Raw genomic sequence first — 55976 nt, forward strand, 5'->3', positions numbered from 1 at the left:
CCAGCGCGGCCGTCAGGCGCTCGAAGAACAGGGTGCGGTTGGGTAGCCGGGTCACCGGGTCGTGCATCTGCAAGTGCCGCAGCCGGGCCTGCAGTTCGCGGCGGGCACCGATGTCGGCGACCGACACGAGGACGCCGGGCTCGCCGCCGGTCAGCGGGGCGACGGTGACCTGCACCCACACCGAGTGCCCCTCGGGATGCTTCAGCCTGCGGGTGCAGCGCAGCCTGGCCTGCCGGCCGCGCAGGACCTCGCGGTAGGCGTGCCAGGTGCGGGCGTCCGCGGCCAGGTCCACCAGATCGGCGGCGACCCGTCCGGTCAGCCCGTCCGGGTCGGCGCCGAGCAGGCCGCCGAACGCGGGGTTGGCGCTGACGACGAGACCTTCGCGGTCGACGACGGCCATGGCGAGCGGCGCCGCCGCGAAGACACGGCGATAGGTGTTGTGGTTACTGTCTGTGACGGCTGACCGGTCGAGGTCTGCCGCGGGCGTCGGCCCTTCGGACGTTCCGCTCACCGCTCGCTCCCGCAGTGCACTCGATCTCTGTCCGTGCCGGAAAGTGTGCCGATCATAGAGGCTGGCCCGGAGGCCTTCCAGCCACTCTCCAGTGTCCCGGACAGACCACAGGTTCTGACAGATCGTTTCTGCCCGCACCTGGACGGGTTCTTCAGGCCCCCGACCAGTTGTGACGTTCCGTGAGTGTTTCGGGGTGTCGGGCGCCGATGCACGCCGGCGCCCAAACGGGCGTACTCACCCTTCTGGTTCAGGCGAACAGGACGTAGGGCAACAAACTCCCACAATCTGGATTCGGTGTCCCGTGAACCGCGTCCGGAGGTCCTTTCGTGCCCAAGCTGCGCAGCACCGCCGCCGTGTTCACCACGATGTCGGCGCTCGCCGCGACCTCGATCCTCACCGGCCCGTCGGTCGCCGAGCCGTTCTCGACGGCCCCCTGCGCCCTGCACCGCAGCGAGGCCCACCACTCGGAGGGCGTGGACACCTGGAACCCCGACTACACCCGCCCGACCGGCACGCTCGACGCCGCCATGATCTTCCTGTCCTTCCCGGACGCCACCCCCCACACCACTCCCGCCGAGCTGACCGCCGACCACTTCCCGGCCACCAGCCGGTTCTTCGAACAGGCCTCGTACGGACGGTTCACACTGCACCCGCACCCGCTCGACCACTGGCTGCGCATGCCGCAGCCGTCGACCTCGTACGCCATGAAGCGCGACTGGAGCGCCGAAGACCGCGCCGCCTATCTGCGCGACGCGTTCGCCGTGGCCGACCAGCAGGTCGACTTCTCCCGCTACGACGTCGTCTACTTCGTCGCCGACCCGGACGCGCCCGGCGTCGACTCGGACGCGACGAAGGTCGTCAACCTCGACACCCCCATGCACGTGGACGGCACAGACGTGCGCCGGGTCGTCACGGTGTTCGAGAAGCATCCGCCCGACCGGCTGGTCCTCGCCCACGAGACCGGTCACGTCTTCGACCTCCCCGACCTCTACCACCGCCCGGTCGACGGCAAGGGCGACTGGGACACCTACGTCGGCGACTGGGACCTGATGGGCAGCCAGTTCGGGCTGTCCCCGGACCTGTTCGCCTGGCACAAGTGGAAGCTGGGCTGGCTGGATCCGCGCCAGGTGGTGTGCGTGCGGGGTGCCGGGCCGACCCGGCTGACCCTGGAGCCGCTGGCCGCGGGCCCCGGCATCCCGGTGCAGGGCACGACCGGTGCCCCGGCCTTCGGCCTCGGTCATGGCGCGAAACTGGCGGTGGTGCGGACCGGCGCGGACAGTGTCCTGGCCTTCGAGGCGCGCGGTCCGGCGGGCAACGACCGGGCGGGCTGCCGGCAGGGTGTCCTGGTCTACCGGGTGCGCGGTGGTGCGGAGTCCGGCGGCGGTCCGATCGAGGTGGTGGACGCCCACCCGCGCACCGAGGCGTGCTGGGAGAACTCGGTCTACCCGCCCCTGGCCGACGCCCCGGTCTCTCTCGGGGAGAGCTTCACGGTGCCCGAGGAGGGTGTGAAGGTGGAGGTGGAGGGGCGGACGGCGTCCGGGGCGTGGACGGTGAAGATCACGCCGGGACTGGGAGGGTGAATCCCGCCGTCTGCGGGGCTCGGCCGGATTCCGTCTTCCGGGGGACTCGGCTGATGTCGCCTTCTGCGGCGCTCGTGTATACGAAAACAGCGGACCGGAATCTTTCGAAACCGACCCGCCGTCGTACGGGGGTGTGGGTGGCGGAGCCCCCACAACGCGCGGCGAAGCCGCGCAGAAACAGAGATGGCGAGGAGGTTCGCGCTTTCTGCGAACACGCCTCGCCATCGTCATCGTGCGCCGCCAGGGACTCGAACCCCGGACCCGCTGATTAAGAGTCAGCTGCTCTAACCAACTGAGCTAGCGGCGCCTGCTGACGTCGTAGACCTTAGCATCCTGGTCGGCGGGAGGAAAAATCGATATCCGCACCGCGTCCCGGGCCGCCCGTACGGCCGCCCAGAGCATGACCTCGGGGCCCGGCAGCCACGGGTGACGGGTGTCCGGCGCGACCAGCCAGCGCGAGCCGCCGGGGGTGGGGGAGGCGTCGCCGGACAGGGCGGGGACGGTCACCGCGTCTCCCGTGCCGTGGCAGAGCAGCGGCGGTACCGCCTCCGTGCGGTGGGACCCCCACTCCTCCCAGCTCAGCAGCGAGGGCAGCCGCTGAGCCGTGCCGGGGGCGGTGAACAGCAGCATGCGGCCCCGGAACACCGCGACCGGGCCGGATCCCGGCCCCTCGTCCCATAAGCGGTCCAGCATCCGGCGCCCGAAGATCGCCGGGGCGCTCACCACGTCGAAGACGGCGCCGCAGGGGAGGACCAGCGGGGCGTTCGGGCGTTCCTGCCACAGGGCGAGCATGCTGCGCGGATACGTTCCTGCCGAGGCCAGCCACGCGGCTCCGTCGGCGGTGGCACAGGTGACATGCGGTGTGCAGCTCATGCCGATTACATTTACCGGCCGTGAGCACGCGGTTCTCCTGGGTTGCGGAAAACCGGGACAGGGGCGGGCAGGGAGGAGTATCTTGCCCGGCTGGCATATGCCAGCCGTGTGGGCTAGACCGGGTCGACGGGGCTGCGGCCCTCCGTGTCGGCGCCGCGCAGCAGGTCCCGCCCGAACTCCACCATCTTCTTCGCGTAGTCCTCGGTCCACTCCACCCGCGCGGCGATGTCCGCCGGGGTCAGCCGGTCGAACCGGCCCGGATCGGCGAGCTGGGCCGCAGCGACGGCCTGGAACTCCACGGCCCGGTCGGCCGCCGCCTGGAAGGCCAGGGCCAGCTCCGTCGCCCGCGCCAGCAGCGCGCCCGGATCCTCCATCGACTCGAGGTCGAAGAAATGCTCGGGATCGGAGGCCGCCTCCGCGGGCTCGAAGATCAGGGGCGCGGGGCGTAGCCGCGGTTCATGCCGACGCGGCGTGGGCTCCGCCATGTCTCGTCTCCTCCTCGTACGGTTCGGTGGGCCCTGCTCTCAGGTGGGCCACCCTCCATTGTCTCGCGCGAGCGCAAGGGGACCTCGGAGTCGCCGGAAGTCCGCGCACACACCAAGGTCTCAAGGCCGCCGGCTCACTCGATGTTCCGCCAGGTGCGCCAGAACCGCGTGATTCGCCTCCCAGCCGTCCGGGCTGTATCCATTGGCCGCCTCCGGCGGCGTGCCGGACCTCCGTCCGGCAGGTGGGCGGTGCTGGTTCCTGGCTCGCCGGCCCGGCGACGTGTATCCGGTCATGGCTGCCAGGTGACCCGGTGTTCCGCCAGGTGCGCCAGAACCGCGTGATTCGCCTCCCAGCCGTCCGGGCTGTATCCATTGGCCGCCTCCGGCGGCGTGCCGGACCTCCGTCCGGCAGGTGGGCGGTGCTGGTTCCTGGCTCGCCGGCCCGGCGACGTGTATCCGGTCATGGCTGCCAGGTGACCCGGTGTTCCGCCAGGTGCGCCAGAACCGCGTGATTCGCCTCCCAGCCGTCCGGGAACTTCACCAGCGTTCCCAGCTGGACCGGTTCCGTGGACGGGTAGTCGTCCAGGAGGTCGCCGACTCCTGCGCGGCAGACCACGATGCAGGCGTGGCGGTGGCGGGAGGCCAGGACGCACAGGCGGCCGGTCTCCAGGTGGAAGGCGGTGGCGTCGGGGCGGCCGGAGAGGGGGTGGAGGACGACCGTGACGTCGTACTCGCGGCCCTGGAGACGGTTGGCCGTGTCGACGGTGACGTCCGTGACGCCCAGCTCCGCGAGCGCCGAGCGGACCGCCGCCGCCTGGTCGCGGTGGGCCGTGCCGACGGCGATGCGGTCGGGGGTGAGGGGGGTGGGGGCCGGGGAGCGCTCCGAGACGGCCGCGCCCGCACGGTCCAGCAGGCGTCGTACGACCGTCGCCACCGCCCGGACCGCCTGCGGGTCGGTGCGCGGGGTGTGCCGGGCCGGCAGCTCCAGCAGGCCCCAGCCGGATTCCGCCGCCTCGTCGATCACCCGGTCGGGGCCCGAGCCGTCGGAGGGGACGGCGAAGGCGAGACGGCGGTCGTCGGGGCCGGTGCCGCTGCGGAACCGGGTGTAGGGGTAGAAGGCGTCCGAGACCAGCGGGGCCGCCGAGGCAGGGAGGCGCCAGGAGACCGGGAGCCGGTGCTGGGGCAGGCCCGGGTTGTGCGCCAGAAGAGTGGTGACCGCCGAGGCCGAGGGGTCGTACGACAGGCCCGCCCACTGCTCGCTGCCCACGATCGCGAACGGGTCCAGCTGGCCCGGGTCGCCCACGAACAGCGCCCGCTCGAACAGGCCCGCCACGGCCAGCAGGGAGTCCGAGCGCATCTGGTACGCCTCGTCGACGATCGCGTGCCGCCACGGCTCGTCCACCTTGACGTGCGCCCACTTCGCGGCCGTGGACAGGACGACCGGGAGGCCGGTCAGCTCGCCCGCCTTCGCCGACGTGCGGACCTGCGGCAGGTCGTCCAGTGCCTTGTCGTAGGGGTCCGTGTCGCTGCTGTGCAGCCGGCCGACGGGCAGCTCGGGGTTCTTCTCGGCGAGCCGCAGCACCAGGTCGTCCACCTGGGCGTTCGTCTGCGCGACCACCATCAACGGGCGCCCGGCCTCGGCGAGTTCCAGGGCCGCGCGGACCACCAGGGTGGACTTCCCGGCGCCGGGCGGGGAGTCGACGACCACACCGCGCGCAGTGCCCTGCAGGGTGTCGCGGAGGATCGCGGCGGTGGCCTGTGCGGCGGCCGTAGCGGGGTGAGGCGGGGCTCCGTGCATGCGACCCGTCACTGGTTGTGCCATTCGAGTGACGGATGGTAGCGTCGCCGTGTGCTGCGCGAGAACCAAGCCAGCACAGCAACCTCCAATTTCTGGGGAAACCGGGCTGGTTCCAACCCGGCTGGTGCTGATCGCGGAAGACTCGATCTCTCGCTGAGGGATCGAGCGGCGTGAGCCAGGAATCCTGTTCGTTCGCGAGGGGGAGGGTTCAAAGGACGTCCTCCTCGGTCACGGGGTCGGCGATTTCGGGCACGGCGGCCTCGCCCGGCGGGCCGCCGTGCGTCCACGGGGTCTCCTCCGGGTCGGGCAGTTTCGCGCCGCCGCGCTGTTCGTGCTCGAAGAGGGTGAAGCAGACCGCGTCGCCCTTCTCCGGCACCGAACCGGGCTCGGGCTCCTTGCCCCGGCCCATCTTGTCCACGATCCGCAGGACGAGCACGCCCTCGTCCGCGGAGCCCTCGTACCCGACGAACTCCGCGGCCTGCGGCTTGCCGCCGAGCGAGCGGTAGACCTTCGCGCGCTCCGCCAGATGAGGCCGGTCGTCCGTGCGGACCGTCACCAGCGGGCGCGGGCTCGGCCGCCTGCCCTCGCTGTACGCCATGACGACGTCGGTCACCTCGCCCGCGAGGGCCTCCCCGGCCAGCCGCCGCCCGGCCATCACCAGCGGGTCGTCCAGCGCCTCCTGCGCCTCCAGCCGGGCCTGCTCACGCTCGCGCGTGGCCAGCTTGTTCGCCGCCGTCACCGCGTCGTCGCGGCGCGGTTGCGGGGGCTCGCCCGCCACGACCCGGTCCCGGTGGCCGGTGAACGACCAGCGGTCCCGGGTCCACCGCTCCTCGGCATGCGCCCCCTCCGGCAGCGCCCGCAGCAGGTCCAGGCCCCGCCACACCGCGTCCCAGGTGGGCCGGGTGCGGCTCTCGACCAGGGCGCGGATCTCCCGCTCGGCCGCGGTGAGCGCGGCCAGCCGGTCGTCGGCCTCCAGGGCGTCCTCGGCGGCGGCCAGCGCACCGCGCGCGCGGTCGTAGCGCTCGATGGCCGGGGCCAGGAGCTTGTTGTCGAACGCCGGGTCGGTGGCCGGGCCGGCCGGCGGGCACAGCAGCTGGCCGTCGGCGTCGCGGGCGAGTTCGGCCCGGTGGGCTGCCTCGGCGCCGGAGCCGTCCCCGGGCGGGTCGATCCAGGCGAGCAGCGCGCCCAGGTGCTGGTCCTCCAGGCTGGACTGGCCGGTCGCCCAGTGCCGGGACAGCACGTCGGTCAGGGCGAGGAGGAGCGAGGAGCCGGGTACGCGGGCCCGCTCGCCGTAGTGGGTGAGCCAGCGGCCCAGCAGGGGGATGCGGGGTGGCGCCGGGTGGGGCGTCTCCGGGTCCTGCTCGGCGGTCCGGCGAAAGCGCATGGAGCGGCCGAGCAGCCGTACGAAGTCCAGGCCCGCGCGGCTCGGCACGATCAGCTGGGGCGCGTCCGTGCACAGCTCGACCTCGACCTTGACCCGCTTGCCGGTCTCCGGGTCGGTCTCGCCCCGCTCGGCCGCCTCGACGTCCTCCGCGTAGGAGTCGAGGTACGGCAGGACGACGTCGGCCAGCTCGGCGAGGAACGCGAACCGCAGGTCACGGTCGCGGGGCTGGGGCACGACCAGGAGCCGGGGCGCGTCCCGGTCGGTGCCGACCAGCGCGCCGAGCGGGGCGCCGGCCTCACCGGCGGTGGTGAGCGGCACGAACACCAGGGGGCGCTCGGACAGGTGCCGGTGGCGGACGGTCGCGGCCGGCTGGGCGCGTCCGGTGCTGACGGCCTCGAGCCGGGCCAGGGTGGCGATCAGGGACACGGGGCCACCGCCCGGCCGGCCGTGGCGAGTGCCTCCGCGCGCAGGGTCGCCGCCCGGCGCAGGGCGGCCACCGCCGGGTCGTCGGGGTCGCCGCTGTCGCCGCGGGCCGCCGCGAGGACGTCCTCGACCGTCGTCAGACCGCCCAGTTCGGCCCGCAGGGGGCGGCCGAGACGGGTCACGGCATCCGCCGCGCGGGAGCGTTCCCGGCAGTGGAAGGCCAGTTCGCAGGCCGACAGGCACTCGGGCGCGTACGTCGCCGGGACCGCCCCGACGGCCGCCGTCAGCTCCTCGGCCGGGCGGTCCGGTGCGAAGCACATGCCCTCGGGCAGGGCGTCGGCGATCTCCTCGACCCGGGTGAGCCGGGCCAGCTGGCGGGCGGTGACCGCGCGCTGCTTGCGCACGTCCACGGCGGAGGCGGTGGCCAGGTTGGAGAAGTCCTTCGGGCACACCAGCAGTACCCGGTGCCGTACCCGAGGGGCCGGGGCGCTTTCCCCGGCGGGCTCCTCAGCCCGCTCCGGCTCCGCGCCGAGACGGGCCGCGACCTCCTCCAGGGCCAGCACGTACACCGCCGCCTGCCGGGCGGCCGCGCCCACCTTCGCCGGGTCGGCCGAACCGTCCAGCATGGGGAAGGACTTGATCTCCACGACGGTCCAGCTGCCGTCCGGGTGCACGACCACCGCGTCCGGCTCCAGGAACGCCAGCGAGCCCGCCACGTCCAGCGCCAGCATCGGGTGGTCGAGCAGGGTCCAGCCGCCCGCCGCCACGGCCTCGCGCAGCGCCAGCGCCGTGCGGGCCGTACGCCCCTCGGGGCCGTGCGCGGACAGGTCCGGGACGGCCGCCTCGGCGGGCGGCTCCGCGCCCGGATCCAGCCGGGCGTGGACCAGCCGCAGCAGCTCGGCGCCGCCGTCCGCCTTCACCCGTGCCTCGAACGCGTTGCCCCGGGTCAGCGCGAACTGCGACTGCCCGAAGCCGGAGGGCGCGCCCAGCGCGCTCGCCAGCGCCGCCTTGTCCACTCCGGCGCCGTCCAGGATCGCCCGCCTGCGGCACCCGGGGTTCGCGGCGAGCGCCGCGAGGGCGCGCGCGTCCAGGGCCTTGGCCGGTACGTCGGGGCCGCGCAGCTCAGCGAGCCGCTGCCGGAGCCTCTTCCCCTGCGTCGCGGGGGGAGGCGTCCGGTTCGGCTGCGGATGCGCGCTGCGACTCGCGCTGCCGTGGAATTCGCTCACCCGCGGAAGTCTGGCATCCGTCACTGACAATCGGGGAACCCGTGCCCGACGGGACCGCCGGGGTACGGGGGTTGAAGCGGGCCCGCAGCAGATCCGCACCGCGCATCACACGCGGCGCGAGCAGCAGACCCACGCCCATCACGGCCACGCCCGCGACCGCGTCCAGGGAGTAGTGGTTGGCGGTGCCCATGACGACGATCGCGGTCACCAGCGGGTAGACGACGCCGAGGACCTTGGTGAGACGGGTGCCGCCGTGCCGCCACAGCATGACCCCGCACCACAGGGCCCAGCCCACGTGCAGGCTCGGCATCGCCGCGTACTGGTTGGTCATGCCGCCCATGCCGCGCGGCGCGCTGGCCTCGCCGCCCCACCAGCCGTACGAGCTGTACTGGGCCATCGTGTCGACGAAGCCGTGGCCGTCGGCGAGCAGCCGGGGCGGGCAGGTGGGCAGCAGGGTGAAGCCGATCAGGCCTATGAACGTCGACGTCATCAGCCATGTGCGGGCCGCCCGGTAGCGCTCGGCGTGGGCCCGGAACAGCCAGACGAGGATGACGGGCGTGACCAGGTAGTGCAGCGAGGCGTACCAGAAGTCGGCCGGTACGCCGAGCCACGCCTCGCGTGTGAACAGCCGGTTGAGCGGGTGCTCGGCGTTGAGGTGCAGGGCTTTCTCGATGCGCAGGATCGCCAGGCCGTGGTCGACGGCGGAGGAGACGTCACCGCGCGCGAGGAGCCGGCCGGCCGAGTAGCAGCCGTAGACCAGCAGGATCAGGGGTACCTCGGTCCACCACCGCAGCCGGGTTCGGGGGGCCGCCTCGGTGCCCGGTGTCTCGGTCTGCGGCATCCGATGCCCTCCCCCTTCTGCTGCGCGGCGCCCGGCGGGCGACCGTGTCACTTTACGCGGTCCATATCCCGGCCATGCGGGCGCTTCAGACCTCAAAGACGCCGAGATCTCCCGGCGGGTTGCCCCTGTCCCGGGTGAGCGATGATGGAGGGACCCCTCCCCACTTCCGGAAAGGTCTCCCATGGCACCGCGCATCCTGCTGGCCCGGCACGGACAGACGGAATGGTCGCTGTCCGGCAAGCACACCGGCAGGACCGACGTACCGCTCCTGGAGGAGGGCCGGCGCGGGGCCAAGCTGCTCGGCGAACGGCTGCACCGCGCTCCGCTGGACGGGCTGCCGGGTGTCGAGGTGCGGACCAGTCCGCTGGCACGCGCGCGTGAGACGTGCGAGCTGGCCGGGTTCGGGGAGCGGGCCGAGTCCTGGGACACGCTCATGGAGTGGGACTACGGCGCGTACGAGGGCATGACGCCGGCCGAGATCCAGGCCGTGCGGCCGGGGTGGCTGATCTGGCGGGACGGTGTCCCCGAGGGGGAGAGCATCGCCGAGGTCACCGCGCGCGCGGACGAGGTCGTGGCCTGGGCCCGGTCGGCCGACCGTGACGTGCTGGTCTTCGCCCACGGGCACATCCTGCGGTCCATCGGCGCACGGTGGCTCGGACTGCCGCTGGACTTCGCCGCGCGGATACGCCTGAACCCGACCTCGCTGTCGGTGCTGGGCTGGGCGTACGGGGAGCCGGCGATCGAGAGCTGGAACGACTTGGGGCACTTGGCGGGGTAACTGGCTGGTGCTGGGCGGGGGTGGGTCCGCTTTCCGGCGCCGGCAGGGTGCCGCAGGCATCTACAACGGCCACGCAACCGACAGAGCTGCAACCCCAGGGGCGCGGGGCTGTATCGATATGCGGCTCCGCCGCGTGGGCGCGACCAGCCCCCCACGCACCCGCAGACGGCGACGGACCCGACAGTCCCTGCCCCTACGCCCGCCCGGCCCGCGGCAACGACGCATGACGGTCCAGGAAGTCCGACACCCCCGACGCCCGCCGGTGAGGCAACAGCACCCGCGCGGTCCCCGCCAGCATCGTCTGGATCCGGGACGACTGGACCTGGTCCAGCAGATCGAGCACGCACATCGCCGCCGCAGCGGCTTCGTCGGGACGACCCCCGCGGGCCAGGTCGTCGGCCAGTTCGGCGGTGTACAGGGCGATGTTGCGGGTGAAGTGGGGATCCTGGAGGCCCGCCGCGCGCCGGGCGTGCCGGGACGCGCGCCGCCAGTCGCCCAGCGTCGACCAGCACTGCGCCTCCAGCCCCTCCAGCTCGGCCTCTCCGTAGAAGCTCATCCACTCGGGGTCGGCGTCCGAGTGGCCCCGCTCGAAGAGGGCCTGGGCCCGGGCCAGTGCCTGTTCGCAGCCGGCGCGGTCGGCGAGCCCCGCCCAGCCGCCCGCCTCGCGCAGGGCGAGCAGGGACATCAGACGGGCGGAGCCCAGGGGGCGGGCGACGCGCTGGGCCGCCTGCGCGGCGCGCACCGCCTCGCGGGGGCGGCCGGCGTCACGGGCCAGGAACGCCGTGTTGCAGAAGGCATGGGCCTCCAGACCGGCGTCGCCGGTCATCCGGGCTGTCGCGAGCGCCTCCGCGTAGTGCGAGCGGGCGTCGTCGAAGCGCCCGGAGTCGTGGGCCAGCCAGCCCACGGAGATGGCGAGTTCACCGGCGCCCGAGTGCAGCCGCTCGGCGGTCGTCTGCCGGGTCGCGCCGGCGTCCAGGAGCGCGTAGGCAGCACGCAGCGGCGCTGCAGCGCGTCGGTACAGGCCGTCCGCGCCGTGCCGGTCGTCGAGCAGCCGGATGCGGCGGACGGCCTCCTCCAGGGCGGCCGCCTCGGGGGTTCCGGCGCGGCGCAGCGGCCGGGCCGCCGCCACGGCGTCGGTGGCGAGCCCCAGCGGGCCCATGGTGGCGACGGCGACCGTGGCGCCTCCGCCGGTCATGAATGCGCGACGCAGCACGTCGCTCTCCTCGTGGTTCAGGTGGTCGTTCTCGTACGGCTCGTGCGGGTCGTACGGGTTCTGCGGGTCGTACCGGTCCGTCGTGTCATACGGCTCGCAGGCCCCCCGCGTCTCAGCAGTACCGAACGCCGGGGGCGTGTCCCCGGGCGAACGCGCCGCGCGTCCACGGACGGAGGAGCGCGGCGCGAAGCCGAGGTCGGTGAGCGTGCGACCGGGGAACATGTGCAGGAACACCCGTTCGTAGGCGTAGTTGGGGCAGCGGATCTCACCCGCCTCGACCCTGCCGACGTAACGCGCGTCACAGCTCACCCGCTCGCCGATCTCGCGGGCGGCCCGCCGCACCAGTGCCGCGAACTCGGCCGGTGAGCGCCGGCCGCGCAGCTGCCGGAAGGCGAGGTTCGGCCGGGGTGGCCGTTCGGGCTGTGACGAGGTCTCGGTTGACGACGCCATGGCCGGGTCCTCTCGTGCGAACCGTCGAACCATGCCGGATCCGGGGTGGATTCGGGCTGAGTTGTCCGAGTGGCACCCTGGTCCCGGCGAGCAAGAACGTACCTGCTGTGTCGGACCCGCCACGCTGTGTTTGGCTACAAACCGGATATCTCATCCACGATCTGCCATGAACTGCCATCCTTTGCGGCGCACTTGTGCCGTAGCCGTTGACGCGCTCGCGCGTTGGACTCCGTGGACTGCAAGAGGGCAGCGTGGTGGAGGCCGGCATGGAGACCAGCCAGAGCAACGAACCTTGTATGCCGGACACGCCGGTTGCGGCGCCGTCGGTGACGGCGGGCGACGCGGCATGCGACCTCGTGACGGTGCCGACCCGGCAGGGGCTGGAGGCGGTCGACATCCTGCGGCGGGGGGCCGGGGAGGCGGTGGGGCGCGTCCTGCACGACGACGGATGCGACACCCTCGGCTTCCTGGTGCCGGCGGGCACCGCCGCCTGCTGGGACGTACCGGGCAGCACGTGCACCGAGACGAACGGGCAGGGGCTGCGGCTCGCCCCGCAGCCGCCGGTCGAGGGCTCCGACTGGCTGCTGCCGCCCGGCGAGGCCGACCTGGCGACCGATCCGGTGGTGCTGCGCCGGGCCCTCGGGGAGGCGGCGCGGCTGATCAAGGCGGCCGACAGCTGCCGGTGAAGCGGGCGACCGCCGCAGCTGCGAAAATGGACCGATGGGCAGGTCCAGGAACAACCGGCGCAGGTCGGCCGCCGTCGAGGCCGTGGTGGAAACGGTCGACGGCGGGCTCGCGCAGCTCATACCCGACCCGGACCGCGCCCGCGCCTGGACGCTGCTGATCGACGGTGCGCCGCAGTCGCACGTCGACCTGGACGACCCGGCGTGCCTCTCCTTCGAGTACCAGCGTCGTCTCGGCCATGTCATCGACCTCGTCGCCCCGCCCGGCAAGCCGGTGCAGGCGGTGCACCTCGGCGGCGGCGCCCTCACCCTCGCGCGGTACGTCGCCGCCACCCGCCCCCGCTCCACCCAGCAGGTCGTCGAGCGGGACACGGCCCTCGTCCAACTGGTCCGACGCGAGTTGCCGTTGGATCCGAACGCCCGGATCCGGGTCAGGTCGGCTGATGCCCGCGAGGGTCTTGCCAAGGTGCCGGACGGCTGGGCCGACCTGGTCATCGCCGACGTGTTCAGCGGCGCCCGGACCCCCGCCCACCTCACCTCCACCGAGTTCCTGGACGAGGTCCGCCGGGCCCTGAAGCCCTCCGGTGTCTACGCCGCCAACCTCGCCGACGGCCCGCCGCTCGCCCATCTGCGCGGCCAGATCGCCACCGCCGCCGCCCGCTTCCCGGAACTCGCTCTGATCGCGGACCCGGCCGTGCTGCGCGGCAAGCGCTTCGGCAACGCCATCCTGGCCGCCTCCGACCTCCCGCTCCCACTGCCCGAACTCACCCGCCGCGCCGCCTCCGACCCACACCCCGCCCGCGTCGAACACGGCAGGCAACTCCTCGACTTCACCGGCGGCGCCACCCCCGTGACGGACGCGGCGGCAGTGGCCTCCCCGGCCCCGCCGCCCTCGGTGTTCCGCTGAGCCACCCGCCGGGGGTCAGTACGTGCCGACCTCCACATGCGGCGGCCCGTCGTGCCAGGTGCAGAACACCGACACCCGGTCCGCGCCGCTGCTGAACTCCACCCGGATCCACGTCTGCGTCTTCCACACCTGCATCGACCAGCCGGTGCCCGGGGTCGCCGAGACGAGGGTCGCGCTCGACCTGCCCAGGTCGAAGACCGCCCGGCCGCCGTCGGTGTCGTAGGCCTTGACCTGGCCGGAGGTGGTGGCGGACGGGGTCGGGGGCGAGGTGGTGCCGCCGGACGGTGTCCGGGAGGGGGCGGGGGTCGGTGATTCGGGTGATCTGCTCTTCGACGGGGACGGCCGGGTGCTCGGCGGATCCGGCGGCTTCGAGCGCTGCGTGGTCGTGTCCGCCGCCGTGATCGGCAGGGCGCGCGGCGGGTCGTACGCCGTCCCCGCCATCACCGTGTGCACGCCCCACCACGACAGCGTGACCGCCGCTCCGGTGGCGAGCAGCCACGCCAGTACGTGTACGAGTCCTCTGCGCATCGCGGGCCATACTGCCTCAGGGGTACGGCCGTGCGCACTCGCCCCGAGTTATCCACAGGCTCCGGCCGGCGTCGGCCGTATGGCGTACGGTGCGGCGCATGGCAAGTGTGCTCGTGGTCGAGGACGACCAGTTCGTACGCTCGGCGCTCATCCGGCATCTGACCGACGCCTCACACACCGTGCGCAGCGTCGGTACGGCACTGGAGGCGCTGCGCGAGGTCGCCCATCTCCGTTTCGACGTGGTCATCCTGGACCTCGGACTGCCCGATCTGGACGGCTCCGAGGCCCTGAAGATGCTGCGCGGCATCACCGACGTGCCCGTCATCATCGCCACCGCGCGGGACGACGAGGCGGAGATCGTCCGGCTGCTCAACGCCGGGGCGGACGACTACCTGACCAAGCCGTTCTCGGTCGAGCACCTGTCCGCGCGGATCTCGGCCGTGCTGCGCCGGGCCCGCTCCGGCGGCGCGGAGACCCCGCCCTCGCCGGTCATCCGGGTCGGCGGGCTGACCGTCGATCCGCTGCGCCGCCAGGCCGAACTGGACGGTGCCCGGCTCGACCTGACCCGCCGCGAGTTCGACCTGCTCGCCTTCCTCGCCGGCCGCCCCGGTGTCGTCGTGGCGCGCAAGGAACTCCTCGCCGAGGTCTGGCAGCAGTCCTACGGCGACGACCAGACCATCGACGTCCATCTGTCCTGGCTGCGCCGGAAGTTGGGGGAGACGGCCGCCCGGCCGCGCTATCTGCACACCCTGCGGGGGGTCGGCGTGAAGCTGGAGCCGCCGGTGCTCGCCGACGGGGAAGGTGAGCCGCCGCGATGAGATGGGCCCTGGTCAAGGTGTGCCTGGCGGTCACCACGATGGTCGTGGTCGCCTTCGCCGTGCCGCTCGGTCTCGTGGTCCAGGAAATGGCCCGCGACCGCGCCTTCTCCAACGCAGAGCGCGAGGCCGCCGCGGTCGCCCCCGCGCTGTCCATCACCACCGACCGGGACAAGCTGGAGCGGGTGGTGGCCTCCGCCGGTGCCGACTCCGGGATGGCCGTGCACCTGCCCGCCGCCGACGGCGGGGCAGCGCTCGACCTCGGCCGGCAGCGTGCCGCCCACCGGGACATCGAGGCCGTACGGAAGATGGGACGCGCCTCCACCACCTCGGTCGGCGGCGGCTCCACGCTGCTGCAGCCGGTCGCGCTCAGCTCCGGCACCGCGGTCGTCGAGGTGTACGTCCCCGAGTCCGAGGTGAGCAACGGCGTCGGCACGGCCTGGGCGGTGCTCGCCGGCGTCGGCCTCGCGCTGATCGTCGGCTCGGTCGCGGTCGCCGACCGGCTCGGGGTGCGCATGGTGCGGCCCGCGCAGCGACTGGTCGAGGGGGCGCACGAGCTGGGCGAGGGCAAGCTGGGCGCCCGGGTGCCCGAGGAGGGCCCGAACGAACTGAGGCTCGCGGCGGTCGCGTTCAACGCCATGGCCGACCAGGTCGTCCAACTCCTGGCGAACGAGCGCGAGCTGGCGGCCGACCTCTCGCACCGGCTGCGTACCCCGCTGACCGTGCTCCGGCTGAACGCGGCCTCCCTCGGTGGCGGTCCGGCCGCCGAGCAGACCCGGACCGCCGTCGCCCAGCTGGAGCGGGAGGTCGACACCATCATCCGTACGGCCCGGGAGGCCAAGCCGCAGACCGCCGCGGCCGGGCCCGGCGCCGGGTGCGACGTGGCCGAAGTGGTCCGCGAGCGCATGGAGTTCTGGTCCGCGCTCGCCGAGGACGAGGGCCGCAAGTGGCGGGTGGCCGGGGTGGAGCGGCCGGTGCGCATACCGGTGGCCCGCGCCGACCTGGCGGCCGCGCTGGACGCGCTGCTCGGCAATGTCTTCCGGCACACCGCCGAGGGCACCGCCTTCGCGGTCGACGTGCACAACGGCGAGGACGCGGTGATCGTGCTGGTCTCCGACGCGGGCCCCGGCATACCCGACCCCGAGGCGGCGATGGCCCGCGGCCGCGGTTCCGGCAGCGCGGGCTCGACCGGCCTCGGCCTCGACATCGTGCGTCGGCTCGCGGAGGCCACCGGCGGCGACGTCCGCATCAGTTCCTCGGTGCTGGGCGGCACCGAGGTGCGGATCTGGTTCCAGCTGGACGGGCGCAAGCCGGGGGGCCGGGGGCACCGCGGGGCGGTGCGAAGACGCCGATCGGGCAAATTGGTCTCGACCTTTAACCGTCCCCGATCCCTTCCTTAAGCGCACCATAAGATCCCCAACGGTCGTCCCTATCAAGCCGTTTGTCCGATTCTCGCTCGCTAGCGTGCTGCCGCACCCCACCCCCGTGAACACCGAAGGCAGGCACGCGCATGAGCACGCACCGGCGCAGGATCAGTGGCAGGAACAAGGCGATCGGCGGCCTGGTGGCAGCGGCCGTGGTCGGTGGCGGCGCGGTCCTGCTGACCGGCACGGCGAACGCGGCCGGCGTGAACGCCGCGTACACCAAGACCAGCGACTGGTCGACGGGCTACACCGCGCAGTACGTGGTCACCAACAACAGCGGCCAGGCGGAGAAGACCTGGACGCTGGAGTTCGACCTCCCCGCGGGCGCGAAGCTCAGCTCGCTGTGGAACGGCGAGTCGAGCGTGAGCGGTCAGCACGTCACCGTGAAGCCGGCCAAGTGGGACACCGAAGGCCTCGCGCCCGGCAAGTCGGTCACCGTCGGCTTCGTCGTCAACGGCGCTGGGGACCCCTCCGGTTGCCGTATCGACAACGCGAGCTGTTCCGCGGACGGCGGCGCGACCCCCGAGCCGAGCGGCCGTCCGACCCAGACCCAGTCGGCGACCCCGACCCCCACCAAGAGCGCGACCCCGACCCAGAGCGCCACCCCCACCCAGAGCGCGACGCCCACGCCGACCGGCAGCACCGGCAGCGGCACCACCGCCTCCGCCGGCTTCGCGCCCTACGTCGACACCTCCCTCTACCCGGCCTTCGACCTGCTCGCCGCGGCCGACGCGACCGGCGTGAAGAACTTCAACCTCGCCTTCATCACCGACGGCGGCGGCTGCACCCCCAAGTGGGGCGGTGTCACGGACGTCACCAGCGACGGCGTGGCCGCGCAGATCGGCTCGCTGCGCGCCAAGGGCGGTGACGTCCGGGTCTCCTTCGGCGGCGCCTCCGGCTCCGAGCTGGCCACCACCTGCTCCTCGGCGGACGCGCTGGCCGCGGCCTACGGAAAGGTCGTCGACGCGTTCAAGCTGACCAAGGTCGACTTCGACGTCGAGGGCGGCGCGCTGCCCAACACGGCCGCCAACACCCGCCGCGCCCAGGCCATAGCCAAGCTCCAGGCCCAGCACCCGGGCCTGGACGTCTCCTACACCCTCCCGGTGCTGCCGCAGGGCCTCACCCAGGACGGCGTGAACCTCCTGTCCGACGCCAAGTCCAACGGTGTGAAGATCAACGCCGTCAACATCATGGCGATGGACTACGGCCCCTCGTTCAGCGGCGACATGGGCGACCTGGCCGAACAGGCGGCCACCGCCACCCAGGCGCAGGTCAAGAGCGTGCTCGGGCTGTCCGACTCCGCCGCCTGGAAGGCGGTCGCGGTCACCCCGATGATCGGCGTCAACGACGTCTCCTCCGAGGTCTTCAAGGTCGACGACGCCACCCAGCTGGTGACCTTCGCCAAGTCCAAGGGCCTCGGCGGGCTCTCCATGTGGTCCGCGGCCCGCGACAAGCAGTGCGACGGCGGCACCAAGCCCACCGCCGACGCCACGTGCAGCTCGATCACCCAGGACAAGTTCGCGTTCTCGAAGGCGTTCGGCGCCTTCAAGTGACACGCGGGGCGGCGTGAGTTCTGCACCAACTCGGCATGATCATGCCTATATAGTTCCGGCCCGGGTCGATCTTCGGCCCGGGCCGGCCGCCGTCCGCACAGGGACGCACGGCCCGTTCGACATGCCATCACCCGGGCCGTTGCTGCCCGGGACGCACCACTTCGGGGGAACAATGCCGTCCATCCGCCATGCCCTGGTCGCCACCGTCCTGGGCTGCGCCGCGCTCACCCTGGCCGCCTGCCAGCCCACCGACACCACCGCCGAGGCCGACGGCACCGCCAGTCCGTCGGCCTCCGCGAGCCCCTCCGCCAAGGGCGGCACCAAGGGGGGCTGCCCGACCCTCGCCAAGGGCCACAAGTACGTCCTGGTCGAGAGCGTCTCCGGCGCCATGAACACCCTCACCACCAAGGACGCCGTACAGCACTGCAGCTCCAGCGAGGGCGCCTTCTACCAGGCGACCGGGAAGGAGCACGAGTACACCGTCGAGTCCGGCGACACCCCCATCACGGTCCTGCACGTGAAGAAGAGCGGCCCGGCGAAGACGACCGCCGCGGGCGGCGGCCTCCAGCACATCCGTGTCTGCGTCAACGGCACCGAGCAGGACACCGCCACCGCCAAGGCCGACACCAGCGACTGCTACGGCGAGAACTTCTTCGACGTGGCCGTGGGCAGCGACGGCAAGCTCACCGAGATGACCGAGCTGTTCGGCTCCTGACCGGCGAGGCGCGGGCCCCCCGGGGGGGGGGGGCCCCGCGCCTCTTCCCGCTAGTGGGCCTGCACCGCCGGCAGCGCCCCCGTCCGGGCCGCCTCGCCGTACCACCGTGCGCTCGACTTCGGCGTCCGCTCCAGCGTCGCGTAGTCCACGTACACCGCGCCGAACCGCTTGTCGTAGCCGTACGCCCACTCGAAGTTGTCCAGCAGGGACCACAGGTAGTAGCCGCGCACGTCCGCGCCGTCGGTGAGGGCGCGACGGACCGCCGAGAGGTGGCCGTGCAGGTAGGCGATGCGCTCGGGGTCGTGCACCCGGCCGTCCGGGTCGGGCTTGTCGTCGTAGGCCGCGCCGTTCTCCGTCACGTACAGCGGCAGGCCCGGGGCCTCCCGCGTGTACCGCATGATCAGCTCGTGCAGGCCCGTCGGGTCGATCGTCCAGCCCATCTCGGTGCGCTCGCCCGGGCTCTGGTGGAACAGGACGTCGTCCGCGGCCGGCCAGGGGGAGTGGTCGCTGGCGCCGTGGCCGTCCGCCCGCGGGCCCCGGACCTTGTCGGGGGCCGCCGAGACCAGGGTCGGCGTGTAGTAGTTCAGGCCGAGTGTGTCCAGCGGCACGTTGATCGCGCCGACGTCGCCGTCGAGGACGTACGACCAGTCGGTGACCGAAGCCGTCGAGGAGAACAGGGTCTCGGGGTAGGCCCCGTGCAGCATCGGGCCGTGGAAGATCCCGTTGGCCAGGTCGTCGATGCGGCGGGCCGCCGCCAGGTCGGCCGGGTCCTGCGAAAGCGGCCGTACCACGGAGGAGTTGAGGCTGACGGCGATCTGGTTGCGGGCCGGCATCGCCGAGCGCAGGGCCGTCGTGCCCAGGCCGTGGGCCAGGTTGAGGTGGTGGGCCGCGCGCAGGGAGGCGGCCGGGTCGGTGCGGCCCGGGGCGTGGACGCCGGAGCCGTAGCCCAGAAAGGCGCTGCACCAGGGCTCGTTGAGGGTGATCCAGTGCTCCACCCGGTCGCCCAGCGCCTCGCCGACCAGCTGCGCGTACTCGGCGAACCGGAGCGCGGTGTCCCGCTCCGGCCAGCCGCCCGCGTCCTCCAGCTCCTGCGGCAGGTCCCAGTGGTAGAGCGTGAGCGCCGGCTTGATCCCGGCGGCCAGCAGCTCGTCCACCAGCCGGCGGTAGAAGTCCAGGCCCACCTGAACCGCCGGCCCCCGCCCGGTCGGCTGCACCCGGGACCAGGAGACGGAGAAGCGGTAGGCGTTCAGGCCCAGCTCCGCCATGAGCGCAACGTCCTCGCGGTAACGGTGGTAGTGGTCGACGGCGATGTCACCGGTCTCGCCGCCGGCCGTCCTGCCCGGCGTATGGCTGAAGGTGTCCCAGATCGAGGGGGTGCGGCCGTCCTCCCGCACCGCCCCCTCGATCTGGTAAGCGGAGGTCGCGGCGCCCCAGAGAAAGGCGGGAGGAAAGGTCACGGACGTAACGGACTCAGGCATGGAAGCGCTCCCATTGGGGTCGTGGAAGACCGACGAGACGAGTGGGGTGGAGAGAGGGAGGAGAGGGAGGAGAGGGCGGAGAGGGCGGAGAGGGCGGAGAGGGCGGAGAGGGAGGGGAGAAAAGAGGAGGGCAGGGGGCCGGGGCGGCGGTGGCCCGGCCCCCGCAGTGAGCGGTCAGCCCTTGATCGCGCCCTGCATGATCCCGCCCACGATCTGCTTGCCGAACAGCAGGAAGGCGATCAGCAGCGGCAGCGTGCCGAGCAGCGCACCCGCCATGATCACCGCCTGGTCCGGGACATAGCCGGTGCCGAGCGAGTTCAGGGCCACCTGCACGGTCGGGTTCTGCTGGTTCAGGGCGATGATCGGCCACAGGAAGTCGTTCCACGCGAACACGAAGGTCAGCAGGCCGAGCACCGCCATCGCGGGCCGGGCGGCCGGGAACACCACGTGCCACACGATCCGGATGCTGCTCGCCCCGTCCACCCGGGCCGCCTCGATCAGCTCCGACGGCAGCGCCTGGAGCAGGTACTGCCGCATGAAGAACGTGCCGAACGCGGTCACCAGACTCGGCAGGACCACCGTCTGCAGCTGGTTCGACCAGCCCAGGTCCGACATCCACAGGTACAGCGGTACGACGGCCAGCTGCGGCGGGATCATCATCGTGCCGATGGTCAGCAGCAATAGCAGCCCGGAGAACCGGAACCGCAGCTTGGCGAAGGCGAAGCCGGCCAGCGTGGAGAACAGCACGGTGCTCACCGTGATCGTGCCCGCCACGATCACGGAGTTGAACATCGCGGTGCCGAGCCCGGCCTCGTCCCAGGCGGCCTGCAGGTTCTTGAACAGGTTGCCGCCGAACCACAGGGGCGGCGGAGTCTGGGCCAGCCGCCCGGAGGTGCGCGAGGCCGCGATCGCCGTCCACACCAGCGGGGCCAGCGAGACCAGCGCGAAGACGGTCAGCACGACGTACGTCACCGGGCCCGCGTGCAGCTGCTTGCCCGCGCCCATCACCCGGCGCCGCCTCACCTTCGCGGCGGGCAGGGTCACTTCACTGGTCGTCATTGGGACTTCCTCAGCCGTCGGGTGAGCAGCAGGTTGACCGCGGCGATGATCAGCAGGATCAGGAACATCGACCAGGCGATCGCGGACGCCTTGCCGAGATTGCCGATGATCCAGCCCTGGTCGTACATGTACAGGCCGAGCGTCTGGTACTGGTGCTCGGAGCCGCCCTTGGACCCGCTGACCCCGCCGAACAGCAGGGGCTCACCGAAGAGCTGGGTGGCGCCGATGGTGGAGACGACGATCGTGAACAGGATCGTGGGCCTGAGCTGCGGGATCGTCACATGCCGGAACTGCTGCCAACGGTTGGCGCCGTCGATCGCCGCCGACTCGTACAGATCCGTCGGGATCGCCTGCATCGCGGCCAGGTAGATCAGCGCGTTGTACCCGGTCCACCGCCAGATCACGATCGAGGACACCGCGAACTGCGAACCCCAGTCGGACTCCCGCCAGTTGACCGGATCCACCCCGAAGAAGTGCAGGATCCAGTTGACCATGCCGCCGTCCCACGAATACAGCAGCGTGAACACCAGGGTCGCGGCGGCCACCGAGGTGGCGTACGGGGTCAGCATCACGACCCGCCACACGGTCGAGCCGCGCAGCCGGTAGTTCAGCAGGTGGGCGAGGCCGAGCGCGGCCAGCAGCTGCGGAACCGTCGAGATCAGACCGATGGTGAACGTGTTCTCCAGGGCGTTCCAGAAGAAGTCCGAGGACAACAGGTGCTGGTAGTTGTCCAGGCCCGCCCAGGTCTGGTGGTCCAGCGCCGACAGCTGGACGTCGTGCAGCGAGTACCAGGCCGTGTAGAGCAGCGGGACCAGCGTGAAGGCCCCGAACAGGACGAAGAAGGGGGCGACGAACGCGTACGGCGACGCCTTCATGTCCCAGCGGTACAGCCGGCTGCGCCAGGAGTCGGTGTCCGCCGGCGTACCGCGACCGTGAGCGCCCCGGGCCGCGCCCGGCGAGCTGCCGGACGCGGCCTCGGCGCTCGACGCGGAGTGCGCGAGAGCCTGCTTGGAGCTGGTCACTGGCCGAGCACGTCCTTGATCTCCTTGGTGGCCGCGTCCCAGCCCTGCGCGGGCGACTTGCCCTTCTGCTCGACCTGGAGGATGCCGACGTCGGTGATCGCGGTGTTGATCGGCTGGTCCTTCGTGCCGAAGTACTGCGTCGGGATGGTCTTCGCCGAGTCGGAGAAGATCTGCGTGATCGGCGCGTTCGAGAAGTACGCCGTGGTGTCGGCGGCCGGCTTCAGGCTCGCGTACGCCGACGGGGTCGACGGGAAGCTCGCCTGCTTGGCGAAGACCTTGGCCTGCTGCTCGGGCGCGGTCAGCCACTTGGCCAGCTCGACGGCCTCCTTCTGGTGCTTGGTCGCCGTCGGCACGCCGAGGAAGGAGCCGCCCCAGTTCGCCGCGGTCGGGGCCGCCGCCACGTCCCACTTGCCCTTGCCGGAGTCACCGGACTTCTGCTCGATGTAGCCGATCATCCAGGCGGGGCAGGCGACGGTGGCGAAGGTGCCGTTGGCGTAGCCCTGGTCCCAGGTCGGGTCGAACTGCTTCAGCTTCGCCGACATGTCGCTGCTCGCGACGGACATCGCCACGTCCCAGGCCTTCTTCACACCGGTGGACTTGTCCCAGACGACGTTGCCGTCCTTGTCGTAGTACCGCTCGTCGCCACCGCCCAGGGCCGCGTTGTAGACGGAGGACGCGGAGTCCACGAACTTGGTGCCCTTGGGCGCCTTCTTCATGTACTGCTTGCCGACGTCGACGTACTTGGCCCAGTCGCCCTTCCACATGCCGGCGAGCTTGGTCCGGTCGGTCGGCAGCCCGGCCTTCTGGAGCAGGTCCTTGCGGTAGCAGATGGCCATCGGGCCGATGTCGGTCCCGAGCCCGATGAGCTTGCCGTCCTTGGTCGTGGCCTGGGCGTTCTTCCAGTCCAGCCACTGCGACTTGTCGACGTCCTTGCCGAGGTCGACGAACTTGCTCCCCTGCGTCTGGACGGCCTCGGTGATGTTTCCGACCTCGATGGCCTGGAGGTCGTCGGTGCCGGAGCCGGCCTGGAGGCGGGTGAGCACCTTTGGCCAGTACACGTCGGTACGGGTGGTGACGTTCTCCTTGATGTTGATGTTCGGATGGAGCTTCATGTACTCGTCGTAGAGGCCGGCCTGCTTGTAGCCGAAGACGCCGAAGGTCCCGACGGTCAGCGTGATCTTGCCCTTGCCACTGCCGTTGCCGCCGTCCGCGTTCGACGAACCGTCGTCCGAGTCGTTGGCGCAGCCGGCCAACAGCCCTGTGGTCAGCGCGGCGACGGCCACGAAGGCCCCCAGCCTGCGGGACCGGCGGATGCTCGTGCGCATTGCGTCCTCCTGTTGCCTGACGTGCCGACCCCCCGGCCAACTGCATGGTTGGGCCCGTTTTACTCGCTGCGGCTCGGGCGGGGAACGTGCGGGACGTGTATGTGTCAGGTACTGTGGGAGCGCTCCCACCAGTGATGTGTTGAAGAGTCGTCGGTTCGGGGCGGGGTGTCAAGGGACCGGACGCGGACGGATGTGTTCAGTTATCTGAGCGTTAACTGGCATTCCCCGGAGGTCCGGTGCCGCTCGCCGCTCCGGCCAGGACTGTTAGATTCCAGCCAGCCGGATGTTGGTGCGAGGGAGGCGGAGCCCATGGCAAGCCACGGAGCGCGGGGCCGGAGCGGGGGGCGGCCCACGCTCGAGGAGGTGGCCGCACGGGCCGGGGTCGGCCGGGGCACGGTCTCGCGGGTGATCAACGGCTCGCCGCGGGTCAGTGAGGGGACCCGGGCGGCGGTCGAGGCGGCGGTCGCCGAACTCGGCTACGTCCCCAACACGGCGGCCCGCGCCCTCGCGGCCAACCGCACCGACGCCATCGCGCTGGTCGTCCCCGAGCCGGAGACCCGGTTCTTCGCGGAGCCGTACTTCTCGGACATGCTGCGCGGTGTCGGCAGCGAACTGTCCGAGACGGAGATGCAGCTGCTGCTGATCTTCGCGGGCAGCGACCGGGAGCGGCAGCGCCTCGCGCAGTATCTGGCGGCCCACCGGGTGGACGGCGTGCTGCTGGTCTCGGTGCACGCCGACGACCCGCTGCCCGACCTGCTCGCCCAGCTGGAGATCCCGGCGGTGATCAGCGGTCCGCGCTCGGCCGAGGAGGCGCTCACCTCGGTGGACTCGGACAACTACGGCGGCGGCCGCTCGGCCGTGGAGCATCTGCTCTCCCGGGGCCGCCGCAGGATCGCCCACATCACCGGCCGCCTCGACGTCTACGGCGCCCAGCGCCGCGTCGACGGCTACCGCGACGCCCTGCGGGACGCGGGCCTGGAGGTGGACGAACTCCTCGTCGAGCCGGGGGACTTCACCGAGGAGGGCGGCCGGCGGGCGATGGCGACGCTGCTGGAGCGCCACCCCGACCTGGACGCGGTCTTCGCCGGCTCCGACGTCATGGCGGCGGGCGCCCGCCAGGTGCTGCGCGAGGCGGGCCGCCGGATCCCGGACGACGTGGCACTGGTCGGTTACGACGACTCGGCCATCGCCCGCCACATGGACCCGCCGCTGACCAGTGTGCGCCAGCCCATCGAGGAGATGGGCCGCGCGATGATCGACCTGCTGCTCACGGAGATCGCCGACCGCCGCCCGGCCATGTCCCGGGGGCTGGAGCGGCGGCACGCGGTGCTGTCGGCGGATCTGGTGGTGCGGGCGTCGTCGTGACGCCCGTCGTGCTGCGGGACTGCCCCTGACCAGGGGCAGTGGACGCGGAAAACGAATCAGCCGGTGACCCGTCTTGCGACGGAGTCACCGGCTGATTACTCAGGGTGAGTGACGGGACTCGAACCCGCGGCATCCTGGACCACAACCAGGTGCTCTACCAGCTGAGCTACACCCACCATGACCGGTCGTCGACTTGGTGGTTTCCCCGACCGGCCGAGAAGAAGTCTACAGGGTCCGAAGGGGTGCTCGCGCACAGGTTTTCGCGGGGGCCTCCGACGCGGTCCTACGGCGCGGGAAGGACGTGCTTGGCGGCGATCGCCTTCGCGGTGTCGGAGTCCGGTCCGGGCTGCGGGACGAAGACGGCCTCGCGGTAGTAGCGCAGCTCGGCGATCGACTCGCGGATGTCGGCGAGGGCGCGGTGGTTGCCGTTCTTCTCAGGGCTGTTGAAGTACGCCCGCGGGTACCAGCGGCGGGCGAGCTCCTTGATGCTGGAGACGTCCACGATCCGGTAGTGGAGGTAGTCCTCCAGGGTCGGCATGTCCCGCAGCAGGAACCCGCGGTCGGTGCCGACGGAGTTGCCGCACAGCGGGGCCTTGCCCGGCTCCTTCACCCACTGCCGTACATACGCCAGCACCTGCTCCTCGGCGTCGGCCAGCGTCGTGCCCCCGGCCAGTTCGTCGAGAAGGCCGGACGCGGTGTGCATCTGACGCACCACCTCCGGCATCGTCTCCAGCGCCGAGTCCGGCGGACGGATGACGATGTCCACCCCCTCGCCGAGTACGTTCAGCTCGGAGTCGGTGACGAGGGCGGCCACCTCGATGAGAGCGTCGTCGGACAGCGAGAGGCCGGTCATCTCGCAGTCGATCCACACCATGCGATCGTTCATGCGACCACCCTAAAGCTGACGTCCGCATTTGGGATGCCCCGTGTCGGTGCTGGACTCGCTTGCGGCTGCCGCCCCCGGGCCGGGACACGGCAGGACGGAGAGAGGGGGCGGGTGTGTGCCCGCCCCCTCTCTCTGTGCGCCTCGTTCAGTGGCCGGTGCGCGGCCCCGGCAGCAGGCTCACCGCGCCCGCGGCCTGCCGGCGGCTCTGCATCGGCACCGCGCTCTCCCGCTCCGGGTGCAGCACGGCGGGCGGTGCGCCCATCGGGCCGTGGCCGGGCAGGCCGACGGGTGCACCCGTCGGGCCGGACGGGGTCATCGGCGGCTCGGTGTCACCGTGCCGCTCGCCCTGCGGCCGCCGGGCGCGGTAGGCGGCCCGGTAGGCGGCGGGGGACGAGCCGAGCTGGCGGCGGAAGTGCCCGCGCAGCGCGACCGGTGAGCGGAAGCCGCAGCGTCCCGCCACCTCGTCCACCGAGTAGTCCGACGTCTCCAGCAGCCGCTGTGCCTGCAGCACCCGCTGGGTGATCAGCCACTGCAGCGGTGCGCTGCCGGTGAGCGAGCGGAACCGGCGGTCGAACGTACGGCGGCTCATATAGGCGCGTGCCGCCAGTGTCTCCACGTCGAACTGCTCGTGGAGGTGTTCCAGCGCCCAGGCGACGACCTCGGCCAGCGGGTCGGCGCCGATCTCCTCGGGTAAAGACCTGTCGAGGTAGCGCTCCTGACCGCCGCTGCGGCGCGGCGGGACCACCAGCCGGCGGGCCAGCGCGCCGGCCGCCTCGTTGCCGTGGTCCGTCCGCACGATGTGCAGACACAGGTCGATCCCCGCGGCCGTGCCGGCGGAGGTCAGTACGTCTCCGTCGTCGACGAACAGTTCGCGTGGATCCACGTGCACCGACGGATAGCGCTTGGCCAGCGTCGGTGCGTACATCCAGTGTGTGGTCGCCGGACGGCCGTCCAGCAGTCCGGCCGCGGCCAGGACGAACGCCCCGGTGCACAGCCCGACGATGCGGGCCCCCTCTTCATGCGCACGGCGCAGCGCGTCGAGCGCTTCCTCCGGCGGCGGTGAGGTGATCGAGCGCCAGGCCGGTACGACGACCGTCCCTGCGCGTGAGATCGCCTCGAGCCCATGCGGTGCGGTGAGTTCCAGGCCCCCTGTGGTCCGCAGTGGGCCTTCCTCACCGGCGCTCACCAGCAGTCGGTAGCGCGGCACGCCGGCGTCCTGGCGGTCGATCCCGAACACCGACAGCGGAATGGAACTCTCGAAGATGGGGCCGCCGCTGAACAGCAGCACCGCGACGATCTCCTTGCGGCGTCGCCCGGAGAGTTTCCGGGCCGCGGCTTCCGGTGCGGCAGTGGAGTCGTGGCTCATCCTGCTAAGCCCCCCTCGGTGGTCGCGGCTCCTCGGTTGTGTCGCTCCTGCACGTTTCCCCTCGGTCCTGCACGAGTCCCCCGCCGTAAGACAGTCAAGATCGAATCTACTGGCTACCGCGGTCTCACGGTGGCCAGTTAGACACGCCGGACATTGTCGACATGACAACTTGGCGTGAAGCATTCGATCACGAAGGGTTGCACTCGTGGGCCGTGCAGGGAAGTGCGCCTTGTCGTAGTGGCCAAACCGCGTAGGGTGCGCGGGTCCGCTCAGACCCTTTCCGTGCAGGTGGAACGGGGGTTGGGGGGGGTGGTGGGACCCCCCCGGGGCGGTATCTGGAAGTTGGCCGAAAAGAGGCGTTCAGAGGCGCAAAAACCGGTCAGTCGACCGGTGTCCTCTCCTTGGTGTGACGTCCGCCTCTTTGCGCGGCGCAACGCTCGGACCGACGCAGCAGAACGCGGCAGGCGGCCGTGACGGCGGCGAGGCCGAAGGCGGTGCCGGCGGCGCCGGCGAGCGAGGTGCCGTACCAGACGAGGACCACGGGTACGAGGACGCAGCTGAAGGCCGCCCAGCGGATCACGTCGCTCGTGGCGTCCGGGGCGGGGTGCGGGTCGGAGGTGGAGCGGCGTCCGGACATCTCGTACTCCCTGTGGCGGTGACTCACCGGGTTCAACGCCTGTTCGATCGGTCGGTCACCGGCCGTCACTCCGGGGATCCTGTGCAAACCGCCTGTACGGGGCAGCAACCATTGCGTTACGGGCGCTGCTCGTGCATGCTCCGGGGAACCCCTACGGACACCGGGGGGCTGCTTACGGAGCGTGTGCGGGATCTGGGCAGAGGAGGCGTGCCGCCGTACCCTTGGGGGTATGGGGTTGGGAAGACGAATCCCGGACACAGCTTCGCCACCCGATGTCACCCCCCACCCACAAAGGATCACAACGCCGAGACAGCCATGGCCGGTCACGAATTCTTCGAACCCGCGGACCGCAAGCGGCCCGTCGCCGATCCCACGGCGGCCGATCCCCTCGCGGCGGAAGAGTCAAGCCCTTCCTGCGATCCTGCCTTCAAGCATGGTGTGGTCGTCGGCTTCGACGGCTCGACGTCCAGCGAGCGCGCCCTCGCCTACGCCATCGGTATGGCCCACCGCTCCGGCTCGGGCCTGATCATCGTCCATGTGGCCAACCGGCTGCCCACCACGGTGTGGGCCGGCTGCGAGCCGCCCGTCTTCGTCGACGTGCCGGACCACCGCACCGAGGTGCTCGGTCTGGAACTGGCCTGCGCGGACTATCTGGCCGAGGTGCCCTGGATCCTGGTCGAGCGCGGCGGCGACATCTGCCACGAACTCGAAGAGGTGGGGCGGGAGTACGAGGCCGACGCGATCGTGGTCGGCTCGACGCACGGCATCGTGGGCCGCATCTTCGGCTCCGTGGCCGGCCGGCTCGCCAAGCGCGCGCAGCGGCCCGTCATCGTCATTCCCTGAGCTTTCGACACTTTGTCAACTCCCTTGGTGCAGCGAGAAACTACTCGTGCGTAGAGGTGTTTGTGCCCTTGTGAAGGGCATATACCGGTCACCGCGCAACTGCACATGCAAGAAGGGAGCCCGCCGTGGACAACGACGTCTCCGCGGGAAGCGGAAACACCACCGTGGTCGGCCGACTCGCCCTGGGTGTCACCCTGTTGGCGTTCGGGCTCGGTACCACCGGCGTGATCGACGGCGTGGGGGCATCCGACGCCGTGTCACTGGCTCATTACGTGGGCGGCGTCGCCCTCTTCCTCGTCGGTCTCCTGGCCTTCCGTGCCGGTGACAGCGCCTCCGGCACCGGCTTCGTCGCCCTCGGCGCGCTCTGGTTCACCTGGGCCGTCGCGGGTCAGATGTCGGCCAACGCGGCCGGCCTCTTCCTGCTGCTGTTCGCCCTCGTGGCGCTCACCCTGACCCTCGCGGGCGGGGACACCCTGGGTCAGGTCATGCACGGGCTGCTGTTCCTGGCGATGCTGGTGCTCGCCGTCGCGGCCTTCGCGGACAGCTCCTCCCTCGCGAAGGTCGGCGGCTGGGTGGCCGCGGTCTCCGGCGCGGTCGCCTGGTACGCGGCGACGGCGGCGCTGGCCCACTGGCCGACGGCGCTTCCCGGGCGTGCTGCGGGCCGGGGGGTGACGGCCGCCGGCTGATCCGAGCAGCACGAACGGACCCCCGCGTGAAGGTGGCACACGCGGGGGTCCGTTCTTTTGCGCCTAAACCGGCGCCGCTCTCGCGGACGTGGTTGCTCGCCGTAGGGGTTGCTCAATTATCGCTACGGCCGTCGTGGAGATTTCTCACTCCACCGTCACGGACTTCGCGAGGTTCCGCGGCTTGTCGATGTCGCGGCCCAGGACCTTCGCCGTGTGGTACGACAGCAGCTGGAGCGGGATGCCCATGAGGATCGGGTCCAGCTCGTCCTCGTTCTTCGGGACGACGATCGTCTCGTCGGCCTTCTCCTGGTGCCGGTGGGCCACCGCGAGGATCTTGCCGCTGCGGGCCTTGATCTCCTCCAGGGCCGCGCGGTTCTTCTCCAGCAGATCGTCGTCGGGGACGATCGCCACCGTGGGCAGGGCGGGCTCGATGAGGGCCAGCGGGCCGTGCTTCAGCTCGGAGGCGGGGTAGGCCTCGGCGTGGATGTAGGAGACCTCCTTGAGCTTCAGGGAGGCCTCGCGGGCGACCGGGTAGCCCCGGACGCGGCCGATGAAGAGCATCGAGCGGGCGTCGGCGTACTGCTCCGCCAGCTTCCTGATCTCCTCCTCCTGCTCCAGGATCTCGGCGATCTGACCCGGCAGCCTGCGCAGGCCCTCGATGATCCGCTTGCCGTCGCGGACCGAGAGGTCACGGGTGCGGCCGAGGTGCAGGGCGAGCAGGGCGAAGGCGACCGTGGTGTTGGTGAAGCACTTCGTGGAGACGACGCAGACCTCGGGGCCGGCGTGCACGTAGATGCCGCCGTCGGCCTCGCGGGCGATCGCGGAGCCGACCACGTTGACCACGCCGAGCACCCGGGCGCCCTTGCGCTTCAGCTCCTGGACGGCGGCGAGGACGTCGTACGTCTCACCGGACTGGGAGACCGCGACGTAGAGGGTGTCGGGGTCCACGACCGCGTTGCGGTAGCGGAACTCGGAGGCCGGCTCGGCGTCGGCGGGGATGCGGGCCAGCTCCTCGATCATCTGGGCGCCGATCATGCCCGCGTGGTACGAGGTGCCGCAGCCGAGGATCTTCACGCGGCGGATCTTGCGCGCCTCGCGGGCGTCCAGGTTCAGGCCGCCGAGGTGCACGGTGGAGAAGCGGTCGTCGATGCGGCCGCGCAGCACGCGGTCCACGGCCTCGGCCTGCTCGTGGATCTCCTTGTGCATGTACGTGTCGTGGCCGCCCATGTCGTAGGAGGCCGCCTCCCACTCCACGGTGGTCGGCTCGGCCGTCGTACGGGTGCCCTCGGTGGTGTAGGTGCGGAAGTCGTCGGCCTTGAGGGTGGCCATCTCGCCGTCGTCCAGCGTCACTATCTGCCGGGTGTGGGCGACCAGGGCGGCGATGTCCGATGCGACGAACATCTCCTTCTCGCCGATGCCGAGGACGACCGGGGAGCCGTTGCGGGCCACCACGATGCGGTCGGAGAAGTCGGCGTGCATGACCGCGATGCCGTAGGTGCCCTCGACGACCCGGAGGGTCTCGCGGACCTTGTCCTCCAGCTTCTCGGCCTGCGAGCGGGCGATCAGGTGGACGAGCACCTCGGTGTCGGTCTCGGAGAGGAACTCGACGCCGTCCGCCTCCAGTTTGCGGCGCAGGTCGGAGGCGTTGTCGATGATGCCGTTGTGCACGACGGCGACCTTCTGGTCGGCCGACATGTGCGGGTGGGCGTTCACGTCGGAGGGGGCGCCGTGGGTGGCCCAGCGGGTGTGGGCGATACCGGTGGTGCCCTTGAAGCGCGCGGGGACCTTGGCCTCCAGGTCGCGCACCCGGCCCTTGGCCTTGACCATCTTCAGGCCGACCGTCTTCGGGGAGGTGACGACGATGCCGGCGGAGTCGTAGCCGCGGTACTCCAGGCGCTGCAGCCCCTCCAGGAGCAGGGGCGCCACGTCACGCTTGCCGATGTATCCGACAATTCCGCACATATATAGGTATTCCTCAGTCCGTGGTTCTGGCTGGTTCTCAGCCGTAGACCATGCGGCGCAGCTGCCGGAGCGTCAGCTCCGGCGGTGCGACCGCCCGGTATTTCAGGTCCGCCTCGATCCGTTCGAAGATCTCCGTGTTCTGCAGGCCCTGGACCTGCAGTTCTCGGTGGCGGCGACGGACGTAGTCCTGCGTCGTCTCGTCGAAGTAGGCGAGCACGTCCTGTATCACCCGCAGCGCCTCGCCCCGGTTCAGGGGCGTGGACCGCGTCAGGTGATCGACAAGTTCCTCGTGCACCCGGTAGATCCTGAGCCACCGGCGCGAGTTTCGCAAGAATCGTGCCCGATTCCGGGCAAGCGCCTGTTGAAACTCTTATGGGGCTCTGTTCGCAAGCTGTCCATCCTGCGTCTTGTGCCGCGTCGTCCGGACCCACGAGTTTCAGACGTCATGGACATTCCACGTATGGGAGTACCCGAGAAGCTGGCCGAGCGCATGAGCATGGCCGAGCAGCATGAGTACCTGCGCGGCAGATTCTCGCGGCGCACCATGATCAGAGGCGGTGCCGTCACTCTCGGCGCCGTCACGGGCGGCGCGTTCATACCGGGCGGCACCGCCCAGGCCGCCGTACCGGCTCAGCGGACCGCCTCCGCCGCCGAGGAGGTCGACGGCGCCCTCGTCGCCCCCTTCGGCCGCCACCTCGCCTTCGGCACCGACCCGCGCACCGAGATGACCGTCTCCTGGCAGGTCCCGGTCGCCGTCAAGAACCCCTTCATCCGCATCGGCGCCAACCCCTGGGACCTCTCCCGCAAGATCGAGGCCGAGGTCCGCAGCCTCTACACCCCGGCCGGTGTCGGCGCGAGCGGCGACCACACGCAGTACTACCTGCACGCCCAGCTCACCCACCTGCGCCCCGGCCGGACGTACTACTACGGCGTCGGTCACGACGGCTTCGACCCAGCCGAGCGGCACCTGCTGGGCACCCTGGGCACCTTCACCACCGCCCCCGCCCGCAGCGAGCCGTTCACCTTCACCGCCTTCGGCGACCAGGGCGTCAGCTACCACGCCCTGGCCAACGACAGCCTGATCCTCGGCCAGAACCCGGCCTTCCACCTGCACGCCGGCGACATCGCCTACGGCGACCCGTCCGGCGCGGGCAAGACCACCGACACCGGGTTCGACTCGCGCACCTGGGACCAGTTCCTGTACCAGACCGAGTCGGTCGCCAAGCAGATCCCGTGGATGGTCTCCTACGGAAACCACGACATGGAGGCCTGGTACTCGCCCAACGGCTACGGCGGCGAGGAAGCCCGCTGGACGCTCCCGGACAACGGCCCCGACCCGGAGAACCTCCCGGGCGTCTACTCCTTCGTCTACGGCAACACGGCGATCATCTCGCTGGACCCCAACGACATCTCGTTCGAGATCCCGGCGAACCTGGGCATTTCCGGCGGAACCCAGACCAAGTGGTTCGAGGCCCAGCTGAAGAAGTTCCGGGCCTGTGACGACATCGACTTCGTCATCGTGTTCTTCCACCACTGCGCGTACTGCACGTCCAAGGCGCACGCCTCGGAGGGGGGCGTGCGCCAGGAGTGGGTGCCGCTGTTCGACAAGTACCAGGTGGACCTGGTCATCAACGGCCACAACCACCAGTACGAGCGCACCGACGTCATCAAGGGCGGCGAGGTCACCAAGAAGCTGCCCATCGGCGGCACCGCCTACCCCGAGACCGAGGGCGTGGTCTACGTCACCGCCGGTGCGGCGGGCCGCAGCCTGTACGCCTTCACCGCCCCGGACTCCTACGAGGGGAACGAGAACGAGGTCGACTCCGTGTCCTCGTTCATCTGCCTCAAGGACGGCGCCCGGCAGCCCGAGACCGTCACCTGGTCGCGCGTCCGCTACCTGAACTACTCCTTCCTGCGCGTGGACGTCACCCCCGCGCCGACGGGCCGCTACACCACCCTGAAGGTCCAGGGCATCGCCGAGACCGGTGACCGGATCGACCACTTCACGGTGGCGCGCCGGGCCAAGTAGGGCCACGCCCACGCCCGGACGGCAGGGCGTGACGTCTCCGGGAGCAGGCGGTCCGCTACATGCGTCGCAGGACCGCCTGCTTGGCCAGGGTGAACTCCTCGTCCGTCAGCACTCCCGAGCGGTGCAGCTCGCCCAGCTCGCGCAGCCGCCGCAGCAGCGCGTCGTGGTCGTCCTCGGCGGGGGACGCCTTCGTGAGCCGCGGCGGCTCGGGGCGTACGTCCGTCCCGGCGGGCGGCGCCGACGGGTGCGGCAGCCGGGCCTGCACGGCGGCCGCGACCAGGGCCATCAGCGGGTCCCTCTTGAAGCCCCACAGCTCGACGGCGTTGGGGTCGTACTTCGGCGGTGCGGTGGCGGGCGCGCCGCGCACGGTGAAGCGCAGATGGCCGTTCTCCAGGCCCGCCGCCGGCTGCCACTCCACGGCCGTGATCTCGCCGACCGGGATCGTGCGGGGCCCGGTGGCGGCCTTCGCGTCCTCCGTCTTCCAGTTCCACTCCAGCCGCACCTGCTCGCCGTCGAAGCCCGCCGTGCCGTCCCCGGCCGAGGCGGACAGCGGTACGGACGGCCCCGGCAGCAGGTACTCGGCGACCGGGTCCGGCGAAACCCCGTCCAGCAGCAGCGCGTTGCGGACCTCGTCCGCGAAGTACTCGGCGACGCCGTACCGGTCGGACTCCACGGACAGCTGATAGGGGTCGTGCGGCTCGGAGAGCCGGCCGCCGGTGGCGTGCAGCAGCGGGTCGGCGCCGTCGCGCAGCCGCAGCCGCAGTCGCCCGGACTTCTTCCCGTGCTCGAACGAGACTCCCGCCAACGCGCCCAGCGGTACGACGAGTTCACCCAGCGCGCTGCGCAGCGGGCCGATGTTCCTGTCCCGGCCCGGGGTCAGCCTGAGCGCGTCGCCGTCGAAGGCCCAGGTGCCGTCCTTCTGGATGATTTCCGCCATGCGGGGATTGTTCCACCGGATCTGCGGGAGAGTGGTCTTTACCACTCGTGAAGGGAGCGCATGTGAGACCGAACCACAGCACGACTCCCCGATTCCCCCGGATCCTCGGGACCCTGCTGCTTCTGGCGGCGGCAGGCGTGTTCACCGTCGGCGCGGCACCCGTCCCGAGCGCCGCCGCGACGACCCCGCTGGACCGGGTGGTCCCCGCGCCCGCCTCGATCAGGCCCGCCGGATCCCCGTACCGCATCACCCGCGCCACCCAGCTCCGCGTCGACGACTCGGCCGAGGTCCGCCGGATCGGCGCCTACCTCGCCGGCATCCTGCGCCCGTCCACCGGCTATCCGCTCCCGCTCACCGGGCCGGGCACCGGCGGCATCCGACTCCACCTGGCCGACGGGCCGTTCGGCGCCGAGGGCTACCGCCTCAGCAGCGGACCCCACGGCGTCTCCCTCACCGCGCGCGCCCCCGCCGGCCTCTTCCACGGCGTCCAGACCCTGCGTCAGCTGCTCCCGGCCTCCATCGAGAAGAAGACCGTCCAGTCCGGCCCCTGGCGGATCGCCGGCGGCACCATCGAGGACCGCCCGCGCTACGGCTACCGCGGCGCCATGCTGGACGTCTCCCGGCACTTCTTCACGGTCGCCCAGGTCAAGCGCTACATCGACCAGATGGCCCTCTACAAGATCAACACGCTGCATCTGCACCTCAGCGACGACCAGGGCTGGCGCATCGCCGTCGACTCCTGGCCGCGCCTGGCCACCTACGGCGGCTCCACCCAGGTCGGCGGCGGCCACGGCGGCTACTTCACCAAGGCCGACTACCAGGAGATCGTCCGCTACGCCGGCTCCCGCTACCTGGAGGTCGTGCCCGAGATCGACATGCCCGGCCACACCAACGCGGCCCTCGCCTCCTACGCACAGCTCAACTGCAACGGCACCGCACCCCCGCTGTACACCGGCACCGACGTCGGCTTCAGCTCGCTGTGCGTGTCCAAGGAGGTGACGTACACCTTCGTGGACGACGTCATCCGCGAGCTGGCAGCCCTCACGCCCGGCCGCTACCTGCACATCGGCGGCGACGAGGCACACTCCACCAGCCACGCCGACTACGTGAAGTTCATGAACCGCGTGCAGCCGATCGTCGCCGGGTACGGCAAGACGGTCATCGGCTGGCACCAGCTGACCGGCGCCACCCCCGCCCAGGGCGCCCTCGCCCAGTACTGGGGCGTGGACGGCACCAGCGCGGCCGAGAAGGCCCAGGTGGCCAAGGCGGCCCAGAACGGCACCGGGCTGATCCTGTCCCCGGCCGACCGGGTCTACCTCGACATGAAGTACACCAGGAACACCAGGCCGGGCACGAAGTGGGCGGGCTACGTGGAGGTGAAGCGCTCCTACGACTGGAACCCGGGCGCCTACCTCCCCGGAGCACCCGCCTCAGCCGTCAAGGGCGTCGAGGCGCCGCTGTGGTCGGAGACGCTCACCAAGTCCGCCGACATCGAGTACATGGCCTTCCCGCGCCTCGCGGGAGCGGCCGAGCTGGGCTGGTCCCCGGCGGCCACCCATGACTGGGCCCGCTACAAGGTGCGCCTCGCGGCCCAGGGCCCGCGCTGGACCGCCCTCGGGATCACCTACTACAGATCGCCCCAGGTGCCGTGGCCGGCGAGCTGACCCAAGTCCGACGGGCACCCCTGAGGACCGTACTCAGGGGTGCCCGTCCGTCTGTCAGAACCCGGCGATGGGGTTCTTCAGGTTCCCGACCAGCTGGAGCGCGCCGGACGGATCCGCCAGGTCCACCATCTGCCGGTTGTTGCGCAGCTGGAGCCGGTTGAGGCAGGACAGTGCGAACTCCGGGGCGAACATGTCGTACTGCCGGAACTTTTCCGCCAGCTCCGGCGCCGACTCCTGGTACTCACGGGTGACCTCCGCGACCGTGCGCCAGAAGCCGTCCTCCGCCAGGATCCCCTCGGCGGCGAGGTTCGCCGCGAGGAACCGGAAGAAGCAGTCGAAGACGTCGGTGAAGATCGACAGCAGCTTCTGGTCCTCGGGCACCTCGACGCGGATCCGCCGCACCACCGGCGGCAGGATCGCGTCCGGGTCCATGACGACGATCTCCTCGGCGATGTCCTTGTAGACCGCCCGCTCGACCGCACCGTCCTTCAGCACGAGGATCACGTTCTCGCCGTGCGGCATGAAGGCCAGGTCGTAGGCGTAGAAGCTGTGCAGCAGCGGGGTGAAGTAGGCCCGCAGGTACTGCCGCAGCCACTCGGCGGGCGTCAGGCCCGACCGTTCGATCAGCGCACCCGCGAACGAGGCACCCTCGTGGTCCACGTGCAGCAGGGACGCCATGGTCGCGAGGGACTCGCCCTCCCGCAATGACGGCACCGGGCTCTCCCGCCACAGCGCGGCCAGCATCTTGCGGTACGGCGAGTACCGGTCGGTGGCCTGCTCGTACTCCAGATTCCGGTAGCCGACGGCCGCCCGCTCCCGGATGATCGTCAGGCCGGTCGACTTCAGCACGCCGTCGTTCTCGACGAGCTGGGCGAGCCAGTCGTTGATCGCCGGGGTCGCCTCCATGTAGGCCGCCGAAAGTCCGCGCATGAAGCCCATGTTGAGGACGGACAGGGCCGTCTTCACATAGTGCTTGTGCGGGTCCGAGGTGTTGAAGAAGGTCCGGATGGACTGCTGGGCCAGGTACTCGTCGTCGCCCTCGCCCAGACACACCAGGTACCGGCGGGCCACCTCGGCGGCGAAGGTGACGCCGAGCTTGTTCCACCACTGCCAGGGGTGGACGGGTATGAGCAGGTAGTCGGCGGGGTCGAGGCCCTGCTCCGCGAGCGTCCCGTGGAACCGCTCGACGGTGGCCGCCCCCAGCTCCTGCCGGACGAAGTCCGCGTACTCGATCCCGGCCCCCGCCGTGAACGCGGCCCGCGAGCGGTGCGCGGCCAGCCACACCAGCCGGACGGGGCTCGCGGTCTCCGGGGCGTACGACAGGTACTCCTGGACGCCGAAGCCGAGCCGCCCGTTGTTCGCGACGAAGCACGGGTGGCCCTCGGTCATCCCGGTCTCGATCGCCTGGAAGCCGCTCCGCGCCAGCTCGGCGGAGGTGACCTGCGGCTTGGTCAGCTTGTAGCAGGTGCCGGAGAGGGTGGAGGAGATCTCCTCCAGGTAGACGGGCAGGATCTCGTCGCTCAGCCCCAGCGCCTGCCGCAGCTCGACGAAGAAGTCCAGGGCGGCCAGGGGAAGTTCGGTCCCGGCGCGATGACGGGTGATCGAGTCGGCGTCGACCGCCCAGTGGTCGAGGCCGCGCAGGGTGGCCGCGAACCGGTAGGCGGTGAGCCCGTCGTCGCTGCGGACGACGTACCGGTCGCCCTCCCGCTCCGGCGTGATCAGCCGCTCATGCGCGAACTCGGCGAGCGCCTTGCGCACCAGCAGCCGGTTGGCGGTGCCCCAGCGCTCCGGGGACAGGTGGGCCACGGCGTCGGGCAGGCTCATGCGGCCACCGCCTTCGCGAACTGCTCCCGCGTGCAGAAGCTCAGCAACGCCTTCTTCTCCGGCTTCTGTATCTCCCGCTCGGGCACGAACCCGACGGCCTCGTTCAGGGCGTGCACGGCCTTGTTGCGCACGTCGGGCTCGACGACGACCCGCTCCACGGCCGGGTCCTCGAAGAGGTGGGCCATGACGGCGGTGATGACGGACCGCGTGAACCCGTGCACGGGCGTGTCGGTCGCGGGCGTGAGGAAGTGCATGCCGACATCGCCGGTCCGCGGCTCGTACAGGCCGACCAGCTCGCGGTGGGCGGGGTCGTACACCTCCGTCAGGAACGCGGGCACACCGTCGCGCAGCCCGAGCAGGGCGTGGTGGTGCTCGTCGGCGGCGATCTCCATGTAGGCGCGCTCGACGTCCTCCAGTTTCGCGTCCTGCATCATCCAGAAAGCGGCCTTGGGATGGGTGACCCAGGAGTGCAGCAGCTCGGCGTCCTTCAGGGGGTCGAGGGGGCGGAACGCGAAGGTGCCCACCAGTGGGGTGGTGCTCATCGATAACTCCTTGGGCGCGTGTCCTTGTACGGCAGAGCGGAAGGGGTGCGCGTTCATCAGTTCGGGTGTCGGATTCAAGAAAACCGCACCATGGATTTCACCCAGCGACTACGTTGCAAGACGTGGGGGAACAACGTGTGAAGCGAGCCTTCAAGTATCGCTTCTATCCGACGCAGGACCAGGCAAAGCAGCTGGAGCAGACCTTTGGCTGCGTACGCAAGGTCTACAACATGGCACTGGATTCGCGCAGTCGTGCTTGGACGGCAGAGCGCCGCCAGATTCGCTATGCGGAGGCCTCTGCGATGCTGACCGAGTGGAAGAGGCGGGACGAATTTTCCTACCTTTCCGACGTGTCCTCGGTTCCGCTCCAGCAGACTCTGCGTCACTTGCACTCGGCTTTCGAGGGCTTCTTTACCAAGCGATCCGGATACCCGCGTTTCAAGTCACGGAAGCGCTCCCGCTCGTCGGCGGAGTACACGCGGTCTGCTTTCAGGTGGCGCAACGGTGAGCTGACCCTGGCGAAGATGCGAGCGCCACTGGACGTTCGCTGGTCGCGACCGTTGCCTACGTATGCTCAGCCGACGACCGTGACGGTGTCCCGTGACGCGGCCGGACGTTGGTTCGTCTCCCTCCTGGTTGAGGACCAACCGCAGCTGCGCCACCGGGGCATCGATACAGCGGTGGGGGTCGATGCCGGTCTCAATAGTCTCGTGACTCTGTCCACCGGCGAAAAGGTTCCCAACCCCAGATTCAGCAGGAAAGGCTCTGGTCGTCTGGCGAGGGCACAGCGAGAGCTGGCCCGTAAAGAGAAGGGGTCCAGAAACCAGGCCAAGGCACGCCGGAAGGTTGCCACGATTCATGCGCGCATCGCTGACCGGACGCGCGATTTTCTCCACAAACTCTCGACTCGGCTCGTCCAGGAGAACCAACTGGTCGTGATCGAGGATCTGCCTGTACGTAACCTGATGGGCAACCGGTCGCTGGCTCGTGCCATCGCCGATGCCTCGTGGGCTGAGTTGCGTAGCATGCTGGAATACAAGTGCGCCTGGTACAGGCGTGAGCTTGTCGTTGTGGACCGCTTCTTTCCGTCGAGCAGAACGTGCTCGGCTTGTGGCCTCGTGCGTGACCCGCTCGCACTCGATGTCCGAGAGTGGCGATGCGACGGATGCGGCACTCGCCACGACCGGGACCACAACGCCGCGCAGAACATTCTGGCCGCCGGGCAGGCGGTGTCGGCCTGTGGAGCCGGTGTAAGACCTCAACGGAATCCCTCCGGGCGGGCTGTCGGCGACGAAGCAGGAAAGCCCATGGCGCGAGCTGTGGGAGTCCCCGCCCCTTCGGGGCGAGGAGAAGTCAAACGGCGAACTCCTGGAAGGCGATGGTCTTCTCGACCGGGTAGTACTCCGTGCCGAGCAGCTCACGGATGATGTACGCGTTCCGGTACGCCCCCATGCCCAGGTCGGGGCTGGTGATGCTGTGGGTGTGGACGCCGGCGTTCTGGAGGAAGACGCCGCGGCCCGTCACGTCGATCGCGTAGTTGCGGGCGACGTCGAAGCGGCCGTGGCCGTCGAAGCGGAGCCGGTCGCGCAGCGGGGCGAGGAAGGCCGGGGGCTCGTAGTGGTAGCCGGTGGCCAGCACCAGCCCCTCGGTGCGGATCTCGAAGTCCTTGTCCTGCTCGTCCTGGTGGAAGCCGAGCGTGTAGGAGCCGTCCTCGTGAGCGGCGCTCCGCAGGGAGGAGTTGGTGAGCAGACGGGTGGGGACCGGGCGGTCGCCGCTATCGACGTTCTTCTGGTAGAGCAGGTCGAAGATCGAGTCGATCAGGTCCGAGTTGATGCCCTTGAACAGGCCCTTCTGCTGCTTCTCCAGCCGGTAGCGGGTCTCCTCGGGCAGCGCGCGGAAGTAGTCGATGTAGTCCGGAGAGGTCATTTCCAGCGTCAGCTTGGTGTATTCGAGGGGGAAGAAGCGCGGGGAGCGGGTGACCCAGTTGAGCTCGTAGCCGTGGATGTCGATCTCGGAGAGCAGCTCGTAGTAGATCTCCGCCGCGCTCTGGCCGCTGCCGACGACGGTGATGGACCTCTTGGCCTGGAGCTCCGCCTTGCGGTGCATGTACTGGGAGGTGTGGATGAGGTCGCCGCCCAGGTCGCGACACGGCTGCGGGACGAAGGGGACCGTTCCCGTGCCGAGCACCAGGTGCCGGGCGTGAAACGTTTCGCCGCCCTGGGTGCGGACGACGTACCGCTCGTCCTCGTACGTGACCTCGGTGACCGTGGTGCCGAAGCGGACGTTGCCGAGTCTGCCCGCCGCCCAGCGGCAGTAGTCGTCGTACTCGACGCGCAGGGGATAGAAGTTCTCGCGGATGTAGAACGGGTACAGCCTGCCCTTCTCCTTCAGGTAGTTGAGGAAGGAGTACGGCGAAGTCGGGTCGGCCAGTGTGACCAGGTCCGACATGAACGGGGTCTGCAGATGGGCACCGTCGAGGAACATGCCCGCGTGCCACTCGAAGCCGGGCTTGGAGTCCAGGAAGACTCCGTCCAGTTCGGCGATGGGCTCGGTGAGGCAGGCGAGGCCGAGGTTGAAGGGGCCGAGCCCGATCCCCACGAAATCGTAGGTGCGGTGGGCTTCAGGACGCGCGGTCAAGGGACTCTCCCAGGTACTGCTCGGCATGGCCGGCGATCAGGTCGAGGACGGCGGCGATGTCGGCCGGCGTCGTCTCGGGGTTGAGCAGGGTGAACTTCAGGTAGTGGCGGCCGCCGACCTTGGTGCCCGCGACCACGGCGTCGCCGGAGGCGAACAGGGCCTTGCGGGCGTACAGGTTGGCGCGGTCGATCTCGGCCGGGTCGGTGACGGCCGCCGGGATGTAGCGGAAGACGAGGGTGGAGAGCGAGGGCTCCACGACGACGTCGTAACGGGGGTCGGCGGCGAGCAGCTTCCAGCCCTCCTGGGCCAGCTCGCACACCTGGTCGAACAGCTCGCCGATGCCGTCGGCGCCCATCACTCGCAGCGTCATCCACAGCTTGAGGGCGTCGAAGCGCCGGGTGGTCTGCAGGGACTTGTCGACCTGGTTGGGGATGCGCTCCTGCACCGTGCGGCGCGGATTCAGGTACTCCGCGTGGTAGGTGGCGTGGCGCAGGGTGGCCGCGTCCCGGACCAGCACGGCGGAGGAACTCACCGGCTGGAAGAAGGACTTGTGGTAGTCGACGGTGACCGAGTCGGCGCGCTCGATGCCGTCGATGCGGTCCCGGTGCCTGAGCGAGGCGAGCAGCCCGCAACCGTAGGCCGCGTCCACGTGCATCCAGGCCCCGAACTGGGCGCACAGCTCCGCGATCTCCGGCAGCGGGTCGATGGACCCGAAGTCGGTGGTGCCGGCGGTGGCGACGACGGCCATGGGGACGAGGCCGTCCTTCCTGCACCGCTCCAGCTCGTGGGCGAGGGCGAGGGTCTGCATGCGCTTGTCGTGGTCGACCGGGACGCAGACCACGGCCTCCGGGCTCAGCCCGAGCAGTTTCGCCGACTTCTGCACGCTGAAGTGGCTGACCTCGGAGGCGAAGATGCGCAGTTCGGGGAGGCAGCCCCCCTCTTCCCACCCTGCCCGCCCTGGCTTCGCCTCCTCCCGCGCCAGCAGCAGCGCCTGGAGGTTGGACTGGGTGCCGCCGGAGGTGAACACGCCGTCGGCGGCCGGGCCGAGGCCGATGCGCTCGGCCGTCCAGTCGATCAGCTTCCGCTCGATGAGGGTGCCGCCGACGGACTGGTCCCAGGTGTCGAGGGAGGAGTTGACGGCGGAGAGCACGGCCTCGCCGAGCACGGCCGGGATGACGACCGGGCAGTTGAGGTGGGCGAGGTAGCGGGGGTGATGGAAGTAGATCGCGTCCCGCAGGTACAGGTCCTCCAGCTCGTCCAGGGCCGCGGCGGAGTCGCCCAGTGGCCGGTCGAGGTCGATCGCTTCGATGCGGGGGGCGAGGGCGTCCACGGTGACGCCGGTGAACGGACGGTCGGTGGTGGCGAGTTTGGCCGCCACCCGCTCGACTCCTTCGGTCACGGAGCGGCGGTAGTGCTCCGCGGTGAGGCCATTGAGCAGGTGCGAGCGCATGTGGGGGTCCTCCGAGGGGACTGTCCGTGCGGGGAGATGTACTTAGGTTAGCCTAACCTAAGTAACATGCATCGAGACGTGTCTGTGCCGTGACTGCCATCACTGCAAAGGGAGTTACTCGGCGGCGCGGAGCTGTTCCTCCGTCATGCCCTGGCGCCAGTAGCCGACGAAGGTGACGTGCCGCCGGTCGAACCCGCGCTCACCGACGAAGTGCCGTCGCAGCTCCTTCACCCGCCCGGACTCACCCGCGATCCAGGCGTACGGCCTCTCGGCAGCGGGGAGTCGAGCGGCTCGTACGGCATCGACGGCCATGGGGGAGTCGGCGTGACGTACGAGCCACGTGATCTCCGCGTCCGCCTCGGTCGCCACGTCCTGGATGTCACCGGCGTGCGGCACCTCCAGCCAGGCGCGGGCGCGGGTGCCGGCCGGGAGGGACTCGAGGATGGCGGTGGCGGCGGACACGGCGCTCTCGTCGCCCCAGAGGACGACGAGATCGGAGCCGGCCGGCGGCCGGAACCGGATCGCCCGGTTGTCCGCGATCGCCGGCCCGAGCAGCAGCACCCGGTCACCGGCGGCGGCCCGGGAGGCCCAGTGGGAGGCGGGCCCGGCGGGCGTGTGCAGGACGAAGTCGATGTCGATCCCGTCGGGGTCCCGGCGCAGCGCCCTCAGCGTGTACGAGCGCATCACCGCCCGTACGTCGTCGGGCAGTTCACGCCATCCCTGCCACCACCCGTCCCCAAGCTCCAGGGGTACGACGGGTTCGGCCTGCCCCGGGTGCGGCAGGAAGAGCGACAGGGACTGGTCACGCCCGTCGGAGTGGAAGGCGTGCAGATCGGCGCCGGCGAAGGTGACCCGGACCAGAGACGGCCCGAGCCGCCTCGTCCGTGCGACCTGAAGAGAGAAGAAACGGAACGGGGCGGCCACGGCCGTGGTCATGGGGGACTCCTGAGTCGACGTCAGGTATTCGGGTGTGGGGGGTGCAGCCGACCTGAAGGGGCGCGGGGAACTGCGCGACCAGCCACATGCGGCCCGCGGTTGCCCACGATGTAACCCGCCCCCTCTCAGCGAAGCGTCTAGCTGACCTTCTTGGCCTTTTCCAGGGCCTGCGCCAGGCTCGTCAGCAGCGGTACGCACTTGTCGTACGACAGGATCGGCTCGGGCGAGCGTGCGATGACCTGACCCGCCTTCACCGCGGGCAGCTTCTTCCAGGTGGCCTTGGTGATGTCGGCCGGCTGGATCGCCGAGGAACGGTCGTCCATCATGATGATGTCGGCCTGGTACTTGTCGACGTTCTCCCAGCTCAGCGACTCGTACCAGCCGCCGCCCTGCTTCTTGGCGCTCTCCGGGGGCTCGACGAAGTTCACGCCGAGGGCCTTGAAGTACTCCAGGTCGATGGAGAGGTTGGTGCCGGAGACGTAGAAGAGCTGGTCGCTCGCGGAACCGGCCATCACCTTGATGCCGGGCTTGGCCTTGGCCGCCGCGCGCAGCCGGGCGGCGGCGTCCTCGAACCGCTTCTTCGCGTCGGTGACGGCGGCCGCCTTCATGTCGGCGCCGAGCGACTCGGCCAGCTCCCACAGGCGCTGCAGCGGCTGGGTCAGCCGGCGGTCGTAGACGGAGATGCCGACGCCGGGCGCCAGCTGGGCGATCTTCTTCTTGGACTCGTCCGGGACGTACCAGAGGGTGCCGGCGCCGTCGAACATCGTCGTGATGAGCACGTCCGGCGCGAGGGCCGCGTACTTCTCGATGTTGAACTGGCCCCAGGTGTTGCCGAGGACCGTCAGCTTGCTGATGTCCATGTCGCCGGCCTGGACATCGGCCTTGCCCGCGGTGGTCTTCGTCGGGCCGAAGACGCCCTTGACCTGGATGCCGTAGTCGTACAGCGCGGCGCCGACACCGGTGAACGCGACGATGTTCGCGGGGGCCTTGTCCAGCTTCACGGTCGTGCCGCGGTCGTCCTTGAAGCTCCAGGGGCCGGACTTGCCGCTCTTGGCCGCCTTCCCGGAGTCCGCGTCTTTCCCCTTGTCGTCCCCGCAGGCGGCGAGTGCCGCGCCGAGTGCGAGGGCGCCGCCCGTGGCGAGCAGTCCGCGGCGAGTGAGGTGGGTGGCACGGGCATGGGGCATGGGTATGACTGCTTTCGAACGGGGCGAGGCGCCCGCCGGACAAGGTCGAAGATAGGTTAGCCTAACCTCAGTACCTGTCCAGTGGGCAGGGCGCCTCCCGCCCGAACCTGTGCGCGACCTGTGGGCCGCCCGGGGCTACCTCAGCCCACCAGCCCCAACTCCCGTGCGATCAGCATCCGCTGGACCTCACTGGTGCCCTCGCCGATCTCCAGGATCTTGGAGTCGCGCCACATACGGGCCACCGGATACTCGTTCATGAAGCCGTAGCCGCCGTGGATCTGGGTGGCCTCGCGGGCGTTGTCCACGGCGACCGTGGAGGAGTACAGCTTGGCCACGGCCGCCTCCTTCTTGAAGGGTTCGCCCGCCACCAGGCGGCTGGCCGCGTCGCGCCAGGCGAGCCGGGCCGTGTGGGCCTTCATCTCCATGTCCGCGATCTTGAACTGGATGGCCTGGTTGGCGCCGATCGGCCGCCCGAACGCGTGGCGTTCCTTGGCGTACTTGACCGACTCGTCGACACAGCCCTGGGCCAGACCCGTCCCCAGGGCCGCGATGGCGATCCGGCCCTCGTCGAGGATGCGCAGGAACTGGGCGTAGCCCCGGCCCTCCTCGCCGAGCAGGTTGGCGGCGGGCACCCGGACGTCCTGGAAGGACAGTTCACGGGTGTCGGAGGCGTTCCAGCCGACCTTCGAGTAGGGGGCGGCGACCGTGAAGCCGGGGGTGCCCGACGGGACGATGATCGCCGAGATCTGCGGCTTGCCGTCCGGCCCCCGGCCGGTGACCGCCGTGACCGTCACCAACCCGGTGATGTCCGTGCCCGAGTTGGTGATGAAGCACTTCGTGCCGTTGATGACCCATTCGTTCGTGTCCGGGTCCAGGCGGGCCGTGGTGCGGGTGGCTCCGGCGTCCGAGCCGCCGTCCGGCTCCGTCAGGCCGAACGCGCCCAGGATCTCGCCCGTGCACAGGCGGGGGAGCCACTCGCGCTTCTGCTCCTCGGTGCCGAACAGGTGCAGCGGCATGGCACCCAGCGAGACACCGGCCTCCAGGGTGATGGCCACGGACGAGTCGACCCGGGCCAGTTCCTCCAGGGCGATGCCGAGGGCCAGGTAGTCGCCGCCCATGCCGCCGTACTCCTCGGGGAACGGCAGCCCGAACAGGCCCATGCGGCCCATCTCGCGGACGATCTCGTACGGGAACTCGTGCCGCTCGTAGAAGTCGCCGATCTTCGGCGCCACGACATCGTGTGCGAACTCCTCCACCGTACGGCGGAGTTCCTCGAGCTCGGGGGAGAGGCGGTGGTCCACAGTGATCACTGCTCCTTGTGGGACAGGGCTCGGACGGTGCGGGACGGGCTGGGTCGGCCCAGGTGGGCGGCCATCCAGACGCTGGTGGCGACGAGACGGCCGAGGTCGACTCCGGTGTCGATGCCGAGGCCCTGCAGCATCCACACGAGGTCTTCGGTGGCGAGGTTGCCGGTCGCGGACTTGGCGTAGGGGCAGCCGCCGAGACCCCCGGCGGAGGCGTCGATCGTCGTGACCCCGTGTTCCAGTGCCGCGTAGGTGTTGGCCAGTGCCTGGCCGTAGGTGTCGTGGAAGTGCACGCCGATGACGTTGGTCGGCACGCCCTCCTCGTTGAGCAGGGAGAGGAGTTCGAGGACGTGGCCCGGGGTCGCGACCCCGATGGTGTCCCCGAGGCTCAGCTCGTCGCAGCCCATGTCCATCAGCGCCTTGCAGACGCGGGCCACCTGGTGGAGCGGGACCGCTCCCTCCCAGGGGTCGCCGAAGCACATGGACACATAGCCGCGCACCTGCGCGCCGGCGTCCTTCGCCTGCCGCACCACCGGGTCGAAGACGGCCAGCGACTCGTCCACGGTCCGGTTGAGGTTGGCCTTCGCGAAGGACTCCGTGGCGCTGGCGAACACCGCGATCCGGCGGGCGCCGAGCGCCAGCGCCCGGTCCAGGCCCCGCTGGTTGGGCACCAGCACGGGAAGTTCGGCACCGAGGCCGTCGATCAGCGGGTACAGCTGCTCGGCGTCGGCGAGTTGGGGCACCCACTTGGGGTGCACGAAGCTCGTCGCCTCGATGGTGGTCAGTCCCGCGCCGGCGAGCCGGCGGATGAACTCCGCCTTGATCTCCGTCGGCACGGTCATCTTCTCGTTCTGCAGCCCGTCCCGCGCGCCGACCTCGTGGATCCGCACCCGCTGGGGCAGGTCCTGGGCCGGTACGACCATGGGCAGTCCGTCGGCGCTCATTCCGCCACCGCGCCTTCCTTGTCGTGCGGTGCGATCACGGCGAGCACCTGGTCCATGGCGACCGTCGCTCCCGGGGTCACGTCCAGCTCGGCGACCGTGCCGGCGTGCGGGGCGGAGATGACGTGCTCCATCTTCATCGCCTCGACCACCAACAGGCTCTGGCCCGCGGCCACTTCGTCGCCGACGGCCACCTTCACCACGGTCACCGTGCCGGGCATGGGCGCGGTCAGCGAGTCGGCGCCCGCGTGCGCGGCCCCGGTGAGGGAGGCGGCCACCGGGTCGTGGTCGCGCACCTGCCAGGCGTCGCCGTCCCGGCCGATCCAGTCGCCGGCCCGGTGGAAGGAGTGCCGGACGCCGTCGAGGGTGACGGACACCCGGTCGCCGGTGAGGGTGTGGGCGCCGCGCGGGACGTATGTGACCGGGTCGGCCACGCGCAGGTCGAACGCGGGCTGTTTCGGCGTCCCGCCGAGGCGCCAGCCGCTCGGCACCGAGAAGGGGTCGGTCCAGCCTTCGGAGCGAGGCCGCAGCTCCTCCAGCCGTACGGCCGCCGCCGCCTCGTACACCTCCTCCGGGACGTCCGTGGCGACCAGCTCGTCCACCACCCGCTCGACCAGACCGGTGTCCAGCTCGCCCGACACCACGGCCGGATGGGCCAGCAGCCGCCGCAGGAAGCCCGCGTTGGTCTGCACGCCCAGCGTCACGGTCTCGGCGAGGCCGGCTCGGAGTTTGCGCAGCGCCGTCTCCCGGTCGGGACCGTAGGCGATGACCTTGGACAGCATCGGGTCGTACAGGCTGCCCACCTCGGTGCCCTCGCTGAGCCCGGAGTCGGTGCGCAGGCCGTCGCCCTGCGGCTCGTTCAGCAGCAGCACCGTGCCGCCGGACGGGAGGAACCCGCGCGCGGGGTCCTCGGCGCAGATCCGTGCCTCGACCGCGTGGCCGGTGAGCCGGACGTCCTCCTGCGCGAAGCGCAGCCGCTCCCCGGCCGCCACCCGCAGCTGCCACTCGACCAGGTCGAGCCCCGTGATCAGCTCCGTGACCGGGTGCTCCACCTGGAGACGGGTGTTCATCTCCATGAAGTAGTACGAGGACGGGTCGCCGCCCGGCACGATGAACTCCACCGTGCCCGCGCCCCGGTACCCGCACGAGCGCGCCGCCTGGACGGCCGCCTCGCCCATCGCGGCCCGGGTCTCCTCGTCGAGGAGCACGCTCGGCGCCTCCTCGATGATCTTCTGGTGCCGGCGCTGCAGCGAGCACTCGCGCTCGCCGAGGTGGACCACGTTCCCGTGGCCGTCCGCCAGCACCTGGATCTCGATGTGCCGGGGTCGGTCGACCCACCGCTCCACCAGGAGCGTGTCGTCGCCGAAGGAGGCGCGGGCCTCGCGGCGGGCTGCCGCGATCTCCTCCTCCAGCACGGTCACGTCCCGCACCAGGCGCATGCCCTTGCCGCCGCCGCCCGCCGAGGGCTTGAGCAGCACGGGGGTCCCGATCTCCCGGGCCGCCTCGGCCAGCTGGGCGTCGGAGAGCCCGCTGCCGCTGGAGCCCGGCACGACCGGCACCCCGGCCGCCTTCACCGTCTCCTTGGCCCGGATCTTGTCGCCCATCAGGGCGATCGCGTCCGCGGGCGGGCCGATGAAGACCAGCCCCGCCTCCTCGCACGCGCGCGCGAAGCCCGCGTTCTCGGCGAGGAAGCCGTACCCGGGGTGGACGGCCTGGGCGCCGGTGCGGGCGGCGGCCTCCAGCAGCCGCTCCACCGACAGATAGCTCTCGGCCGCGGGCGCCGGACCGATCCGTACCGCCGTGTCGGCCTCCCGTACGTGCCGCGCGTCCGCGTCGGCGTCGGAGAAGACCGCCACAGAGCGCACGCCCAGCGAGCGGAGCGTACGGATGACGCGTACGGCGATCTCGCCCCGGTTGGCCACCAGCACTGTGTCGAACACGGTTCCCCTCCTCACATCCGGAAGACGCCGAACTGGGGGTCACCCAGCGGCGCGTTGGCACATGCCGTCAGGGCGAGTCCCAGCACCTGACGGGTCTCCAGCGGGTCGATCACGCCGTCGTCCCAGAGGCGGGCGGTGGCGTAGTAGGCATTGCCCTGGCGCTCGTACTGCTGGCGGATCGGCGCCTTGAAGGCGTCTTCGTCCTCGGCCGGCCAGTCCTCGCCGCGCGCCTCCAGCTGGTCGCGCTTGACGGTGGCGAGGACGGAGGCGGCCTGCTCGCCGCCCATCACGGAGATCTTGGCGTTGGGCCACATCCACAGGAAGCGGGGGGAGTAGGCCCGGCCGCACATCGAGTAGTTGCCCGCGCCGTAGGAGCCGCCGACCACGACGGTCAGCTTGGGGACCCTGGTGCACGCCACGGCCGTCACCATCTTGGCGCCGTGCTTGGCGATGCCACCCGCCTCGTAGTCCCTGCCGACCATGAAGCCGGAGATGTTCTGCAGGAACACCAGCGGGATGCCGCGCTGGTCGCACAGCTCGATGAAGTGCGCGCCCTTCTGGGCGGACTCCGAGAACAGGATGCCGTTGTTGGCGACGATCCCGACCGGGTGGCCGTGGATCCGGGCGAAGCCGGTGATCAGGGTCTGCCCGAACTCGGCCTTGAACTCCGCGAAGCGGGAGCCGTCCACCACGCGCGCGATGATCTCGCGCACGTCGTAGGGGGTGCGGGAGTCCACCGGGACCGCGCCGTAGAGCCCGTACGGGTCCACCTTGGGCTCCGCGACCGGTGTGACCTCCCAGGGGAGGGGCTGGCGGGCGGGCAGAGTGGCGACGATGTTGCGCACGATGCGCAGGGCGTGCGCGTCGTCCTCGGCGAGGTGGTCGGTGACGCCGGAGATCCGGGAGTGGACCTCGCCGCCGCCCAGCTCCTCCGCGGTGACGACCTCGCCGGTGGCCGCCTTCACCAGGGGCGGGCCGCCCAGGAAGATCGTGCCCTGGTTGCGGACGATCACGGCCTCGTCGCTCATGGCCGGGACGTACGCGCCGCCGGCCGTGCACGACCCGAGGACCGCCGCGATCTGCGGGATCCCGGCGCCGGACATACGTGCCTGGTTGTAGAAGATGCGCCCGAAGTGCTCCCGGTCGGGGAAGACCTCGTCCTGCATGGGCAGGAAGGCGCCTCCGGAGTCGACCAGGTAGAGGCAGGGCAGCCGGTTCTCCAGGGCGACCTCCTGCGCCCGCAGATGCTTCTTCACCGTCATCGGGTAGTACGTGCCGCCCTTGACGGTGGCGTCATTGGCGACGATCACGCACTCGCGCCCGCTGACCCGCCCGATCCCGGCGATCACGCCGGCGGCCGGTGCCTGCCCGTCGTACATCCCGTCGGCTGCCAGGGGGGCCAGCTCCAGGAAGGGCGACCCGGGGTCGAGCAGTGTGTCCACCCGGTCCCTCGGCAGCAGCTTGCCGCGCGCGGTGTGCCGGGCGCGGGCCTTCTCGCCGCCGCCGAGAGCCGCGGCGCCCAGCTTGGCGCGCAGCTCGTCGACGAGTGCCAGATGGCCTTGTTCATTGGCCCGCCAGGCCTCCGACGCGGGATCTGCCGCGCTCGTCAGCTCCGGTGCCTCCTGCATCCTGCGGTCCCCTCACCCAGTGGTCGTACTGGTTAATGAGCGTTAACCATTTCCTCCAGGTTAACGACCGCTAACCTCGCTGTCTAGAATTGCTTGCATGGTCACCAGAACCGACGCCCCCACCCGTCGCGAGCAGATCCTCAAGGAGGCTGCCCGGCTCTTCGCCGAGCGCGGCTTCCACGGCGTCGGCGTCGACGAGATAGGCGCCGCGGTCGGCATCAGCGGTCCCGGTCTGTACCGGCACTTCCCGGGCAAGGACGCGATGCTCGCGGAGCTCCTGGTGGGCATCAGCGGCCAGCTGCTGACCGGGGCGAAGCGGCGCCTCGCGGAGTCCGACGGCGACACCGGCCCCGCCGCCGTCCTGGACTCGCTGATCGAGGGCCACATCGACTTCGCCCTGGACGACCGTCCGCTGATCACCCTGCACGACCGCGAGCTGGACCGCCTGCGCGACAGCGACCGCAAGCTGGTGCGGCAGCTGCAGCGGCAGTACGTGGAGCTGTGGGTCGAGGTGGTCCGCGAGGTCTACCCCGCCCTGACCGAACCCACGGCCCGCTCGGCGGTCCACTCGGTCTTCGGCCTGCTGAACTCGACCCCCCACCTCGGCCGCGCCGGCACCCTGCCCAGCCGCGGGGTCACGGCGGAGCTGCTGCACCGGATGGCGCGGGGCGCGTTCGCGGCGGCCGGGTCCGACTGAGTCGACGCCCCGCCGGCCCCACGTACGTGACGAGCGTTACCCCCGTTCAACCCTGGACCGCTCTGCCTACTCACCGGTACGGTTATATCTGAGCAAGCGCTTAGACATGCCGAGGTACGTGGAGGTGGCGGCGTGCGCCGTACGGTGTTCAACGAGGATCACGAGGCGTTCCGGGAGACCATCCGCGCCTTCATCGAGGCCGAGGTCGTGCCCGTCTACGACGAGTGGTTCGCCGCCGGCCAGGCCCCGCGCGAGTTCTACTACAAGCTCGCCGAGCTGGGCGTCTTCGGTATCCGGGTCGACGAGGAGTTCGGCGGCGCGGGCATCGACTCGTACAAGTTCGAGGCCGTCCTCTACGAGGAGACCGCCCGCGCGGGCATCTCCTTCGGCGGCTCCGGCGTGCACGTGCTGCTCGGCCTGCCCTACATCAAGCTGCTCGCCACCGACGAGCAGAAGAAGCGCTACCTGCCCAAGTTCGTCTCCGGCGAGGAGATGTGGGCCATCGCGATGACCGAGCCGGGCACCGGCTCCGACCTCGCGGGCATGAAGACCACCGCCAAGCTCTCCGAGGACGGCACTCACTACGTCCTCAACGGCGCCAAGACCTTCATCACCGGTGGCGTGCACGCCGACCGCATGATCGTCTGCGCCCGCACCGCCGCGCCCACCGCCGAGGACCGCCGTCACGGCATCTCCCTCTTCGTCGTGGACACCAAGGCCGAGGGCTACTCGGTCGGCCGCAAGCTCGACAAGCTGGGCCTGAAGACCTCGGACACCGCCGAGCTGGCGTTCGTCGACGTCAAGATCCCCGTCGAGGACCTCCTCGGCGAGGAGAACAAGGGCTTCTACTACCTCGGACACAACCTCGCCTCCGAGCGCTGGGGCATCGCCTTCGGCGCCTACGCGCAGGCCAAGGCCGCCGTCCGGTTCGCCAAGCAGTACGTCCAGGACCGCGTCGTCTTCGGCCAGCCCGTCGCCGCCTTCCAGAACACCAAGTTCGAGCTGGCCGCCTGCCAGGCCGAGGTGGACGCCGCCGAGGCCGTCGCCGACCGCGCCACCGAGGCCCTGGACGCCGGTGAGCTGACCCCGGCCGAGGCCGCCTCCGCGAAGCTCTTCTGCACCGAGGTCGCCCACCGCGTCATCGACCGCTGCCTCCAGCTGCACGGCGGCTACGGCTTCATGAACGAGTACCCGATCGCCCGTCTGTACGCGGACAACCGCGTCAACCGCATCTACGGCGGCACCAGCGAGATCATGAAGACGATCATCGCCAAGGACATGGGTCTGTAGGTCACCGCAATCACTGGCCGGTACAACTGACGTCATGAGCCAGGCACTCCAGAACCTCCTCGAGCTGCTCGACCTCGAGCAGCTCGAGGAGGACATCTTCCGCGGCCAGTCCCGCTCCGCCGTCGTCCCGCGCGTCTTCGGCGGGCAGGTCGCGGCGCAGGCGCTGGTCGCCGCCGGGCGGACGGTCCCCGCGGACCGGCTCGCCCACTCCCTGCACGCGTACTTCCTGCGCCCGGGAGACCCCGGCGCGCCGATCGTCTACAACGTCGACCGCATCCGCGACGGCCGGTCGTTCACGACCCGCCGCGTGGTGGCCGTCCAGCACGGCAAGCCGATCTTCCATCTCTCGGCGTCCTTCCAGACGTACGAGGAAGGGCTCGACCACCAGGCCCCCATGCCGCCCGCCCCGGACCCGGAGGCCCTGCCCACCTCCCAGGAGCGGCTGCGCGGCTACGACCACCTGGACCCGGCGGTCGTGGAGAGGTTCATAGAGGCCCGCGAGGCGATCGACCTGCGCTACGTGGACGAGCCGCCGTACGGGAAGTTCGGCGAGCCGCGCGAGCCGCGCAGCCAGGTGTGGTTCCGGGCCAACGGCAAGCTCGACGACGACCCCCTGCTCCATGTCGTCCTCGCCACCTACGTCTCCGACATGACCCTCCTCGACGCGGTGCTGCTCGCGCACGGGCGCGGCGGCTGGGCCGTCGGGGACGTCGTCGGGGCGTCCCTGGACCACGCGATGTGGTTCCATCGGCCCTTCCGCGCCGACGAATGGTTGCTGTACGACCAGGAATCGCCGTCCGCGCACGGCGGCCGGGGCCTCGGCCAGGCCCGCATCTACACCCAGGACGGGCAGCTCGCCATCTCCGTCATCCAGGAGGGCGTGGTCCGCGTACCGCGGTGACCCGCGCAGCTGTTGAACGGGTGAACACATGCGGTGCGTAACCGAGTTGACGAACCGGTTGTGGGCCGTGCTCCCGGCCCAAAGGCGGGTGCGGCCAGGGTCCGCCCCGAGGCCCGGGCAGCGAATGGTCGCTCGAAGTGACGAGTGACGCATGGGGTACTAGGCTTTTCGAGTGAAAGCCGCAGCGCGCGGTTTGCCCGGCCGACGAGGCCCCGTGCCCCACGGACCTCAGCCGCGGAGCCCGATGGCGCGACCACGCCAGGGTGGCCGCAGGTGTCGACATCGTTGGCATACACCGTGCCGCTCAACACACTGCGGTGGCATCTGAAGACCGCGCCGCATCTTCCCCCTTGTCGCGGCGTCGGCCATCACCTCGCGCCCCCTTCTCCGGGAGCCGCGAGAGACGATGGAGATGGAAGGTATATCCCATGCGATCACAGCGCACGAGGCGTCTTGTCGCGATGTCCGCAGCCGGGGTGCTGCTGGCCGGCGGAGCCGCCGTCGGCACGGCGGGCACCGCCTTCGCGGGCTCGTCCCACGACGACCACGGTTCCTACAGCAGCAACTGTGACGACGGCTGGTGGAACAACGACAACTGCGACAACGGCGACCACGGCGGCTATGGCGGTGACCACGGCGGCTACGGCGACAACGGTGACCACGGCGGCTACGGCGACAACGGCGACCACGGCGGCTATGGCGGTGACCACGGCGGCTACGGCGACAACGGTGACCACGGCGGCTACGGCGGCGACCACGGCGGTGGTGACCACGGTGGCGGCGACCACGGCGGCGGAGACCACGGTGGAGGAGGCCACGGAGGTTACTGACCCGACGAACTGAGGGTGATGTGCGGCCCTGCCGGCAGGGCCGCACATCATGCGCGGGGCCCCCGTGGGCGCCTTATGCCAGGCCCGCCTCCGCCAGCAGATAAGCCGTCATCGGGTCGTAGTGGCGCGGGCTCACCACATGGTCGTCGAGCGGCACCGCCACCTGGACGGTGCCCTCGGACTCGGCGAGGAACAGCGCGGGGTCGTTGCAGTCGGCGTACCCCACGGAGTCGACGCCGTGCTGTCCGGCGTACCCGGCCCAGCCGTGGTCGGCGACCACCAGGTCCGGCAGCGGACGCCCCTCGCGCTCAAGTCCGGTCAGGACGGCCCGCATCGGCTCACCGGAGTGCGTGTGCCACAGCGTCGCGCCGTGCTCCAGGACGGCCACGTCCGCGAACTGCATGACGTACCCCTCATCCGTCTGCAGCCCGTCCGGGATCACCACGATCTCGCAGCCGGCGGCACGCAGCGCGGCGGCCGTGGCCCGGTGCACGTCCAGCAGGCCGCCCGGGTGGCCGGTCGCGAACAGCACCCGCTGCTGCCCGTCGGCCGCCTTGCGCAGCCGGAGTGCGAGGCGCTCCAGGGCGTCCAGGGTCAGCTCGGGGTCGATGGTGTCCTGCCCGTACCGGTACTCGGGATCGTCGTTGACACCCACCCGTTCGGCCATGACCGCGAGCACGTCCTGCTCGTCCGACCAGCGGTCGCCCAGCTCCAGACCGAACCAGTAGTGGCGGTCGCCGTTGGCCAGCTTGCGGTAGTGGGAGAGGTTGTTCTCGCGGGGTGTGGCGACGTCCCCCGCGATACGGGTCCTCACCAGGTGGTCGACGAGCTGGGCGCGGCTGGGTGTCCCGGATATCGGCATGCCTCCCATTGTGAGGGCAGCGGACCTGGCGCGTCCTCGTCATATCGCAGCCTGGGACGTGGCTCACTCACGCCTGGCGCAGCGCGAACCACAGCTCCATCCGTACGTCCGGGTCGTCCAGGTCGGCATCGAGCAGGGCCGCGCACCGGGCGATCCGCTGCCGCACGGTGTTGCGGTGCACGTCGAGCGCCACCGCCGTACGGTCCCAGCTGCCGTGCAGGGACAACCAGGAGCGCAGGGTCTCGGCGAGCGCGGGCTGTGCGGCGAGCGGGGCGAGCAGCGCCCGGGCGTGGGCCTCGGCGTCCGCCCGGGGCACCAGGTCCTCCAGGCCCGGCCGGGCGCCGTGCCGGACCAATGGGCTGCGAGTGGCGCGGGCGCGGGCCAGGGCGCGGGCCGCCTGGGTGTCGGCGGCCGGCCACTCCCGAGGGCCGACGGCCGCGCTGACCCCGAGGGCCCAGCCCGGCTGCGGGGCCGGCTCGCGCTCGGCGGGCACCAGCACGCGTACGACGTCCCGGGCGAGGTCGACCAGCGGCGACCCCAGCGCGGCCCCCAGTGCGGAGGCGGCCACGGCATCCGGCGCCTGGGCCTCCGGCCGGGCGTGCACGACGACCCATCGCCCTTCGCCCACGAGCGGCGCCACCTCCTCCGGCCCCGCGCCGAGCAACAGCCGTACGAGCGCGGAGGACCGGGCGGCACCGGCACCGCTGTGGTGCTCGCCGGTGAGCAGGGAGAGCAGCACGGAGGCGACGGAGGCGATGGTGTGGTCCCCGGGTTCCCGGCGCGAACCGGCCACACCGAGCACGAACCCTTCCCCGGCACCCAGCGCGTAGGCGGCGAGATGGGTGTCGCCGTGGGTGTCGGTGGCGGAGGTGGGGATCGGGCGGGTGGTGGCCGTGGCCGGTCGGGCCGCTGCCGGGTCGGTGGGGGAGGGCGAGGCGGTGGGGTGGTCGACGGGGTGCCGGCTCGCCGAGGGGCGGGAGCCCGTGGGTGCGTCGGCCTCCGCCCCGCCGGCCGTACGGCGTCCGGCCGACCTGCCGGCGCCGCTGCCCGCCGGGCCGGTCGTGCCTTCGGCGGTGGGGCCACCGGCGCCGGTGCCGGCCGAACCCGCGGCCGCCCCAGCGGGCTGCACCGGCTCGCGGGCACCGGGCGGGCGGACGACCCCGGCCAGTGCCGCCAGTGCCTCGCGGGCCCCCTGCGTCGGCTCCCGGCCCGCCGTCGCGATCTCGGTGCCGTCGGGGCCGTAGAGGATCGCGTGGCCGCTCAGGCGGCCGGCCAGTTGGCGCAGGACCGAGGGGACCGGGTCGGGGCGGGAGGCGGCGGCCGCGAGGCTCTGCTGGGCCTCGGTGACCCGGCGCAGCTCGGCCAGGCGGGCCTGCGCCATCAGCTGCCAGACCGCGCGGGCGACACCGGAGAAGGTCGTCTGCGGCGGTACCTCCAGGAGCGGGAGGTCGTACGCGTCGCAGGCGGCGACCAGGGCCCGCGGGACCGTGTCGTGCACGGGCGCCAGGCCGAAGCCGAGGGCCGCCCCGCCGGCGGCCACGATCCGCGAGACGTAGTCGTCGAA

The 55976-nt window shown here is 71.1% G+C and carries 49 protein-coding genes and 2 tRNA genes (2 of these 51 running past the window's edge); 18 read left to right on the forward strand and 33 right to left on the reverse strand.

The features are described 5' to 3' along the window. On the reverse strand, positions 1–511 hold the 5' portion of the coding sequence (locus tag ACIRVH_RS03815) for a putative bifunctional diguanylate cyclase/phosphodiesterase (RefSeq protein WP_403947919.1). 1304 nt of this gene lie to the left of the window's left edge; 511 of the gene's 1815 nt are visible here — the first part of the coding sequence; it begins with the start codon at positions 509–511; the stop codon falls past the left edge of the window. Positions 512–876: 365 nt separating this feature from the next. On the opposite strand from ACIRVH_RS03815, the gene ACIRVH_RS03820 reads away from it, so the two are divergent. Next, positions 877–2091, forward strand: a complete 1215-nt coding sequence (locus ACIRVH_RS03820; RefSeq protein WP_403948724.1) for a M6 family metalloprotease domain-containing protein — start codon at positions 877–879, stop codon at positions 2089–2091. A gap of 233 nt (positions 2092–2324) precedes the next feature. Here the strand turns inward: ACIRVH_RS03820 and ACIRVH_RS03825 are convergent. The 7 genes from ACIRVH_RS03825 to ACIRVH_RS03855 form a co-directional block, all read right to left on the reverse strand. Beyond that, a tRNA-Lys gene (locus tag ACIRVH_RS03825) sits at positions 2325–2398 on the reverse strand. Beyond that, positions 2389–2964, reverse strand: a complete 576-nt coding sequence (locus tag ACIRVH_RS03830; protein ID WP_403947920.1) for a bifunctional DNA primase/polymerase — start codon at positions 2962–2964, stop codon at positions 2389–2391. The genes ACIRVH_RS03825 and ACIRVH_RS03830 overlap by 10 nt, the downstream gene beginning before the upstream one ends. A 113-nt stretch (positions 2965–3077) precedes the next feature. Then, positions 3078–3449: a hypothetical protein gene (locus ACIRVH_RS03835; protein WP_403947922.1), complete on the reverse strand. Its 372-nt coding sequence runs from the start codon at positions 3447–3449 to the stop codon at positions 3078–3080. 460 nt (positions 3450–3909) lie between these two features. Next, a complete protein-coding gene (locus ACIRVH_RS03840) occupies positions 3910–5247 on the reverse strand; it encodes an AAA domain-containing protein (protein ID WP_403947924.1) in 1338 nt (445 codons plus the stop codon). A gap of 208 nt (positions 5248–5455) precedes the next feature. Continuing rightward, positions 5456–7057 (reverse strand): hypothetical protein, encoded by a 1602-nt coding sequence (locus tag ACIRVH_RS03845; RefSeq protein WP_403947926.1) that lies wholly within the window; start codon positions 7055–7057, stop codon positions 5456–5458. Further along, positions 7048–8280, reverse strand: coding sequence for a hypothetical protein (locus tag ACIRVH_RS03850; protein WP_403947928.1), 1233 nt, complete (start codon positions 8278–8280; stop codon positions 7048–7050). Before ACIRVH_RS03850 ends, ACIRVH_RS03845 begins: the two co-directional genes overlap by 10 nt. Beyond that, entirely contained in the window at positions 8177–9121 is a 945-nt protein-coding gene (locus ACIRVH_RS03855; protein WP_403947929.1) for a phosphatase PAP2 family protein, read from the reverse strand. Before ACIRVH_RS03855 ends, ACIRVH_RS03850 begins: the two co-directional genes overlap by 104 nt. Before the next feature lie 181 nt (positions 9122–9302). Here ACIRVH_RS03855 and ACIRVH_RS03860 point away from each other — a divergent pair, with 181 nt between their 5' ends. Further along, entirely contained in the window at positions 9303–9899 is a 597-nt protein-coding gene (locus ACIRVH_RS03860) for a histidine phosphatase family protein (RefSeq protein ID WP_336115267.1), read from the forward strand. A 193-nt stretch (positions 9900–10092) separates the two neighbouring features. Here the strand turns inward: ACIRVH_RS03860 and ACIRVH_RS03865 are convergent, their stop codons facing one another. After that, positions 10093–11562 (reverse strand): hypothetical protein, encoded by a 1470-nt coding sequence (locus tag ACIRVH_RS03865; RefSeq protein ID WP_403947931.1) that lies wholly within the window; start codon positions 11560–11562, stop codon positions 10093–10095. 266 nt (positions 11563–11828) lie between these two features. Here ACIRVH_RS03865 and ACIRVH_RS03870 point away from each other — a divergent pair, with 266 nt between their 5' ends. Both ACIRVH_RS03870 and ACIRVH_RS03875 read left to right on the forward strand, forming a co-directional pair. Continuing rightward, the gene (locus ACIRVH_RS03870) at positions 11829–12248 is read left to right on the forward strand and encodes a hypothetical protein (RefSeq protein WP_403947933.1); all 420 of its coding nucleotides are present in this window, start codon (positions 11829–11831) and stop codon (positions 12246–12248) included. A gap of 34 nt (positions 12249–12282) precedes the next feature. Beyond that, a complete protein-coding gene (locus ACIRVH_RS03875; protein ID WP_403947934.1) occupies positions 12283–13152 on the forward strand; it encodes a spermidine synthase in 870 nt (289 codons plus the stop codon). A 15-nt stretch (positions 13153–13167) separates the two neighbouring features. On the opposite strand, the gene ACIRVH_RS03880 is transcribed toward ACIRVH_RS03875, so the two are convergent. Next, on the reverse strand, positions 13168–13680 hold the full coding sequence (locus ACIRVH_RS03880) for a hypothetical protein (protein ID WP_403947936.1): 513 nt from the start codon (positions 13678–13680) through the stop codon (positions 13168–13170). Positions 13681–13778: 98 nt separating this feature from the next. On the opposite strand from ACIRVH_RS03880, the gene ACIRVH_RS03885 reads away from it, so the two are divergent. The 4 genes from ACIRVH_RS03885 (at position 13779) to ACIRVH_RS03900 (ending at position 18187) form a co-directional block, all read left to right on the forward strand. Further along, positions 13779–14498, forward strand: coding sequence for a response regulator transcription factor (locus tag ACIRVH_RS03885; RefSeq protein WP_403947938.1), 720 nt, complete (start codon positions 13779–13781; stop codon positions 14496–14498). Further along, positions 14495–15895 (forward strand): ATP-binding protein, encoded by a 1401-nt coding sequence (locus tag ACIRVH_RS03890; RefSeq protein WP_403947939.1) that lies wholly within the window; start codon positions 14495–14497, stop codon positions 15893–15895. The genes ACIRVH_RS03885 and ACIRVH_RS03890 overlap by 4 nt, the downstream gene beginning before the upstream one ends. Before the next feature lie 110 nt (positions 15896–16005). Next, on the forward strand, positions 16006–17472 hold the full coding sequence (locus ACIRVH_RS03895) for a cellulose binding domain-containing protein (protein WP_403947941.1): 1467 nt from the start codon (positions 16006–16008) through the stop codon (positions 17470–17472). 172 nt (positions 17473–17644) lie between these two features. Then, entirely contained in the window at positions 17645–18187 is a 543-nt protein-coding gene (locus ACIRVH_RS03900; protein ID WP_403947943.1) for a hypothetical protein, read from the forward strand. A gap of 50 nt (positions 18188–18237) precedes the next feature. Here the strand turns inward: ACIRVH_RS03900 and ACIRVH_RS03905 are convergent, their stop codons facing one another. The 4 genes from ACIRVH_RS03905 to ACIRVH_RS03920 all read right to left on the reverse strand — a co-directional run bounded on the left by ACIRVH_RS03905 (position 18238) and on the right by ACIRVH_RS03920 (position 23071). Continuing rightward, the gene (locus ACIRVH_RS03905) at positions 18238–19665 is read right to left on the reverse strand and encodes a GH1 family beta-glucosidase (protein WP_403947945.1); all 1428 of its coding nucleotides are present in this window, start codon (positions 19663–19665) and stop codon (positions 18238–18240) included. Positions 19666–19839: 174 nt separating this feature from the next. Next, positions 19840–20724 carry a carbohydrate ABC transporter permease gene (locus tag ACIRVH_RS03910; protein ID WP_403947947.1) on the reverse strand — a complete coding sequence of 295 codons (885 nt, stop codon included), beginning with the start codon at positions 20722–20724 and terminating at the stop codon, positions 19840–19842. Then, on the reverse strand, positions 20721–21746 hold the full coding sequence (locus ACIRVH_RS03915; RefSeq protein ID WP_403947948.1) for a carbohydrate ABC transporter permease: 1026 nt from the start codon (positions 21744–21746) through the stop codon (positions 20721–20723). Before ACIRVH_RS03915 ends, ACIRVH_RS03910 begins: the two co-directional genes overlap by 4 nt. Then, positions 21743–23071 carry an ABC transporter substrate-binding protein gene (locus ACIRVH_RS03920; protein WP_403947950.1) on the reverse strand — a complete coding sequence of 443 codons (1329 nt, stop codon included), beginning with the start codon at positions 23069–23071 and terminating at the stop codon, positions 21743–21745. The genes ACIRVH_RS03915 and ACIRVH_RS03920 overlap by 4 nt, the downstream gene beginning before the upstream one ends. Positions 23072–23380: 309 nt before the next feature. Between ACIRVH_RS03920 and ACIRVH_RS03925 the strand changes: the two genes are divergently transcribed. Beyond that, positions 23381–24436, forward strand: a complete 1056-nt coding sequence (locus ACIRVH_RS03925; protein WP_403947951.1) for a LacI family DNA-binding transcriptional regulator — start codon at positions 23381–23383, stop codon at positions 24434–24436. Between the two features lie 103 nt (positions 24437–24539). Here the strand turns inward: ACIRVH_RS03925 and ACIRVH_RS03930 are convergent. The 4 genes from ACIRVH_RS03930 to ACIRVH_RS03945 form a co-directional block, all read right to left on the reverse strand. Next, positions 24540–24612 (reverse strand) — tRNA-His (locus ACIRVH_RS03930). Positions 24613–24719: 107 nt separating this feature from the next. After that, positions 24720–25322: an oligoribonuclease gene (gene orn, locus ACIRVH_RS03935; RefSeq protein WP_403947953.1), complete on the reverse strand. Its 603-nt coding sequence runs from the start codon at positions 25320–25322 to the stop codon at positions 24720–24722. 145 nt (positions 25323–25467) lie between these two features. Next, entirely contained in the window at positions 25468–26688 is a 1221-nt protein-coding gene (locus ACIRVH_RS03940; RefSeq protein ID WP_403947955.1) for a helix-turn-helix domain-containing protein, read from the reverse strand. Positions 26689–27067: 379 nt separating this feature from the next. Further along, complete coding sequence (locus ACIRVH_RS03945) at positions 27068–27325, reverse strand: hypothetical protein (protein WP_403947956.1); 258 nt, start codon at positions 27323–27325, stop codon at positions 27068–27070. A gap of 315 nt (positions 27326–27640) precedes the next feature. Between ACIRVH_RS03945 and ACIRVH_RS03950 the strand changes: the two genes are divergently transcribed. Both ACIRVH_RS03950 and ACIRVH_RS03955 read left to right on the forward strand, forming a co-directional pair. Beyond that, positions 27641–28168 carry a universal stress protein gene (locus ACIRVH_RS03950; RefSeq protein WP_393464248.1) on the forward strand — a complete coding sequence of 176 codons (528 nt, stop codon included), beginning with the start codon at positions 27641–27643 and terminating at the stop codon, positions 28166–28168. 125 nt (positions 28169–28293) lie between these two features. Beyond that, positions 28294–28854, forward strand: coding sequence for a GPR1/FUN34/YaaH family transporter (locus tag ACIRVH_RS03955; RefSeq protein WP_403947958.1), 561 nt, complete (start codon positions 28294–28296; stop codon positions 28852–28854). 144 nt (positions 28855–28998) lie between these two features. Here the strand turns inward: ACIRVH_RS03955 and glmS are convergent, their stop codons facing one another. After that, a complete protein-coding gene (gene glmS / locus ACIRVH_RS03960) occupies positions 28999–30816 on the reverse strand; it encodes a glutamine--fructose-6-phosphate transaminase (isomerizing) (protein ID WP_403947960.1) in 1818 nt (605 codons plus the stop codon). A gap of 37 nt (positions 30817–30853) precedes the next feature. Then, positions 30854–31111, reverse strand: coding sequence for a hypothetical protein (locus ACIRVH_RS03965; protein ID WP_145878051.1), 258 nt, complete (start codon positions 31109–31111; stop codon positions 30854–30856). Positions 31112–31276: 165 nt separating this feature from the next. Here ACIRVH_RS03965 and ACIRVH_RS03970 point away from each other — a divergent pair, with 165 nt between their 5' ends. After that, on the forward strand, positions 31277–32845 hold the full coding sequence (locus ACIRVH_RS03970; RefSeq protein ID WP_403947962.1) for a purple acid phosphatase family protein: 1569 nt from the start codon (positions 31277–31279) through the stop codon (positions 32843–32845). A 55-nt stretch (positions 32846–32900) separates the two neighbouring features. On the opposite strand, the gene ACIRVH_RS03975 is transcribed toward ACIRVH_RS03970, so the two are convergent. After that, positions 32901–33782 (reverse strand): DUF4429 domain-containing protein, encoded by an 882-nt coding sequence (locus tag ACIRVH_RS03975; RefSeq protein ID WP_403947964.1) that lies wholly within the window; start codon positions 33780–33782, stop codon positions 32901–32903. A gap of 62 nt (positions 33783–33844) precedes the next feature. On the opposite strand from ACIRVH_RS03975, the gene ACIRVH_RS03980 reads away from it, so the two are divergent. Continuing rightward, positions 33845–35446, forward strand: coding sequence for a beta-N-acetylhexosaminidase (locus ACIRVH_RS03980; RefSeq protein ID WP_403947965.1), 1602 nt, complete (start codon positions 33845–33847; stop codon positions 35444–35446). Between the two features lie 54 nt (positions 35447–35500). Here ACIRVH_RS03980 and ACIRVH_RS03985 read toward each other — a convergent pair whose 3' ends face one another. Both ACIRVH_RS03985 and ACIRVH_RS03990 read right to left on the reverse strand, forming a co-directional pair. Next, the gene (locus tag ACIRVH_RS03985) at positions 35501–37270 is read right to left on the reverse strand and encodes an IucA/IucC family protein (RefSeq protein WP_403947967.1); all 1770 of its coding nucleotides are present in this window, start codon (positions 37268–37270) and stop codon (positions 35501–35503) included. Continuing rightward, entirely contained in the window at positions 37267–37812 is a 546-nt protein-coding gene (locus tag ACIRVH_RS03990; RefSeq protein ID WP_403947968.1) for a GNAT family N-acetyltransferase, read from the reverse strand. Before ACIRVH_RS03990 ends, ACIRVH_RS03985 begins: the two co-directional genes overlap by 4 nt. A gap of 122 nt (positions 37813–37934) precedes the next feature. Here ACIRVH_RS03990 and ACIRVH_RS03995 point away from each other — a divergent pair, with 122 nt between their 5' ends. Beyond that, positions 37935–39239: an RNA-guided endonuclease InsQ/TnpB family protein gene (locus tag ACIRVH_RS03995; protein ID WP_403947970.1), complete on the forward strand. Its 1305-nt coding sequence runs from the start codon at positions 37935–37937 to the stop codon at positions 39237–39239. Here the strand turns inward: ACIRVH_RS03995 and ACIRVH_RS04000 are convergent. The 8 genes from ACIRVH_RS04000 to ACIRVH_RS04035 all read right to left on the reverse strand — a co-directional run bounded on the left by ACIRVH_RS04000 (position 39166) and on the right by ACIRVH_RS04035 (position 49832). Next, the gene (locus ACIRVH_RS04000; RefSeq protein ID WP_403947971.1) at positions 39166–40449 is read right to left on the reverse strand and encodes a lysine N(6)-hydroxylase/L-ornithine N(5)-oxygenase family protein; all 1284 of its coding nucleotides are present in this window, start codon (positions 40447–40449) and stop codon (positions 39166–39168) included. The two genes, ACIRVH_RS03995 and ACIRVH_RS04000, sit on opposite strands and share 74 nt — an antisense overlap. Next, positions 40433–41899 (reverse strand): lysine decarboxylase DesA, encoded by a 1467-nt coding sequence (gene desA / locus ACIRVH_RS04005; protein ID WP_403947972.1) that lies wholly within the window; start codon positions 41897–41899, stop codon positions 40433–40435. The genes ACIRVH_RS04000 and desA overlap by 17 nt, the downstream gene beginning before the upstream one ends. Before the next feature lie 114 nt (positions 41900–42013). Further along, positions 42014–42835 (reverse strand): siderophore-interacting protein, encoded by an 822-nt coding sequence (locus tag ACIRVH_RS04010; protein WP_403947974.1) that lies wholly within the window; start codon positions 42833–42835, stop codon positions 42014–42016. Between the two features lie 137 nt (positions 42836–42972). Beyond that, positions 42973–44019, reverse strand: a complete 1047-nt coding sequence (locus tag ACIRVH_RS04015; protein WP_403947975.1) for an ABC transporter substrate-binding protein — start codon at positions 44017–44019, stop codon at positions 42973–42975. Between the two features lie 140 nt (positions 44020–44159). After that, complete coding sequence (locus tag ACIRVH_RS04020) at positions 44160–45320, reverse strand: acyl-CoA dehydrogenase family protein (RefSeq protein WP_403948726.1); 1161 nt, start codon at positions 45318–45320, stop codon at positions 44160–44162. 5 nt (positions 45321–45325) lie between these two features. Then, positions 45326–46267, reverse strand: coding sequence for a hydroxymethylglutaryl-CoA lyase (locus ACIRVH_RS04025; RefSeq protein ID WP_403947976.1), 942 nt, complete (start codon positions 46265–46267; stop codon positions 45326–45328). Further along, positions 46264–48204, reverse strand: a complete 1941-nt coding sequence (locus tag ACIRVH_RS04030; protein ID WP_403947978.1) for an acetyl/propionyl/methylcrotonyl-CoA carboxylase subunit alpha — start codon at positions 48202–48204, stop codon at positions 46264–46266. Before ACIRVH_RS04030 ends, ACIRVH_RS04025 begins: the two co-directional genes overlap by 4 nt. 11 nt (positions 48205–48215) lie before the next feature. After that, positions 48216–49832, reverse strand: a complete 1617-nt coding sequence (locus ACIRVH_RS04035) for a carboxyl transferase domain-containing protein (protein ID WP_403947979.1) — start codon at positions 49830–49832, stop codon at positions 48216–48218. A 97-nt stretch (positions 49833–49929) separates the two neighbouring features. Here ACIRVH_RS04035 and ACIRVH_RS04040 point away from each other — a divergent pair, with 97 nt between their 5' ends. The 4 genes from ACIRVH_RS04040 (at position 49930) to ACIRVH_RS04055 (ending at position 53550) form a co-directional block, all read left to right on the forward strand. Further along, on the forward strand, positions 49930–50529 hold the full coding sequence (locus ACIRVH_RS04040; protein WP_403947981.1) for a TetR/AcrR family transcriptional regulator: 600 nt from the start codon (positions 49930–49932) through the stop codon (positions 50527–50529). Between the two features lie 132 nt (positions 50530–50661). Next, on the forward strand, positions 50662–51819 hold the full coding sequence (locus ACIRVH_RS04045) for an acyl-CoA dehydrogenase family protein (protein ID WP_403947983.1): 1158 nt from the start codon (positions 50662–50664) through the stop codon (positions 51817–51819). Positions 51820–51853: 34 nt separating this feature from the next. After that, positions 51854–52720, forward strand: a complete 867-nt coding sequence (gene tesB / locus ACIRVH_RS04050) for an acyl-CoA thioesterase II (RefSeq protein ID WP_403947984.1) — start codon at positions 51854–51856, stop codon at positions 52718–52720. A gap of 428 nt (positions 52721–53148) precedes the next feature. Continuing rightward, positions 53149–53550 carry a hypothetical protein gene (locus ACIRVH_RS04055; RefSeq protein WP_403947986.1) on the forward strand — a complete coding sequence of 134 codons (402 nt, stop codon included), beginning with the start codon at positions 53149–53151 and terminating at the stop codon, positions 53548–53550. Positions 53551–53623: 73 nt separating this feature from the next. On the opposite strand, the gene ACIRVH_RS04060 is transcribed toward ACIRVH_RS04055, so the two are convergent. Then, positions 53624–54412, reverse strand: a complete 789-nt coding sequence (locus tag ACIRVH_RS04060) for a phosphatase (protein WP_403947987.1) — start codon at positions 54410–54412, stop codon at positions 53624–53626. A 67-nt stretch (positions 54413–54479) separates the two neighbouring features. After that, on the reverse strand, positions 54480–55976 hold the 3' portion of the coding sequence (locus ACIRVH_RS04065) for a PucR family transcriptional regulator ligand-binding domain-containing protein (RefSeq protein WP_403947988.1). 252 nt of this gene lie beyond the right edge of the window; only the last 1497 of its 1749 coding nucleotides appear in the window; the start codon falls outside the window, past its right edge — the gene reads right to left on this strand; it ends in the stop codon at positions 54480–54482.

The organism is Streptomyces sp. NPDC101165, from assembly GCF_044768135.1.
In the GTDB taxonomy this organism is placed as follows: Bacteria; Actinomycetota; Actinomycetes; order Streptomycetales; family Streptomycetaceae; genus Streptomyces.

Coding starts and splice junctions, on each gene's coding strand:
- ACIRVH_RS03820 (WP_403948724.1), top strand. CDS start 877: ATGTCGGCGCTCGCCGCGACCTCGATCCTCACCGGCCCGTCGGTCGCC.
- ACIRVH_RS03830 (WP_403947920.1), bottom strand. CDS start 2,964: ATGAGCTGCACACCGCATGTCACCTGTGCCACCGCCGACGGAGCCGCG.
- ACIRVH_RS03835 (WP_403947922.1), bottom strand. CDS start 3,449: ATGGCGGAGCCCACGCCGCGTCGGCATGAACCGCGGCTACGCCCCGCG.
- ACIRVH_RS03840 (WP_403947924.1), bottom strand. CDS start 5,247: ATGCACGGAGCCCCGCCTCACCCCGCTACGGCCGCCGCACAGGCCACC.
- ACIRVH_RS03855 (WP_403947929.1), bottom strand. CDS start 9,121: ATGCCGCAGACCGAGACACCGGGCACCGAGGCGGCCCCCCGAACCCGG.
- ACIRVH_RS03860 (WP_336115267.1), top strand. CDS start 9,303: ATGGCACCGCGCATCCTGCTGGCCCGGCACGGACAGACGGAATGGTCG.
- ACIRVH_RS03865 (WP_403947931.1), bottom strand. CDS start 11,562: ATGGCGTCGTCAACCGAGACCTCGTCACAGCCCGAACGGCCACCCCGG.
- ACIRVH_RS03870 (WP_403947933.1), top strand. CDS start 11,829: ATGGAGACCAGCCAGAGCAACGAACCTTGTATGCCGGACACGCCGGTT.
- ACIRVH_RS03875 (WP_403947934.1), top strand. CDS start 12,283: ATGGGCAGGTCCAGGAACAACCGGCGCAGGTCGGCCGCCGTCGAGGCC.
- ACIRVH_RS03880 (WP_403947936.1), bottom strand. CDS start 13,680: ATGCGCAGAGGACTCGTACACGTACTGGCGTGGCTGCTCGCCACCGGA.
- ACIRVH_RS03885 (WP_403947938.1), top strand. CDS start 13,779: ATGGCAAGTGTGCTCGTGGTCGAGGACGACCAGTTCGTACGCTCGGCG.
- ACIRVH_RS03890 (WP_403947939.1), top strand. CDS start 14,495: ATGAGATGGGCCCTGGTCAAGGTGTGCCTGGCGGTCACCACGATGGTC.
- ACIRVH_RS03895 (WP_403947941.1), top strand. CDS start 16,006: ATGAGCACGCACCGGCGCAGGATCAGTGGCAGGAACAAGGCGATCGGC.
- ACIRVH_RS03900 (WP_403947943.1), top strand. CDS start 17,645: ATGCCGTCCATCCGCCATGCCCTGGTCGCCACCGTCCTGGGCTGCGCC.
- ACIRVH_RS03905 (WP_403947945.1), bottom strand. CDS start 19,665: ATGCCTGAGTCCGTTACGTCCGTGACCTTTCCTCCCGCCTTTCTCTGG.
- ACIRVH_RS03910 (WP_403947947.1), bottom strand. CDS start 20,724: ATGACGACCAGTGAAGTGACCCTGCCCGCCGCGAAGGTGAGGCGGCGC.
- ACIRVH_RS03920 (WP_403947950.1), bottom strand. CDS start 23,071: ATGCGCACGAGCATCCGCCGGTCCCGCAGGCTGGGGGCCTTCGTGGCC.
- ACIRVH_RS03925 (WP_403947951.1), top strand. CDS start 23,381: ATGGCAAGCCACGGAGCGCGGGGCCGGAGCGGGGGGCGGCCCACGCTC.
- orn (WP_403947953.1), bottom strand. CDS start 25,322: ATGAACGATCGCATGGTGTGGATCGACTGCGAGATGACCGGCCTCTCG.
- ACIRVH_RS03940 (WP_403947955.1), bottom strand. CDS start 26,688: ATGAGCCACGACTCCACTGCCGCACCGGAAGCCGCGGCCCGGAAACTC.
- ACIRVH_RS03945 (WP_403947956.1), bottom strand. CDS start 27,325: ATGTCCGGACGCCGCTCCACCTCCGACCCGCACCCCGCCCCGGACGCC.
- ACIRVH_RS03950 (WP_393464248.1), top strand. CDS start 27,641: ATGGCCGGTCACGAATTCTTCGAACCCGCGGACCGCAAGCGGCCCGTC.
- glmS (WP_403947960.1), bottom strand. CDS start 30,816: ATGTGCGGAATTGTCGGATACATCGGCAAGCGTGACGTGGCGCCCCTG.
- ACIRVH_RS03970 (WP_403947962.1), top strand. CDS start 31,277: ATGGGAGTACCCGAGAAGCTGGCCGAGCGCATGAGCATGGCCGAGCAG.
- ACIRVH_RS03975 (WP_403947964.1), bottom strand. CDS start 33,782: ATGGCGGAAATCATCCAGAAGGACGGCACCTGGGCCTTCGACGGCGAC.
- ACIRVH_RS03985 (WP_403947967.1), bottom strand. CDS start 37,270: ATGAGCCTGCCCGACGCCGTGGCCCACCTGTCCCCGGAGCGCTGGGGC.
- ACIRVH_RS03990 (WP_403947968.1), bottom strand. CDS start 37,812: ATGAGCACCACCCCACTGGTGGGCACCTTCGCGTTCCGCCCCCTCGAC.
- desA (WP_403947972.1), bottom strand. CDS start 41,899: ATGCGCTCGCACCTGCTCAATGGCCTCACCGCGGAGCACTACCGCCGC.
- ACIRVH_RS04010 (WP_403947974.1), bottom strand. CDS start 42,835: ATGACCACGGCCGTGGCCGCCCCGTTCCGTTTCTTCTCTCTTCAGGTC.
- ACIRVH_RS04015 (WP_403947975.1), bottom strand. CDS start 44,019: ATGCCCCATGCCCGTGCCACCCACCTCACTCGCCGCGGACTGCTCGCC.
- ACIRVH_RS04025 (WP_403947976.1), bottom strand. CDS start 46,267: ATGAGCGCCGACGGACTGCCCATGGTCGTACCGGCCCAGGACCTGCCC.
- ACIRVH_RS04035 (WP_403947979.1), bottom strand. CDS start 49,832: ATGCAGGAGGCACCGGAGCTGACGAGCGCGGCAGATCCCGCGTCGGAG.
- ACIRVH_RS04040 (WP_403947981.1), top strand. CDS start 49,930: ATGGTCACCAGAACCGACGCCCCCACCCGTCGCGAGCAGATCCTCAAG.
- tesB (WP_403947984.1), top strand. CDS start 51,854: ATGAGCCAGGCACTCCAGAACCTCCTCGAGCTGCTCGACCTCGAGCAG.
- ACIRVH_RS04055 (WP_403947986.1), top strand. CDS start 53,149: ATGCGATCACAGCGCACGAGGCGTCTTGTCGCGATGTCCGCAGCCGGG.
- ACIRVH_RS04060 (WP_403947987.1), bottom strand. CDS start 54,412: ATGCCGATATCCGGGACACCCAGCCGCGCCCAGCTCGTCGACCACCTG.